Annotated in this window: 62 protein-coding genes, 1 tRNA gene and 1 pseudogene; 45 read left to right on the forward strand and 19 right to left on the reverse strand. The window is 44.7% G+C overall.

All coding sequences use genetic code 11. The features are described 5' to 3' along the window. Genes AS030_RS13305 through AS030_RS13315 form a run of 3 tightly spaced genes read right to left on the reverse strand, consistent with a single transcriptional unit; the run spans nt 1 to nt 3065 of the window. Entirely contained in the window at nt 1–1302 is a 1302-nt protein-coding gene (locus tag AS030_RS13305) for an ABC transporter substrate-binding protein (RefSeq protein ID WP_061972366.1), read from the reverse strand. Between the two features lie 51 nt (nt 1303–1353). Further along, nucleotides 1354–2181, reverse strand: a complete 828-nt coding sequence (locus AS030_RS13310) for a carbohydrate ABC transporter permease (RefSeq protein WP_061972367.1) — start codon at nt 2179–2181, stop codon at nt 1354–1356. Next, nucleotides 2181–3065 (reverse strand): carbohydrate ABC transporter permease, encoded by an 885-nt coding sequence (locus AS030_RS13315; protein WP_090236856.1) that lies wholly within the window; start codon nt 3063–3065, stop codon nt 2181–2183. The genes AS030_RS13310 and AS030_RS13315 overlap by 1 nt, the downstream gene beginning before the upstream one ends. 277 nt (nt 3066–3342) lie before the next feature. On the opposite strand from AS030_RS13315, the gene AS030_RS13320 reads away from it, so the two are divergent. Beyond that, nucleotides 3343–5178 (forward strand): sensor histidine kinase, encoded by a 1836-nt coding sequence (locus AS030_RS13320; RefSeq protein WP_061972369.1) that lies wholly within the window; start codon nt 3343–3345, stop codon nt 5176–5178. After that, the gene (locus AS030_RS13325) at nt 5159–6742 is read left to right on the forward strand and encodes a response regulator (protein ID WP_061972370.1); all 1584 of its coding nucleotides are present in this window, start codon (nt 5159–5161) and stop codon (nt 6740–6742) included. The genes AS030_RS13320 and AS030_RS13325 overlap by 20 nt, the downstream gene beginning before the upstream one ends. Nucleotides 6743–6871: 129 nt before the next feature. Here AS030_RS13325 and AS030_RS13330 read toward each other — a convergent pair whose 3' ends face one another. Further along, nucleotides 6872–7075: a hypothetical protein gene (locus AS030_RS13330; RefSeq protein ID WP_061972371.1), complete on the reverse strand. Its 204-nt coding sequence runs from the start codon at nt 7073–7075 to the stop codon at nt 6872–6874. A 191-nt stretch (nt 7076–7266) separates the two neighbouring features. Here AS030_RS13330 and AS030_RS13335 point away from each other — a divergent pair, with 191 nt between their 5' ends. Then, nucleotides 7267–8958, forward strand: a complete 1692-nt coding sequence (locus AS030_RS13335) for a glycoside hydrolase family 13 protein (protein ID WP_420889653.1) — start codon at nt 7267–7269, stop codon at nt 8956–8958. Between the two features lie 51 nt (nt 8959–9009). Here AS030_RS13335 and AS030_RS13340 read toward each other — a convergent pair whose 3' ends face one another. Then, nucleotides 9010–9528, reverse strand: coding sequence for an SRPBCC domain-containing protein (locus AS030_RS13340; RefSeq protein ID WP_061972373.1), 519 nt, complete (start codon nt 9526–9528; stop codon nt 9010–9012). A 49-nt stretch (nt 9529–9577) separates the two neighbouring features. Continuing rightward, on the reverse strand, nt 9578–9904 hold the full coding sequence (locus tag AS030_RS13345; protein WP_061972374.1) for an ArsR/SmtB family transcription factor: 327 nt from the start codon (nt 9902–9904) through the stop codon (nt 9578–9580). A 192-nt stretch (nt 9905–10096) separates the two neighbouring features. Between AS030_RS13345 and AS030_RS13350 the strand changes: the two genes are divergently transcribed. The 13 genes from AS030_RS13350 (at nt 10097) to AS030_RS13410 (ending at nt 21646) form a co-directional block, all read left to right on the forward strand. Next, nucleotides 10097–10924 carry a MerR family transcriptional regulator gene (locus AS030_RS13350; RefSeq protein ID WP_061972375.1) on the forward strand — a complete coding sequence of 276 codons (828 nt, stop codon included), beginning with the start codon at nt 10097–10099 and terminating at the stop codon, nt 10922–10924. Between the two features lie 72 nt (nt 10925–10996). After that, on the forward strand, nt 10997–12487 hold the full coding sequence (locus AS030_RS13355; RefSeq protein WP_061972376.1) for a UbiD family decarboxylase: 1491 nt from the start codon (nt 10997–10999) through the stop codon (nt 12485–12487). Continuing rightward, nucleotides 12487–13056 (forward strand): non-oxidative hydroxyarylic acid decarboxylases subunit B, encoded by a 570-nt coding sequence (locus AS030_RS13360; protein ID WP_061972986.1) that lies wholly within the window; start codon nt 12487–12489, stop codon nt 13054–13056. Before AS030_RS13355 ends, AS030_RS13360 begins: the two co-directional genes overlap by 1 nt. A gap of 26 nt (nt 13057–13082) precedes the next feature. Then, nucleotides 13083–13943 (forward strand): alpha/beta fold hydrolase, encoded by an 861-nt coding sequence (locus tag AS030_RS13365; RefSeq protein WP_061972377.1) that lies wholly within the window; start codon nt 13083–13085, stop codon nt 13941–13943. 223 nt (nt 13944–14166) lie between these two features. Then, nucleotides 14167–14889 carry a carboxymuconolactone decarboxylase family protein gene (locus AS030_RS13370; RefSeq protein ID WP_061972378.1) on the forward strand — a complete coding sequence of 241 codons (723 nt, stop codon included), beginning with the start codon at nt 14167–14169 and terminating at the stop codon, nt 14887–14889. A gap of 5 nt (nt 14890–14894) precedes the next feature. Next, nucleotides 14895–15584 (forward strand): CoA transferase subunit A, encoded by a 690-nt coding sequence (locus AS030_RS13375; protein ID WP_061972379.1) that lies wholly within the window; start codon nt 14895–14897, stop codon nt 15582–15584. Beyond that, a complete protein-coding gene (locus AS030_RS13380) occupies nt 15577–16224 on the forward strand; it encodes a 3-oxoacid CoA-transferase subunit B (protein ID WP_061972380.1) in 648 nt (215 codons plus the stop codon). Before AS030_RS13375 ends, AS030_RS13380 begins: the two co-directional genes overlap by 8 nt. Continuing rightward, the gene (locus AS030_RS13385) at nt 16221–17351 is read left to right on the forward strand and encodes a muconate cycloisomerase family protein (RefSeq protein ID WP_061972381.1); all 1131 of its coding nucleotides are present in this window, start codon (nt 16221–16223) and stop codon (nt 17349–17351) included. Before AS030_RS13380 ends, AS030_RS13385 begins: the two co-directional genes overlap by 4 nt. Before the next feature lie 33 nt (nt 17352–17384). Further along, the gene (locus tag AS030_RS13390) at nt 17385–17702 is read left to right on the forward strand and encodes a DUF3870 domain-containing protein (RefSeq protein WP_061972989.1); all 318 of its coding nucleotides are present in this window, start codon (nt 17385–17387) and stop codon (nt 17700–17702) included. Between the two features lies 1 nt (nt 17703). Then, a complete protein-coding gene (locus AS030_RS13395; RefSeq protein ID WP_061972382.1) occupies nt 17704–18897 on the forward strand; it encodes a thiolase family protein in 1194 nt (397 codons plus the stop codon). Between the two features lie 18 nt (nt 18898–18915). Then, nucleotides 18916–19728 (forward strand): dioxygenase family protein, encoded by an 813-nt coding sequence (locus tag AS030_RS13400; RefSeq protein WP_061972383.1) that lies wholly within the window; start codon nt 18916–18918, stop codon nt 19726–19728. Nucleotides 19729–19854: 126 nt separating this feature from the next. After that, nucleotides 19855–21219, forward strand: a complete 1365-nt coding sequence (locus AS030_RS13405) for an MFS transporter (RefSeq protein WP_061972384.1) — start codon at nt 19855–19857, stop codon at nt 21217–21219. A gap of 223 nt (nt 21220–21442) precedes the next feature. Beyond that, on the forward strand, nt 21443–21646 hold the full coding sequence (locus AS030_RS13410; RefSeq protein WP_061972385.1) for a hypothetical protein: 204 nt from the start codon (nt 21443–21445) through the stop codon (nt 21644–21646). A gap of 168 nt (nt 21647–21814) precedes the next feature. Here the strand turns inward: AS030_RS13410 and AS030_RS13415 are convergent, their stop codons facing one another. Continuing rightward, nucleotides 21815–22480 (reverse strand): haloacid dehalogenase type II, encoded by a 666-nt coding sequence (locus AS030_RS13415; protein WP_061972386.1) that lies wholly within the window; start codon nt 22478–22480, stop codon nt 21815–21817. Between the two features lie 192 nt (nt 22481–22672). Here AS030_RS13415 and AS030_RS13420 point away from each other — a divergent pair, with 192 nt between their 5' ends. From AS030_RS13420 to AS030_RS23670, 3 genes are all read left to right on the forward strand, one after another. Next, on the forward strand, nt 22673–23551 hold the full coding sequence (locus AS030_RS13420; RefSeq protein WP_061972387.1) for a pirin family protein: 879 nt from the start codon (nt 22673–22675) through the stop codon (nt 23549–23551). Between the two features lie 17 nt (nt 23552–23568). Beyond that, on the forward strand, nt 23569–24498 hold the full coding sequence (murB, locus tag AS030_RS13425) for a UDP-N-acetylmuramate dehydrogenase (RefSeq protein WP_061972388.1): 930 nt from the start codon (nt 23569–23571) through the stop codon (nt 24496–24498). Between the two features lie 183 nt (nt 24499–24681). Next, nucleotides 24682–24831, forward strand: a complete 150-nt coding sequence (locus AS030_RS23670) for a hypothetical protein (protein ID WP_156412581.1) — start codon at nt 24682–24684, stop codon at nt 24829–24831. A 624-nt stretch (nt 24832–25455) separates the two neighbouring features. Here AS030_RS23670 and AS030_RS24830 read toward each other — a convergent pair. Next, a complete protein-coding gene (locus tag AS030_RS24830) occupies nt 25456–25695 on the reverse strand; it encodes a helix-turn-helix domain-containing protein (protein WP_074440557.1) in 240 nt (79 codons plus the stop codon). A 119-nt stretch (nt 25696–25814) separates the two neighbouring features. After that, nucleotides 25815–25922, reverse strand: a pseudogene (locus AS030_RS23105) (recombinase family protein); the annotation flags it as partial. A gap of 131 nt (nt 25923–26053) precedes the next feature. Here AS030_RS23105 and AS030_RS13430 point away from each other — a divergent pair. Both AS030_RS13430 and AS030_RS13435 read left to right on the forward strand, forming a co-directional pair. Further along, entirely contained in the window at nt 26054–27379 is a 1326-nt protein-coding gene (locus AS030_RS13430) for an esterase-like activity of phytase family protein (protein ID WP_061972389.1), read from the forward strand. A gap of 330 nt (nt 27380–27709) precedes the next feature. After that, complete coding sequence (locus AS030_RS13435) at nt 27710–27940, forward strand: YolD-like family protein (RefSeq protein ID WP_240482342.1); 231 nt, start codon at nt 27710–27712, stop codon at nt 27938–27940. Between the two features lie 389 nt (nt 27941–28329). Here AS030_RS13435 and AS030_RS13440 read toward each other — a convergent pair. Further along, nucleotides 28330–28405, reverse strand: a tRNA-Ala gene (locus AS030_RS13440). Nucleotides 28406–28832: 427 nt separating this feature from the next. Here AS030_RS13440 and AS030_RS13445 point away from each other — a divergent pair. From AS030_RS13445 to nagE, 11 genes are all read left to right on the forward strand, one after another. Next, complete coding sequence (locus AS030_RS13445; RefSeq protein ID WP_061972390.1) at nt 28833–29111, forward strand: hypothetical protein; 279 nt, start codon at nt 28833–28835, stop codon at nt 29109–29111. Nucleotides 29112–29125: 14 nt separating this feature from the next. Further along, nucleotides 29126–29464, forward strand: coding sequence for a spore coat protein (locus AS030_RS13450; protein ID WP_061972391.1), 339 nt, complete (start codon nt 29126–29128; stop codon nt 29462–29464). A gap of 257 nt (nt 29465–29721) precedes the next feature. Then, nucleotides 29722–31764 carry a glycoside hydrolase family 3 protein gene (locus AS030_RS13455; RefSeq protein WP_061972992.1) on the forward strand — a complete coding sequence of 681 codons (2043 nt, stop codon included), beginning with the start codon at nt 29722–29724 and terminating at the stop codon, nt 31762–31764. Between the two features lie 13 nt (nt 31765–31777). Further along, on the forward strand, nt 31778–33037 hold the full coding sequence (locus AS030_RS13460) for an exo-beta-N-acetylmuramidase NamZ family protein (RefSeq protein ID WP_061972392.1): 1260 nt from the start codon (nt 31778–31780) through the stop codon (nt 33035–33037). 109 nt (nt 33038–33146) lie between these two features. Beyond that, entirely contained in the window at nt 33147–34331 is a 1185-nt protein-coding gene (nagA, locus tag AS030_RS13465; RefSeq protein WP_061972393.1) for an N-acetylglucosamine-6-phosphate deacetylase, read from the forward strand. A gap of 1 nt (nt 34332) precedes the next feature. Continuing rightward, nucleotides 34333–35073 carry a glucosamine-6-phosphate deaminase gene (nagB, locus tag AS030_RS13470; RefSeq protein ID WP_061972394.1) on the forward strand — a complete coding sequence of 247 codons (741 nt, stop codon included), beginning with the start codon at nt 34333–34335 and terminating at the stop codon, nt 35071–35073. An 8-nt stretch (nt 35074–35081) separates the two neighbouring features. Then, a complete protein-coding gene (locus AS030_RS13475) occupies nt 35082–35804 on the forward strand; it encodes a GntR family transcriptional regulator (RefSeq protein WP_061972995.1) in 723 nt (240 codons plus the stop codon). Nucleotides 35805–35914: 110 nt separating this feature from the next. Continuing rightward, on the forward strand, nt 35915–37282 hold the full coding sequence (locus tag AS030_RS13480) for a PTS transporter subunit EIIC (protein ID WP_061972395.1): 1368 nt from the start codon (nt 35915–35917) through the stop codon (nt 37280–37282). A 26-nt stretch (nt 37283–37308) separates the two neighbouring features. Beyond that, complete coding sequence (locus tag AS030_RS13485) at nt 37309–38352, forward strand: DUF871 domain-containing protein (protein ID WP_061972396.1); 1044 nt, start codon at nt 37309–37311, stop codon at nt 38350–38352. A 12-nt stretch (nt 38353–38364) separates the two neighbouring features. Then, on the forward strand, nt 38365–39267 hold the full coding sequence (gene murQ, locus AS030_RS13490; protein ID WP_061972397.1) for an N-acetylmuramic acid 6-phosphate etherase: 903 nt from the start codon (nt 38365–38367) through the stop codon (nt 39265–39267). 35 nt (nt 39268–39302) lie between these two features. Beyond that, nucleotides 39303–40709, forward strand: a complete 1407-nt coding sequence (nagE, locus tag AS030_RS13495) for an N-acetylglucosamine-specific PTS transporter subunit IIBC (protein ID WP_061972398.1) — start codon at nt 39303–39305, stop codon at nt 40707–40709. Between the two features lie 274 nt (nt 40710–40983). Here nagE and AS030_RS23110 read toward each other — a convergent pair whose 3' ends face one another. From AS030_RS23110 to AS030_RS13515, 5 genes are all read right to left on the reverse strand, one after another. After that, a complete protein-coding gene (locus AS030_RS23110) occupies nt 40984–41151 on the reverse strand; it encodes a YjcZ family sporulation protein (RefSeq protein ID WP_074440558.1) in 168 nt (55 codons plus the stop codon). 120 nt (nt 41152–41271) lie between these two features. Continuing rightward, nucleotides 41272–42687, reverse strand: a complete 1416-nt coding sequence (locus tag AS030_RS13500; RefSeq protein ID WP_061972399.1) for a sodium:solute symporter family protein — start codon at nt 42685–42687, stop codon at nt 41272–41274. Between the two features lie 33 nt (nt 42688–42720). Continuing rightward, nucleotides 42721–43689 carry an agmatinase gene (gene speB / locus AS030_RS13505; RefSeq protein WP_061972400.1) on the reverse strand — a complete coding sequence of 323 codons (969 nt, stop codon included), beginning with the start codon at nt 43687–43689 and terminating at the stop codon, nt 42721–42723. Between the two features lie 15 nt (nt 43690–43704). Beyond that, nucleotides 43705–45015, reverse strand: a complete 1311-nt coding sequence (locus AS030_RS13510; RefSeq protein ID WP_061972997.1) for an aspartate aminotransferase family protein — start codon at nt 45013–45015, stop codon at nt 43705–43707. Between the two features lie 107 nt (nt 45016–45122). Next, nucleotides 45123–46496 (reverse strand): sigma-54 interaction domain-containing protein, encoded by a 1374-nt coding sequence (locus tag AS030_RS13515; RefSeq protein ID WP_061972401.1) that lies wholly within the window; start codon nt 46494–46496, stop codon nt 45123–45125. Between the two features lie 258 nt (nt 46497–46754). Between AS030_RS13515 and AS030_RS13520 the strand changes: the two genes are divergently transcribed. Together AS030_RS13520 and AS030_RS13525 are read left to right on the forward strand one after the other, a co-directional pair. After that, nucleotides 46755–47408, forward strand: a complete 654-nt coding sequence (locus tag AS030_RS13520; RefSeq protein WP_061972402.1) for a 3'-5' exonuclease — start codon at nt 46755–46757, stop codon at nt 47406–47408. A gap of 209 nt (nt 47409–47617) precedes the next feature. Next, nucleotides 47618–47845, forward strand: coding sequence for a hypothetical protein (locus AS030_RS13525; RefSeq protein ID WP_061972403.1), 228 nt, complete (start codon nt 47618–47620; stop codon nt 47843–47845). Nucleotides 47846–47931: 86 nt separating this feature from the next. Here the strand turns inward: AS030_RS13525 and AS030_RS23675 are convergent, their stop codons facing one another. Continuing rightward, the gene (locus tag AS030_RS23675) at nt 47932–48096 is read right to left on the reverse strand and encodes a hypothetical protein (protein ID WP_156412582.1); all 165 of its coding nucleotides are present in this window, start codon (nt 48094–48096) and stop codon (nt 47932–47934) included. A 240-nt stretch (nt 48097–48336) separates the two neighbouring features. Between AS030_RS23675 and AS030_RS13530 the strand changes: the two genes are divergently transcribed. From AS030_RS13530 to AS030_RS13545, 4 genes are all read left to right on the forward strand, one after another. Beyond that, nucleotides 48337–50226, forward strand: coding sequence for an OPT family oligopeptide transporter (locus AS030_RS13530; RefSeq protein ID WP_061972404.1), 1890 nt, complete (start codon nt 48337–48339; stop codon nt 50224–50226). A gap of 77 nt (nt 50227–50303) precedes the next feature. Next, entirely contained in the window at nt 50304–50591 is a 288-nt protein-coding gene (locus AS030_RS13535) for a PqqD family protein (RefSeq protein ID WP_162264552.1), read from the forward strand. 89 nt (nt 50592–50680) lie between these two features. Then, on the forward strand, nt 50681–50860 hold the full coding sequence (locus AS030_RS13540) for a hypothetical protein (RefSeq protein WP_061972406.1): 180 nt from the start codon (nt 50681–50683) through the stop codon (nt 50858–50860). Between the two features lie 165 nt (nt 50861–51025). After that, on the forward strand, nt 51026–51805 hold the full coding sequence (locus tag AS030_RS13545) for a GDSL-type esterase/lipase family protein (RefSeq protein ID WP_061972407.1): 780 nt from the start codon (nt 51026–51028) through the stop codon (nt 51803–51805). Nucleotides 51806–51861: 56 nt separating this feature from the next. Here AS030_RS13545 and AS030_RS13550 read toward each other — a convergent pair whose 3' ends face one another. Next, the gene (locus tag AS030_RS13550; RefSeq protein ID WP_053357472.1) at nt 51862–52056 is read right to left on the reverse strand and encodes a hypothetical protein; all 195 of its coding nucleotides are present in this window, start codon (nt 52054–52056) and stop codon (nt 51862–51864) included. Between the two features lie 308 nt (nt 52057–52364). Between AS030_RS13550 and AS030_RS24835 the strand changes: the two genes are divergently transcribed. Then, a complete protein-coding gene (locus AS030_RS24835) occupies nt 52365–52634 on the forward strand; it encodes a hypothetical protein (RefSeq protein ID WP_061972408.1) in 270 nt (89 codons plus the stop codon). Between the two features lie 42 nt (nt 52635–52676). Then, nucleotides 52677–53378 (forward strand): hypothetical protein, encoded by a 702-nt coding sequence (locus AS030_RS13560; protein WP_061972409.1) that lies wholly within the window; start codon nt 52677–52679, stop codon nt 53376–53378. Between the two features lie 10 nt (nt 53379–53388). Here the strand turns inward: AS030_RS13560 and AS030_RS13565 are convergent, their stop codons facing one another. Further along, nucleotides 53389–54000: a DNA-3-methyladenine glycosylase gene (locus tag AS030_RS13565; RefSeq protein ID WP_061972410.1), complete on the reverse strand. Its 612-nt coding sequence runs from the start codon at nt 53998–54000 to the stop codon at nt 53389–53391. Between the two features lie 138 nt (nt 54001–54138). On the opposite strand from AS030_RS13565, the gene AS030_RS23680 reads away from it, so the two are divergent. The 3 genes from AS030_RS23680 to abbA all read left to right on the forward strand — a co-directional run bounded on the left by AS030_RS23680 (nt 54139) and on the right by abbA (nt 54813). Beyond that, nucleotides 54139–54309 carry a hypothetical protein gene (locus AS030_RS23680; RefSeq protein ID WP_156412583.1) on the forward strand — a complete coding sequence of 57 codons (171 nt, stop codon included), beginning with the start codon at nt 54139–54141 and terminating at the stop codon, nt 54307–54309. A gap of 61 nt (nt 54310–54370) precedes the next feature. Next, nucleotides 54371–54550: a Fur-regulated basic protein FbpA gene (locus AS030_RS13570; RefSeq protein WP_061972411.1), complete on the forward strand. Its 180-nt coding sequence runs from the start codon at nt 54371–54373 to the stop codon at nt 54548–54550. Nucleotides 54551–54633: 83 nt separating this feature from the next. Beyond that, on the forward strand, nt 54634–54813 hold the full coding sequence (gene abbA / locus AS030_RS13575) for an antirepressor AbbA (protein WP_061972412.1): 180 nt from the start codon (nt 54634–54636) through the stop codon (nt 54811–54813). A 36-nt stretch (nt 54814–54849) separates the two neighbouring features. Here the strand turns inward: abbA and AS030_RS13580 are convergent, their stop codons facing one another. Continuing rightward, on the reverse strand, nt 54850–55062 hold the full coding sequence (locus tag AS030_RS13580; protein WP_061972413.1) for a hypothetical protein: 213 nt from the start codon (nt 55060–55062) through the stop codon (nt 54850–54852). Nucleotides 55063–55288: 226 nt separating this feature from the next. Here AS030_RS13580 and AS030_RS13585 point away from each other — a divergent pair, with 226 nt between their 5' ends. Both AS030_RS13585 and AS030_RS13590 read left to right on the forward strand, forming a co-directional pair. Further along, nucleotides 55289–55564: a holin gene (locus tag AS030_RS13585; protein WP_061972414.1), complete on the forward strand. Its 276-nt coding sequence runs from the start codon at nt 55289–55291 to the stop codon at nt 55562–55564. Nucleotides 55565–55765: 201 nt separating this feature from the next. Next, nucleotides 55766–56278, forward strand: coding sequence for a hypothetical protein (locus tag AS030_RS13590; protein WP_061972415.1), 513 nt, complete (start codon nt 55766–55768; stop codon nt 56276–56278). Nucleotides 56279–56584: the final 306 nt, after the last annotated feature.

Raw genomic sequence — 56584 nt, forward strand, 5'->3', positions numbered from 1 at the left:
TTATTTCTTTAACTTATTCCATGTAGCATCAAGTGCTTCCAATGTTTCTTTTTCTGATTTCTTCTTGCCAACATAGGCTTGAAGAGCAGATCCAAACTCTTGGCCAGCACCATCAGGATATTTCATGAACTGCCAAGTATACGTTTTACCTTCTTTGGAGTACTTCTGGATTTCAGCGCCAAGTGGTCCGATATCTTCTGCCTTTGCGTCAATGTTCTTGAAGGCAGGGATGTATTTGAATTCCTTCGTCAATGCTTCTTTTCCTTCTTTAGAAGAAACCATCCAGTTCAAGAAGTCTTTTGCTGCTTTTTTATCAGCCTCAGGAGCTTTGTTGTATACGACCCAGTTACTCGGTACATCTGCCATGAGCTTATCTGCTTCTTTTTCATTGTTGTTCAATGCCATTGGAATAAAACCAACATCCATGTTCGGTGTGATTTTGTCGATCATCGGCTGAATCCAGTTTCCTTGCTGGATCATTGCTGCATCACCGCTGGCAAATAGGGTTACTTGTGTGTTGTAGTCAGTAGTTAACGGGTTTTTGTTGCCATATTTAATCGTCAGGTCAAGCAATTTGAAATAATCGTCAAAATACTTGCTGTCTGCGATTTTTGATTTTCCTTCGTTCAAACCATTAATAAAATTTTTGTCTGCACTTTCCTGATAAGCCAATGGAACATTCAAGCCGTGGTTTGCAAGCACCCACCACTCGCCGTAACCGACTGAGAAAGGTGTGATGCCTTTGGCTTTTAATTTTTTCGCTGCGGCTTCCAGCTCAGAGAATGTAGTAGGAAGCTTGGTAATTCCTGCTTTTTTGAACAATTCCTTGTTGTATGCAAATCCGTAGCCTTCAAGGTTAACCGGCTGGCCAAGCACTTTTCCGTCCAGAGTCATTGGCTTCAATGCATTAGGATAGGCATTTTTTACCCATGGCTGATCGGAAAGGTCTTCGAGTTTGTCTTTCCATGTGACGGCATCCTGATAGCCAGAGCTGGTGAAAATATCAGGCGCTTTGTTGGAAGCAAACTTCGCTTTTAGAGCTGCACCACCGTCTGCACCACCGCCTACGGTTTCAATGTTAAAAGTAACGTTTGGATGTTCTTTTGTATACTGGTCGGTCAATGCTTTAAGCTGGTCGGCAATTTCTACTTTGCCCTGGAACATATCAATGACGACTTTGTCGCCTTTGCTTCCGCTTGCTTTGTCTCCTGATGCACCATCACTGGAACAAGCTGCTGTGAAAAGAAGTGACGCGGAAAGCACACCTGCTGCTAATGAAAACTTTTTCATGTTTTTAACCATGATTTTACCCTCCTGAACATGATTCATTTATAGTTTGAAAAAAGAATAACCTTATTTGATGGAACCGCTGGTAATACCTTTAATAATGTGCCTTTGCATGGAGAAGAAGAAAATGAGCAAAGGAATGATGCCCAGGATCAAAGCGGCAAGTGCCAGATCCCACTGCTTCGTATACTGTCCAAAGAAGAAGAACGTAGCGAGTGGTACTGTTCGTAATTCCGGATTTTGCAGAACGAGTGACGGGAGCAGGAAGTCATTCCAAATCCACAGGCTGTTCAGAATTACAATGGTTACTGTAATCGGTCTTAGCAGCGGGAACACAATTCTCCAGAATACTCCGAACCGGGAACATCCATCGATGATCGCTGCTTCTTCCAGTTCTTTTGGAATTCCTTTAATAAAGCCGTGATACAGGAAGATCGTCATCCCGGATCCGAATCCAAGATACATGATGACCAGTCCCCAGATGCTGTTGAGAAGGCCGAATGTTCCGGCTGTTTTGATCAAGGGAATCATAATGGACTGAAACGGAATGATCATGGCTGCAACAAACGTCATGAAAATGATATTGCTGATTTTCTTTTTGGTCCGGACCAGCATGTAGGCGGCCATGGAACAGAAGACCACAAGAACGACGTTGCTGGCGACCGTAACGATCAGTGAGTTTGAGAATACTTTCAGGTAGTTCAGCTTTTCGAATGCGTTTACATAGTTCTCAAATTGAAAGACCTTGGGAAGCGCCGAAGTATTGGTCAGGATTTCGGCGAACGGCTTCAGAGAATTTGAGATTACGTAATAGAAAGGAACCAAAAAGAGCAGGCCGAGCAGAACCGCAAGGATTTCAACAATGAATGTTTTGCCCGTATATTTGTTTTCCATCACGATTCAACCTCCTTTTTCTTCGTGTACATAACCTGAATGACCGTAATGGCGGCAACAACGATGAAGAAGATCAGCGCTTTCGCTTCACCAATTCCGTAACGGTTGTTAACAAAGGCTTCTGTGTAAATGTTCAGTGCCAGCATCTCGGTTGACTTGAACGGCCCGCCGTTCGTCAGGGACAGGTTGGCATCAAAGATTTTGAACGATGATGCAGTGGTTAAGAATAAACAAATCGTTACCGCTGGTGCTACCATCGGGATGGTAATATGGCGGAGGATCTGCCATCGATTGGCACCATCTATACGGGCAGCTTCCACGATTTCCTGAGGAACATTCTGCAGAGCGGCAATGTAGATGATCATGATGTAGCCGGCACCCTGCCACACACTGACAATCACGATTCCCCAAAACGCCGTTTTTGCATCTCCAAGCCAGGCCATTTCAAAAAGTGGAATACCCGTGATTTGTCCGATGGATGCAAATCCTTTGACGAAAATAAACTGCCAGATGAAGCCTAAAAGCAATCCGCCGATTAAGTTCGGCATGAAGAATACGGTACGCAGAATGTTTCTTGTCTTTAGCATTTGTGTGACCAAAATGGCAAGCGCAAATCCAATCACATTGGTAAGTATAATGGCAACGACTGTGTATTTAGCGGTCAGCAGAAACGAAGCCTGAAATTGCTTGTCTTCCGTGAATAAGTATTTGAAATTATCGAATCCGACCCAATTGATATTCCCTGTTACTCCGTTCCAATCGGTAAAGGCGTAATAGATCCCGGTAAAGAAAGGAATTAAAACGATTATTGTAAACGCTAACAGAACAGGGCCGACAAAAAGAGTGAATAATCCTGCATCTTTCCATTTTTTCTTGGAAGCCATGGAAACAGGCTTTGATACGTTGGTGTTTTTTTGTAAGGCACCGCCTTGAAGATTTGTAGCTTTCGTCTGACTATTCACATAAAGCACCTCCCGTACCTTTTATTTTAGGGATTCCTGAAATTTATGAAACGGCTTACATTGACCAACAGGGTGGAAAATATTGAACAGTGATTTTTGAATCAAGGAATGAGAAGGTTATGCTACAATAAAGAAAAATCTGTAAGCAATATAATTCAAGGGAGGAAGGTTAGCCGAAAGTATAGCTGACCAAATTGGTATGCAGTGGGGGATCCGAAAGAAACTCATCATCTTATTGCTTGTAGCAACCGTGCTTCCGTTTGGAACCTCGATTGCCGTCACGTATTATCAAACCACACAAGCTCTCAATGACCGCTTTGTTTCCACAAACCATGATTTAATTCAAAAAGGGGAAGAGGACCTGGCTGCATACTTTGATGAAGTCGCAGATATGGGAACGGTTTTATACCGGTATACTCCTTTTATGAATGTAATGAGGGGGGGAGTATCGGCCGACTTCAACAACAACCAGGAAGAGGTTCGACGGCTGCTCGCCTATTTATTTAATACTCGTCCAGAAATTGAACAGATGCATCTGTATATCGATAAAGAAAAAGATTCGTATACCAATTTTCATTCTTCCATCAGCGGAAGAGGGAAGTATGAGAACATTTTTTCACATCCGTATTATGCTCAATTGAAAAAGAACAGCACGTTTTCCATCATTGAGCCGCCGCATAAAATTTATCCTTATAATCATTTGTCAGATATCCCAGACTCTGAAAAGAAAAAAGTCTTGAGCTTTCATAATATTATTCGTGATGTTCCATCCGATAAGTTTCTTGGCTTCCTGTCGATTGATATTAACCTTTCAAAGATTAGCTCCCTGTCAAACCGGCTGTATACAAAGGGTGTTGAAGATCTGTACATTATGGATGACCAAGGGAATATCGTTTATTCGTCCAATGAAAAACAAATTGGCAACAAAAATAAAGAAAAATGGTTCCACCATGTAAAGAGCAGTGATAAAAGCAGCAAAAGCCTGGAATGGCAGGACAACAAATTTTCGGGAGAGATTGTGTACGAGCGTTTTTCGGCTCCATATAAAAACTGGTATATTGTAAAAAGAATTCCGTATGACGTTCTTTATCAGAGCGCAAGGGAAACCGCATTGATGAATATTTTTATCGGCATTATAACGTTGATCATCGTTCTTTTGGCGACATTATTTGTTTCACTTAAACTGACCGCGCCGATAAAAGTATTAAGCAACAACATGAAAAAGGTGGAAAATGGGGAACTCGAAGCTGACTTCGATTCGTTGGGGAATGATGAAATCGGCATGCTTGGCCGCAACTTCAAATCGATGATCACCAAGATCAATCAGCTAATCGACAGGGAATACAAACTGGAGATTGAAAATAAATCATCTCAGCTCAGGGTGCTGCATTCTCAGATCAACCCTCATTTCCTTTACAATGCACTTCAGTCCATTGGTACGCTGGCCCTTAAATCGAATGCTGCGTCTGTCTATTCGTTGTTAACCTCCTTATCCAACATCATGAGGTACAGCATGAACATGAAAGAAGATGTTGTTCCATTGAACCTGGAGCTGAGGCATGTAAAATCGTATTTGGTGCTTCAAAAGCAGCGGTTCGAAGACAAATTTGAATATGAGCTTCAGGTTGAAAAAGAAGTGGAACAGGTTCTGGTTCCGAAAATGATTTTACAGCCCATTGTGGAGAACAGCTTCAAGCACGGCTTTGACCAGCAGATCGAGGAAGCGGCCGTCACGATCAAAGCGCATGCCATGGATGAAGAAAAAATTAAGCTGTCCGTGAGCGATAACGGAAGGGGCATTGATACGCAGCAATTAAAGGACTTGAGGGGTGCGCTTTTCGAGGAAAGTCCATCTGAAGAAGAACGCAGCGAAGCCATCGGGTTAAAAAACATTTATGACCGGCTTCAGATCTATTACAGCAATCAGGCAAAAATGTCGGTGGAAAGCGGGGATGCCGGAGGCTTTACAGTGACCATTGAGATCCCCAGGGTAATGCCAAAAGAGGTGAACAATCATGAAAGTCTTGATTATTGATGATGAGAAACACGTCCGGGATGGAATCCGGCTGCTTGGTGCCTGGGAAGAAAACGGTATCGGTGAATTTTATGAAGCCGAAAATGGGGAAGATGCCATCCGTTTGATTCAAGAGCACCGGCCAGAGATTATATTTTCCGATATGAAAATGCCAAAGATGGATGGCACGCAGCTTCTTGAATGGATTAAGACGAATCAGCCGAAAAGCAAAACCGTTGTAGTAACCGGTTATGATGATTATCACTATATGAGAAAAGCAATTCATTTTGGGAGCTACGACTACCTTCTTAAACCAATTGATCCGGAAATCCTGAATCAAACGTTGAAAAACGCAGTAGAGGAATGGAAGAAAGAAGAAGCTGATCGCAAAAGCAAGGATAGCAGCTACCAGATGATCAATGAAATGAAACCTGTATTTCGTGACCGGAAGCTTACCCAGCTTGTAAGCAGTGACAGTATCAAGGATGAGCTGTACAAAGAGCTTGGCTTTCAATTGTCTCAAACCTATATGGTTGCTCTTATGCGGCTGGATGGCAAAACGATTAAATCGTTTCAGGGAGACAGAGATCTTGCTTACTTTACAATTTTAAATGTGATCAATGAAATTCTTATGGACTGTGACTGCGGGATCGGCTTCCGCTACCTCTCCAGCAAGGGCGAAATTGTTATGATTTTCTGGAACAAGCTCGACCAGATCGAGGAACGTCTGTCCGAGATTCATCAGACACTGAAGAGGGTATTGAATCGTTCCTGCCCGATTGCCATCGGGGAAGCAGTTACTGGTACCGCCGGGTTGCTGCAATCGTATCAGCATGCCAAGCAAGTGCTGCTTTCTAGTAATCTGTTGGAGCGGAAAGAAAAGCGGGTCTATGGACCGGATACGGTACAAGTTATCTCACCGAAAAGCCTGATGTCTTATAGTTCCGACATTGAAGGGGGCATGATGGCTGGACGAATTGAAGCGTTTGACGATCTCATTGAGGATGTGACAAACGATTTTACCGAGAACGGATATTTGTCATTGAAGCAGTTGCTGCATTTTGAAAACGAATATCAGGTGATCAGCAACACATGGTTCAAGCATTACAATATTCCGATCGGCTCAAGTGAAAGCATTGAAAAACGGATTGATCCCTATTTTGATGCCGGGGGCACGTTTAATCTGGAAGACTACAAAAAAAGAATCCGCCGGGAAATTTCCGTCTTTCTGAAAAAAGTAAAGAAGGCTTCAAAACAAAAGGGCAACATCATACATGAGATTGAAAAGTATTTGCAGTCCCACTTTGACCGGGATGTAAAACTTCAGGAAATTTCGGACCATTTTTACATCAGCAGGGAGTATATTTCGAGGAAATTCAAGCAGGAGCTCAATGTTAACATTTCGGATTATTTGGTAAGAATCCGCATGAACAAAGCAAAATCCTTATTAAAAAACAGTGACCTGAAAATCTATGAAATTGCGAACATGATCGGCTATCAGGATGATAAATATTTCCGTAAGGTATTCAAAAAGGTAGAGGGCATTACCCCAAATGAATACCGCGATCAATATTCAGTAAAATAGACACTATAGCTTTTAAAGAAGATGTTGAAATGATCAGGATCACTTCCGCCTTGGTCAGTTAGCCAGTTAGTTGCTAGTGAATCACCAAAAGTCATACTATTAAACAAGACCTTTCTGACAGAAAGGTCTTCAACGTTTAAGCGCTCGTTTCCATTCTAAAATCACTGTGTCTTCCGTCTGGGTGAGATAAGGATTGGCTCCAATGCATTTTCTTGCGGCAGCAGAGATTATCTGTTTTTTGGCGATGCTGGCTGTGTTTTTTACAGCAGCAGAAGCTTTACCTCTTCCATCATAAAAGAATGGAGGATTAACCAAGCGTTCCGACGTACTCATCAAATCTCCCCCTTTATTAGAATATTTTGTAAGTTAATTATAAAGGAAATTATTGGTTACGGCAACAGGGATTCAATGCCGTTAACCCATGGAAAACAGGGTTCAATATATTCCACCTTATCCGTCAATGTAAGCCGTTTCATTACGCTGTTGATTCTCTAAAATGTAAAATGGACAGGAAAAAGTTTTTGATGAAAAGTTGGAGGTTTGACATGAGCAAAATATGGTGGAAAGAAAGTGTCATCTATCAAGTGTATCCCCGCAGCTTTATGGACAGCAACGGCGACGGAATCGGGGATTTGAAAGGCGTAACAACAAAGCTTGATTATTTAAAAGAACTTGGGATTGACGTCATCTGGCTCTGCCCGATGTTTAAGTCACCCAACGACGATAATGGCTATGATATTTCGGATTATCAGGACATAATGAATGAGTTCGGTACATTGGCAGATTTTGATGAGCTGCTGGCGGAAGTGCACAAGCGGGGCATGAAGCTGATCCTTGACCTGGTGATCAATCATACGAGTGATGAGCATCCATGGTTTATTGAATCGCGTTCTTCCAAAGATAATCCAAAGCGGGACTGGTATATCTGGCGTGATGGAAAGAATGGAAAAGCGCCAAACAACTGGGAGTCCATTTTCAGCGGGCCGGCCTGGAAGTATGATGAACAAACCGACCAATATTTCATGCACATTTTCTCCGAACGTCAGCCTGACCTGAACTGGGAGAATCCGGAGGTGAAAGATGCCCTTTATGACATGGTGAATTGGTGGCTTGAAAAGGGAATCGACGGTTTTCGCGTAGATGCCATTTCACACATCAAAAAAGAACCGGGCTTTCCAGATATGGAGAATCCTGACGAGCTGGAGTGTGTCTCCTGTTTTCCGTTTATGATGAACGTGGAAGGCATTGATGAATGGCTCACCGAGCTTTCACAAAAAACATTTAAGAAATACGATGTTATGACAGTTGGAGAAGCCAATGGTGTAAAAATTGAAGAAGCTGAAAAATGGGTCGGCGAAGACAATGGCCATTTTAATATGATTTTTCAGTTCGAGTTTCTGGACCTTTGGGATAAAGATGCGGAAGAGGGCGTTGATGTTGCTGGGCTGAAGAAGGTGTTAAGCAAGTGGCAAACAGGGCTTGAGGGAAGAGGATGGAATGCGCTTTTCATCGAAAACCATGACCAGCCTCGCCGTGTTTCCACATGGGGGAACGACCAGAACTATTGGTCAGAAAGCGCCAAAATGCTGGGAGCACTGTACTTTCTTATGAAAGGAACACCGTTCATTTATCAGGGCCAGGAAATTGGCATGACCAACGTTCAGTTTCCTTCGATAGAAGACTACAATGATGTGGGAATGGTTAACTATTACCGCATCGAAATGGCAAAGGGCCGCTCGCATGACGAGATCATGAACATCATCTGGAAAACAGGGCGAGATAATTCCCGTACCCCAATGCAGTGGAATGCTGAACATATGGGAGGCTTTACGACCGGTGATCAAACGTGGCTCGGTGTTAATCCGAATTACAAAGAAATTAATGTAGAAGGACAATGGAACAACCCGGATTCCATTTTAAGCTTTTACAAAAAATTGATCACGATGCGCAAGGACAATCCAATCTGGGTATACGGCGTATACGAATTGTTGCTTGAGGATCATCCTGAACTTTTTGTTTATACGCGAACACTTGATGACAAATGTGCCATCGTCATCAACAATTTCAGTGGCCAGCCTTCAGAGTTTGAAGTGCCGGACGATCTGGCATTTGAATCATCACAATTGGTGCTCAACAATTACAAGGTGACAGACACTATGCTGTCTAAGCAGATTGCCCTTCAGCCTTATGAAACGAGGGTTTATCTCTTAAGCTAATAACAAGAGGCCGTGTACCAAGAAAGGTATGCGGCCTCTTGTTTATGCTTATTACTGATCAACCAGTGTCTTTTCCAAAAATTCATCCAACCGTTCGTATTGGGAGGTAACACCTTCAATGATGCCCATCTCTTTGACCTGCTGCAGTGCTTCTTCCGTTGCGAAGGTAGTGCGGGTAATGACGTTTGTTTTATCATTCTGTTCAACAAACTCCATCGTGATCAGAAGCTCTGGCATGTTTTCCATGCGATTGCCGTTGCTGTCCACGAAGGTGTCTTTGTATACAAGCCTTTCAGGAGCTGCAATCTCCTCGTAAAATGCTTTGCCGCAGGATTCCTGACCGTAAAACTCTCCCTGATTTTTGTCCGTGCACTTCATGCAGTAATACCACACACCGCCCGGCTTAAAATCAAATTCCCGTATTTCTGTCTGCCAGCCTTTTGGCCCCCACCAGTTCGCCAGGTGTTTGGGATCAGAAAAGGCTTGAAAAACAAGATTCCTTGGGGCGTCAAAGACTCTCTCCACAACTAATACTCGGCCTTCAGTGCTCGTTTTTAAAGAGTGGGACATGATCATTTTCCTCCTAAATGGTTAGTCACTGCTTTTCTTGAAACGAGGATCAGTCTTTTCCTTGAAGCTTTTGCAAATACTCATCCAAACGGTCAAATCGTTCCTCCCATACATGCTCGAAGGAGGTAAGCCATCCATCCAAATCTTTGAACGGCTGCTGGCACAGCTTGTAAATCCGCATGTTTGCTTGAGCTTTGACCTCAACAAGACCCGCTTTATTTAAAACACCAAGATGTTTCGACGTCTGAGGTTGGAGAAGCTCCAGCTTTTCTGCGATCTCCCCTACTGTAAGGGGACCTTCACGTAATAGCTCAACAATCTGGAGGCGCTTAGGCTCGGCAAGTGCAGATAAGGTGGCATTGATGTTCGCGCTCATATCAGGTGTCTCCTTTCATTACTAATATACCTCGATAGGAATATTCTTGTAAAGGAATATTTAGATGAATTTAGGAAATATTTTTAATTTTGTTTATAATGGAGAACAGAAAGCTGAAAATGCAGGAACATTATTGGTATCGAACATGCTGATCAAAATAATACAAACAAAATAAAAAAGGAGATAATCGTTTTGGAACGGTATTTTTCAATAAGCGAAATGGCTTCCATTCATGGAGTTTCCAGGCAAACCCTCATTTATTATGATAAGATTGAGCTGTTTCAGCCTGTACATATTGATGAAAACGGTTATCGTTTTTATGCGGCAGAGCAGATACCGTTTTTGCGTGAAATCTGCTTTTTAAAATCCATCGGCATTAAGCTGAATGATATCAAAGAGCATATCGGGAACCGCAACCTGACTTCTGCTATCTCTTTATTGGAATATCATCATGACTTGCTTCAACGGGAGATCGATTCGCTGCAAAAAGCAAAAATGTTCATTCAGCAGAGGCTGGGGAAATATTCGGAGGCCTCCCGTTTTAAAAGTGATCTGGATCAGCCGGTCATTGAGCAATTTCCGGAGAGGAAGGTCGTGTTCGTTCCTTTTGAAAATGAGATTTGCAGAAAGGAGCTTCACGTTACACTCATGAAAGCCTGGCATATCCTTAGCCAACAGGAAATGCTTCCATCAGATGGGTTTGGTACTCTGATTTTGAAAGACCAGTTGGGAACCAATCAGGTTTTTAAGGGAGCGGGCATTTTTACAGCGCTTCCTCTGGACGATACGGTTACGGAACAACTCAGGATTTTGCCAGCGGGGCAGTATGCCTGCATGTATAAATATGGGATGCCTTATGAGACGCAATGTCTGAAGGAACTGGTTCAGTGGATAGAGGAACAGGGCTACCGGATTACAGGAGATGTCATAGACGCCTGTCTGCTTGATACAACATTTTATGAAACCGAACAGAATGTGGATTTTTGCCAGCTGCAAATTCCTGTAGAAAAAATGGTTTGATGTTTTTATTGACTGTATAGCTGTTATACACCTTAGCATAAAGGTATAGACAAATTACTGGGAGGTTTTACTATGCCTGCAACAACCAAGGTAAAAGTAACGGACTTAAGGTCAGCTCTCGAACTTTTGAAAACGGTTCCAGAGCAGTTGATTGAAACAAGCGAACCCGTGGATCCGCATGCGGAGCTTTCAGGCGTCTACCGTCATGTTGGTGCAGGGGGAACGGTCAAACGGCCGACGCAAATCGGTCCTGCCATGCTGTTTAATCATGTTATAGGCCATGAGGATGCTAGTGTTATCATCGGGCTGCTCGCAAGCAGAGAACGCGTAGGCCTTCTGCTTGATACACCGGCGGACCGCCTTGGCTTCCTGCTGAATGAAGCGGTCAAAGCGCCCATACAGCCGGTAACCATCCCGAATGAAAAAGCAAAGGCCCAGGAAGTGGTGCATTATGCGGACGAACCCGGATTTGATATCCGCAAGCTCATTCCTGCTCCAACGAACACGGAAGAGGATGCAGGGCCTTATATCACAATGGGCATGTGCTATGCATCAGATACCGAAACGGCAGAGTCGGACGTGACCATTCACCGACTATGCCTGCAAAGCAAAGACGAAATGTCGATGTACTTTGTTCCCGGCAGGCACCTGGAGACGTACCGGCTTAAGGCAGAACAAGAAGGAAAACCGCTGCCGATTTCGATCAGCATCGGGGTAGATCCGGCGATTGAAATTGCGGCTTGCTTTGAACCGCCAACCACGCCGCTTGGCTTCAATGAATTAAGCATTGCAGGAGCCATCAGGAAAGAGGCGGTGGAACTGGTTCCTTGCCTGACTATCGATGAAAAAGCGATTGCCAATGCGGAATATGTAATTGAAGGCGAGCTGATTCCAAACGTAAGGGTAAGGGAAGATCAGAATACAAACACAGGCAAAGCTATGCCTGAATTTCCGGGTTACACAGGGCCTGCAATAGCGGAGCTTCCCCTGATCAAAGTGAAGGCTGTAACCCATCGCAAAAATCCCATTATGCAGACGGTCATCGGACCAAGTGAAGAGCATGTCAATATGGCAGGCATTCCAACCGAAGCCAGCATACTGCAAATGGTGGACCGAGCCATGCCGGGAAAACTCTTAAACGTGTATGCCCATTCATCCGGCGGAGGGAAATACATGGCGGTCTTGCAGTTTAAAAAGAGCCTTCCTGCAGACGAAGGCCGCCAGCGGCAAGCTGCACTGCTAGCATTTTCCGCCTTTTCCGAGTTAAAGCATATTATCATCGTGGACGAGGATGTGGATCTCTTTGACAGCAACGATGTGATGTGGGCCCTGAATACCCGTTTTCAGGGTGATGTGGATACGATGATGCTGCCAGGGGTCCGCTGCCATCCGCTCGATCCTTCACAAAGCCCGGAATACAGTCATACCATCCATCAAAAAGGGGTTTCGTGCAAAATGATCTTCGACTGTACCGTGCCATTTCATCTAAAGGAACATTTTAAACGGGCAGAATTTAAAGAAGTGGATCCGAGCCGCTTTGCTCCGGATTTATTCAAAAGTTGATGAAAATCATTGTAGCGATCACCGGAGCAACGGGTGCGGTATTTGGAATCCGTCTCCTTGAAAAATTGAAGGAAGCGGGAGTGGAAACGCATTTTGTGCTTTCTTCTTGGGCGAGGACGACGATTGTACATGAAACCTCCTATTCTATTAAAGACGTCGAAGGAATGGCCGATTTTTTCTATTCGAACAAGGATCAGGCCGCAAGAATTTCAAGCGGATCGTTCCGGATCGATGGCATGATCGTCGCACCATGCAATATGAAGACGCTGGCTTCAATAAGAATCGGTTTGGCAGATAACCTGATTTCAAGAGCAGCGGATGTCATGCTGAAGGAACGGAAGAAATTGCTGTTGATGACAAGGGAAACCCCGTTAAATACGATTCATTTGGAAAACATGACGGAGCTTTCAAGAATGGGAGCGATTATCTTTCCACCGATGCCCGCTTTCTATAATCTTCCGGAAACACTCGAGGACCTGATTGATCATCAGGTGTACAGGATGCTCGACCAGTTTGGCATCGTGCGTAATGAAGCGAAAAGGTGGCAAGGGCTTGGGAATCGCCAATAAAAATACCGAAAGAGCGGAGTGAAATCATGCAGCTTAAACAACTATCATTAGGTACAAGAACCATGCAGTATGCGGACTATCCAGGGAGCAAGGGCACGATCATTGCCATTCATGGATTAACCGGCAATCATAAACAAATGCACTATTATGCCGAAAAGCTCAAAGGGGATTACCGCGTCATTGCGGTGGATTTGAGAGGCAGAGGAAACAGTTCAGCAGCAGATGAGAACACCAGTCTTTTTCAGCATGCGGAGGATATCATTACACTCATTAAAGAGTTGAAAATTGAGGAACCCCTCTTACTCGGTTACTCCATGGGAGCTTTTATTTCAGCTGTAGTCGCAAGCGAGATGGAGGACGTGAAAGGCGTGATATTACTGGATGGGGCTGCGGCATGCACTCAGCAGCAGCGGGATATTGTGCAGCCATCCCTTAGCAGGCTGAGTAAAACCTATGAAACTCAGGAACAATATATCAAAGAGCTTAAGGAAATCTATGGACGCCTTGGTGTCACCTGGACCGATCATTTGAAAAGTGTGGCAGAATATGAGACACATGAAGTGAATGGACATTGGGAGAACAAGTCTTCAGAGGTGGCCATTGAATCTGATTTTAATAGCTTTTATTCCTTTGTGCCGGAGGAGATCTGTTCAAAAGTAACCTGCCCGGTTTTGCTCGTCCATGCCAGCGGGGCGATCGGCACGTTTCCGCCGCTCTTTTATGCAGAAGCTTATGACGAGACCAGAAAGCACATTGAAGATCTTGAAAATGTAACTTCAGACTGCAACCATTACACTATGGTGTTTGAAAACCGTGAAGAAATCAATAAAGCGATTTTGACTTTCTTAACAAAAATAGCTAGCAAAGTGCACAATCAATTGTTGTAATCTTCGGAATTTTGTTGTACTATAATGGTAATTAAAAATGATTGCCTATTCATTAGCGATTAAAAAATGCCCTTTTTTAATACTAAACTAGTGAACTTCCGGCTGTCTTGAACACTTGCTATCTAATATTTAGATAGTAATGTTTAAGACGGCCTTTTTTGTTGGCAACAATGAAAACGCTTTGATTTTATTCAAGGTAATACATCACAGGAAGGTGAGGCAGATGGCGACAGGGTTATCCTACTTTAAGGAAGTGTACGATGTGGTTCCCGGCTGGGTTCAGAAAATGCATGATTACCGGCCGGCCGCATTGGACCATTATACAAGCTTGCGCAGCGACATCATGCAGGACGGAGCATTATCAAGAAAGGAAAAAGACATTCTTCTTGTGGGCATGAATGCTGCACGATTATATGAGAGAAGCATGATCTATCACACAAAAGGAGCGCTGGACTATGGTGCAACCCTTTCCGAGCTTGCCGAGTACCTCATCGTTCCTTACCTGTATAACGGTAACGGGGCGCTTAAAACAGGTGTTAAGTCACTGGAATACGCTCTTACATTGAAGGACCGGGACTTTACCCCTCTGGCAGCGGGTGAGCACACCACAGAGGAACTGATGTCTCACATGATCGGGCTGCTGGGTAATGAGGACTCCGCATTTGCTCAACAGGTGCTTAACCTGATCAGGGAAGGTGAAGAGCAGGAAGTGGATAGCTTCATTTTAAGTGAGGCTGTAGTTGCCCAAAAGCTAAAACACATTTTAATGACAGGTATTTATATTACAGAACTAAAGGGAAAACAGGCCGGTAAATGGATGGAGAAGGCAAGGGAGTGCGGAGCAACCGAAGAAGAGCTTGCAGATACAGGATTCATCTGCTTATTGACCGCAGGAATTCCCGCGTGGTTTGAAGCAAGTGATTCATTAACCGAAATCAAAGGATGATTAACATGACAAAATTGCTGCCGGATGGCACGTCAGCTCTTGAAGCCGTTAAAACGGGTGACACGATCATGGTCGGGGGATTTGGACTGATTGGTGCTCCACTAACATTAATCGATGCGCTCACAAACAAGGATGTAAAGGATTTAACGATCATCAGCAATAATCTTGGTGAAAAGGGCAAGGGCCTGGGGATTTTGCTGGGAGAGAAAAAGATCAAAAAAGGAATCGGCTCTTATTTTACAAGCAACCGGGATGTCGGGGATGCCTACCAACGAGGCGAAATTGAACTGGAGCTTCTCCCTCAAGGGACCCTTTCAGAATCGATCCGGGCAGGAGGGGCCGGCATCGGAGGATATTACACCAAAACAGGCGTCGGAACGGAACTGGCCAAAAATAAGGAAGAACGCGAAATCAATGGCGAAAGGTATATTTTTGAACAGGCCATCCGTGCTAATGTGGCACTGATCAGAGCCTGGAAAGCCGATACGCTTGGAAATCTTGTCTATTACAAAACGGCCAGGAATTTCAATCCGGTCATGGCGACCGCCGCAGATGTGGTCATTGCAGAGGTTGATGAGATTGTGGAACCGGGAGAATTGTCTCCAGAAGAAATTGTAACGCCGCATCTCTTTGTTGATGGCATCCTTTTGGCATCCAAGATTCTCACAAACGAAGGGGTTGTCTCTCATGGCTAACGAAATACAGGAATCCATTGCAAGACGGGCGGCAAAGGAACTTAACGGACCGTGTGTGGTAAATCTCGGGATTGGGATTCCCACCCTGGTTGCAAAGTATATTGATGATGAACAAGTCTATTTTCACACCGAAAACGGGTTGCTCGGCGTGACGGATGTAGACGAAGAAAACAAGGATCCGAACCTGGTGAACGCCGGCAAGCTGCCGGTCGGTGAAACGATCGGTGCCTCTTTTTTTAACAGTGCTGAATCATTTGGCATGATTCGCGGCGGACACGTGGACGTCGCCATACTCGGTGTGCTGCAGATGGACCAATCGGGTAAGATCGCGAACTGGGCCGTTCCAGGAAAAAATATCATGGGAGTCGGCGGTGCCATGGACCTGCTCGTCGGAGCCAAAAAGGTCATCGTTACGACGACGCATACGGCGAAGGATGGCAGCAGCAAGCTGTTAAAAGAATGCACATTTCCAATTACGTCTACAAGAAGTGTGGATATGATCATTACGGAATTGGCCGTTTTTGAAGTGAAGGAGAAAAAGCTGGAGCTTGTGGAACTCATGCCGGGTGCCACCCTTGATGAGGTAAAAGAAAAAACAGAGGCGGAGTTTTCCATCCGCCTGAAGGAGGGGGCACTGTGAAGATTCATTCGCTCCATGTATATATTCTTGATTTGCCGACCATTCGTCCCCATCACCTTTCAATGCACACGATCGTCACTCAGACGATTGTGATGGCATGTGTAAAAAGCACCGATGGCCTGGAAGGATGGGGAGAAGTAGCCACCATCGGAGGGGTTTCGTATGGCGAGGAAAGCCCGGAATCGATAAAATTAACCGCCGAAAAATACATTACACCATTGATTCTTGGAAAGGACCCTACCAACTTTGATGCCCTTTCCCACTACATCAGCACGAATGTGAAAGGCAATTATTTTGCCAAAGCGTTGGTTGAATCTTCTGTCGTTGACCTGGTCGCAAAGTCGAAAAACATACCAGCATATGAGCTGTTTGGCGGCAAATGCCATGATTCGCTGTCCGTTGCCTGGACCCTTGCATCAGGAGATACCGGCAAAGACATCGAAGAAGCGCAGAACTGCCTGCAACTGAAAAAGCATAACATCTTCAAGTTGAAAATTGGAAAGGGAGATCCGAAGGAAAATGTGGCACATGTCACTAAGATCAAAGCGGCGGTGGGGGATCAAGCCAGTGTCCGCGTCGATGTGAACCAGGCATGGGATGAGGCGACTTCACTCTATTGCATTGAGGCTCTGGAAGCAGGCGGTGTGGATTTGATTGAACAGCCGCTTGCCGCCTGGAACAATGAAGGAATGACCCGGTTGGTTTCCCGGTTTAAAGTACCGGTGATGGCTGATGAATCACTGGGAACCGTTCAGGATGCCTATCAGATCGCCAAACACCGGGCCGCAGATGTTTTTGCATTAAAGCCGGCTAAAGCAGGTGGATTGACGGCGACCAAGAAAATCGCTGCCATTGCCGAAGCATCAGGCATTCCGCTGTATGGAGGGACGATGATTGAATCGACGCTCGGGACAGCCATCTGCGCCCAGCTTTATTCCACGATTCCGGAGATGAGTTTTGGAACAGAGCTTTTTGGTCCGCTGCTGTTTAAGGACAATGTTACATTAAATGATCTTGACTATGAAAAATTCCAACTGAAAATACCGGAAGGACCTGGTTTTGGACTGGAAGTGGACAAAGAAAAACTTAAGCATTATGCAAGGGAATTCGTGGGAAGCACCATTTAAAACGATCTTTGAAAGGAAGTGATTGCGTTGAGCATGCCGACGTTGCTGATTACCGCCTATGCCAAAGCCCCGCAAAATACGAGCATGTATGAAAATTACAAGTACGCAGGCATCGTCCTAGAAATCCATAAAGAAACCCACATCATCATCAATGCTGAATTCACCTTTTTAACGCAGCTTGCACAGGAATTCTTTAAGCGCATGGTCATTGGCTATGATTTCAGCAAAGAGATTCAGCCACTGATTGAAAAGATTGCTAAGGATTTTCTGGCTCCTTCACAGCAGGCCGTCATCGTGGCGTTAAAAACAGCACATCAACGATATCAAGACAATTTGGAAGAAGGGACCTGATTTGAAGAATGTAGTCATTATTGACGCTGTCCGGACCGCCATTGGAAAACTTGGCGGTGCACTGGAAACCGTACCGGCAGATTTCCTCGCAACAGCGGTTTTGGAAGAAGCGGTGCAGCGGGCAGGTATAACAAAAGATATGGTCGATGAAATCATTTTGGGCCAGGCGAAACAAAGCTCGGATGCGTCCAACCTCGCCAGGGTGGCCTCCCTCCGGGCAGGGTTTCCTGTTGAGGTCCCCAGCTACACCGTTCACCGGCAATGCGGCTCGGGTGTACAGGCCATTAACTCTGCTGCTCAGCAAATTCAATGCGGACTGGCCAATGTCGTTATTGCAGGCGGTGCCGAATCCATGAGTACTGCACCGTATTACATGAGAAACATTCGCTTTGGTCTCAAGTCGGGCAACGGCCAGCTGCTGGATCCGAACACGGAAAGCCAGCCGGGTTCACAGCCAGTGGAAGACTATGGCCGACTAACGATGGGATTGACCGCTGAAAACCTGGCGGAAAAATATAATATTTCAAGAACTGAGCAGGATGAATTTGCTTTACGCAGCCAGGAAAACACAAGAAACGCGATCTCAAGCGGAAAATTCGAAACAGAAATTGTTCCTTATCAGCTGAAGACCAAAAAAGGGGTGATGGAGTTTAAAATAGATGAACATCCGCGGGAAACCTCGATGGAAAAGCTCGCCAAGCTCAAGCCGGTGTTCAAGGAAAACGGAACCGTTACAGCCGGCAACTCAAGCGGCCGAAATGACGGGGCCTCTGCACTCGTATTGATGTCAGAAGAAGAAGCACACCGTCTTGATAAAACTCCAAAAGCGCGCATTATCGCCCAGGCTGCCTCTGGTGTCTCTCCCGACTACATGGGAATCGGTCCTGTCAGCGCTACTTTGAAAGCGCTTAAACAGGCAGATCTTTCCTTGGAGGATATCGATGTTATTGAGCTTAATGAAGCTTTTTCTGCCCAATCATTGGCAGTTATTAAACAATTGAAGCTCGATATCAATAAAGTCAACCCGAATGGCGGTGCGATTGCACTCGGACACCCGATCGGAGCCACCGGTGCTATATTGGCCACAAAAGCTCTCTATGAACTCGAGCGGACAGGCAAGCGGTATGGCTTGATCACCTTATGTATTGCAGGCGGATTAGGAATTACAAGCATTATTGAAAATACACAAATCTAAATTAATGGGGGAATTAACATGAAAAATCAAAAAGTAATCGATGTGTATCAAGGATTGGTTGTAAAGTTTAAAGAGTTGATCAGAGAGCATGAAATTGATCATGATGACTACCAGGAACTCGTTAACTGGATGGATCGGCTGGGCCGTGCAGGAGAGATTCCATTGTTTATGGATGTTTTCTTTGAAACACATGCGCTTCAGGAAATGTATAAGAATGTAAAAGGAACCGAGCCTACCATTCTTGGACCTTACTTTATTGAAAATACACCAATTGTTGAAAACCCTGGTGAGCTTCCGCAGCGTGAAGACGAGCCTGGGGACGTGCTCAATTTTTCCGGTTCCGTCAAAGACACAGACGGCAACCCGCTGGCCAATACCAAAATTGATATGTGGCAGGCAGATGCAAACGGAGAATATTCCTACTTTGCAGAAGGCATTCCGGATAACAATCTCCGTGGTGTTTTCTACACAGATGAAAATGGTAATTTTGAAATCAAAACGGTTGTGCCGGGCAACTATTCCATCCCTTCAGATGGGCCATCCGGACAATTTTTGAAATGGATCGACCATCATGCATTTCGTCCTGCGCATCTGCATTTGTTGTTCCAGCCGGAAAACGGGGACAAGCTTGTCACACAGATCTACTTTGAAGGCGATCAGTATTTGGATAACGATGTGGCTCAAGGAGTTCGCGGCAGCCTGGTTACCAAGCTGGACAAAAAGAGCGGGGCAGAAAAAGGACTCGAAACCGATTACTATACCGCACATCTTGATTTTGAGCTTCGTTTGCAGGACAAGCCGGTATTCTCCAAAGAAGTTTACAGCGTATAAGACTTTTCTCTCAACCTAGTCAACCATTCGGCTATTTGAACCAATTACTATCCTGTTTTCATAGTAGCGTTCAAATAGCCTTTTTTTGTTCAGAACGGAGTTTAATAAAAAACAAGGAGTAAGATCATGCGAAAAATTGTTGCGCTTGATGTTGTTGCTGCCAGTAAGTTTAACCGCTTTCATTTGCTTGTTTTTATCTGGTGCTTTTATGCGATCGCCTTTGATGGATATGACATTGCCATGTATGGTGTGGGGCTTCCATGGATGATGAAAGAATGGGGGCTGTCCCCGATCCAGGCAGGTGCTGTAGGAAGCTATTCATTGTTTGGCATGCTTCTCGGCGCACTTGTCCTTGGGCCAGTCGCAGACAAGTACGGACGAAAAAATGTCATAGTCCTTTGCATGCTGCTGTTTAGTGTTTTTACACTGGGAGCTGGAATGGCACCGAATCTCATGGTATTTGGTGTGATGCGGTTTATCGCCGCAATCGGCATGGGCGGCCTGATGCCTAATGTCATTTCACTAATGACCGAGTACTCTCCGAAAAAGAGGCGTGCCATCATTGTCGCGTCCATGTATATCGGCTATTCGCTTGGAGGCATTCTGGCCTCGCTCACAGGAATGTATTTGATCAGTGATGCCAACTGGAGGATTTTGTACTATATCGGGATCATTCCGTTACTGACACTTCCGTTTTTCATCAAGCAATTTCCGGAGTCGCTGTCCTACTATCTGGCAAGAAACCGGATTGGTGATGTTGTGCGCATTCTGAATCAAGTAGATCCTGCAGGAGAATACAAAGAGTATGACGATTATATGCAAAAAGATACACAGGAGGGTATCAAAGGGTCACCGGTGAAAAAACTGTTTAACCAGAATCGTGCATTCAGCACAGCCGCCATATGGACAGCCGTTTTCTGCACGCTGATGATGGCATATGGCCTGAATACATGGCTTCCTAAAATGATGCAAGAGTTCGGCTTCAGCATTTCGTCCAGCATGTCCTTTAACCTCATTCTTTGTCTTGGGCAAATCGCCGGTTCCATTGGGGGAGGATATTTTGCCGGAAAGATTGGCCACCGAAATGTACTCGTTTCACTGTTTGTTCTTGGCGCCGTCACGTTTATTGCCTTGAGCATGGCCAGCAATGTAACTTTTGTCTATTTCCTTGTTTTCCTTGGCGGCGCCTGCACAGTAGGAGCCATGAACCTTGGAAATCCGTATATTACAGAATACTATCCGCGTGAAATCCGGGCGACTGGAATTGGATACGCACAGGCGGCTGGACGGGTCGGTTCCATCCTGGCACCCACACTCATTGCTCTAATTATGGCAGCCGGTGCAGGTTCAAAAATGGTATTCGGCTTGTTTGCCATTCCTAGCCTGATTGCCGCCGTCGGTTACCTCCTTGTTCGCGAAAAATATGGTTCGTTTGACAAGGCTGAGGTAGAGCCAGAGCCAGAAAGAGCAAGAAAAACCGTGTCCGTTTAAGTTGAAAAAAACCTCTCTTTAGATATTTTCTAGAGAGAGGTTTTTATGTTTGTTTTCTATTTGTTAGAAATAATGCGATAAAAAGGAAAAGAGATTAGGTATTTACAGTATGATAGGAATAAGAGAGGGGAGAAAGACATTGATTTTAGCACTTTTCATCTTTTATTTTATATTTATAATCAGTCTGGCAACCGGATTCACTATACGCAGGCGGATAAGAAGAATGATCGTCAGCATTCTTCTTATGCTGTATGCCGTGTTTATGTATCCCTGGCTGGTTCCCATGATAGGAGAGTGGAAGGGCCTGGATGGAGTGGCAAGCCTGATGCTCGGTCATTTCTTATTGTTAATTGGAGCTATTATTCTTTTTATTGCAAGCCTTTTTACCGAAAAAGAAGTGAAAAAGGCAGACAGGTTAGAGAATTAGTTCATTTTAAGGCAGTTTCCAGACTGGGATCTTTTAAAAATTGCCTTCCCAGATCACTTACTGTCCACTTTTGATAAATTACTGGCCGAAATTAAATATTTACTGTCCCCTTTTAAACTTTTACTGGCGGCTTTCGAGAATTTACTGTCCGGGCTTACCAGTCTCCTATCAGGAATTCCACTCCAGAATTCCATTCAAGTCTGTGTATATCGCATCAGGAATAAGGTTCAATTCTTCCACAGGCAGGTCATTTCGGTTAATCCAGGCCGTTTGAAGACCAAAGTTCTTGGCCCCTGAAATGTCCCAGCCATTGGATGACATGAACAGGACTTCTTCCCGTTTCACGTTCAGTGTTTTTAATACGTGATAATAGGAAGCAGGGGTCGGCTTATACTGTTTGATCTCATCAATGCTGATTACAAAATCAAAGAGGTTTGTTAATCCTGACTGGTGAACCAAAGGATCAAGCATGTCATGGGAACCGTTGGAAAAAATCGCAAGCGTTTTATCGCTTAACTGGGACAGGACGCTTTCGGTCTCAGGGTAATGAGTAAGTTTTAAATAGGCATCCATCAATTCCTTTTCGATTTGTTCACTGCGCTCTCCTTGATTCTTTTTGATCGCATATCTCAATGCATCCCGCGTGACGGTTGAGAAGGTCTCGTAATTCCCCATCAACTGCCGCAGATTGGAATACTCGATCTGCTTTTTTCTCCAGTCCTGGCTGATCTGCGCTCCCTTTTCCGGAAAAAATTCCTCGCATTTTTCCTTCACGGAATGAACGTCAAACAACGTGCCATATACGTCGAATACAAAAGCTTTAATTGAATTCATTTATTTTTTCCTCCTGAACGTGCATTTTCTCTTCCTTACGTTGTTCCCCATATAAGGAAAAACAACCATTAGCAGTACAACTATCTAATTGTTTTTAGTAAGTAGATATGGTTTAATTAGCTTATTGATTTAAATTCTTTGATTAAAAAATAGATTTCTTACAATAACAGCGAATTGAGAGGATGTTCATATATGTCAGTTTCATCTTCAACAAATATTTTTCAGAGAGATGTAAAGGATCATTGGTATGTGAATTATGAAGAGGTGGATTTGCCGGCAATACAAAAGGGATGGGTGTTGCCGCCGGGCCGCTGGTACGATTTTGACCCGTTTATTTTAATGGCAGAGGACTGGTTTAAGCGGGGAACGTTCTCGGACCATCCGCACCGGGGGTTCCAAACCATCACGTATGTCATCGATGGAAGACTCGAACACATTGATAATGCAGGAGGACGGGATATTCTTGAGCCCGGTGACGTCCAGTACATGAACGCCGGATGGGCGGCTCGGCATGCCGAGGAAGGGGTAGATGATGATATTGCACATACGCTTCAACTATGGCTCAACCTGCCGAAAACGCTAAAACACACCGAAACCTCTTATCAGAATGTTTATGCCGAAGATGCACCGTCTGTTTCTATTGAAGGAGGCCGTGTAAAAGTGTTCGCGGGTGAAACAGCAGGTGTAAATGGCCCGCTAAATTCGATGGTTCCCATTACATTAGCAGAAATCTCATTAAACCAAGGAGCAGAATATGTTCACACCCTGCCGGAGAACCACAACGCCTTTGTGTATGTTTTGTCAGGAGATGTAGAGCTAGGTGACTCTCGTGTTTCGTTAAAAAAACATGGTGTTGCCACGTTAACTTTTGATAATGAGGGAAATGAAAAGAATAACAGTGGGCTAAAGATAAAATCCAATAGCCGACGTACACGGCTGCTCGTATATTCAGGAGCACCGATTAACGAAGAGGTGGTTCCGTACGGGCCATTTGTGATGAATACAATGGAAGAAATCAAACAGGCATATAGAGATTTTCGTGATGGCAAGTTTGGACCGCCTGCCATTTAACAGGAGGAAAGGACAGCATGAGACAATATTCTAAAATTAAAGCGAGACTGCAGGAAGTTTTGCCGCCGGAGGATCGTATCTTTTTTGAACCGATCAAGAAACATACGTATACCAAACTTGGTGGGGAAGCTGACATTTTTGTTACTCCTACCACAATCGGGCAGCTTAAAGAGATCATGCAAATCGCTAAAGAATATCAGACACCGGTAACTGTCATGGGAAATGGATCCAACCTGATCATTAAGGACAATGGCCTGCAGGGGCTGACCATCAATCTGGAGCATATGAACGAAATCAGTACACTTCACCAATCCATTTACGCCCAGGCAGGAGCGGGGCTCATTGATGTATCCCGCAAGGCGCTTGAAATGAAATTATCCGGGCTGGAGTTCGCCTGCGGAATTCCCGGGACCATCGGCGGCGCACTGTACATGAATGCCGGCGCGTACGGCGGACAAGTTTCCGATGTCTTGATAAGAGCACTGGTCATGAATACAGAAGGCGATTTGCTGACCTTGAGCAAGGACGAGCTGAACATGGGGTACAGAAAAAGTCTAATCGCAACCGGAGACTACATTGTGCTGGAAGCCGAATTTGGACTTGAGGCAGGAATATATGAAAAGATAAAAGAAAAAATGGATCATTTCACCCACCTCAGGGAAAGTAAACAGCCCCTTGAATATCCATCTTGCGGAAGTGTGTTCAAGCGGCCGGAGGGGCATTATACAGGCAAGCTAATTCAGGATTGCGGTCTTCAAGGCTTCCGGATCGGCGGAGCGCAGATTTCTACCAAGCACGCGGGATTTATCGTAAATGTTGGCGGAGCGACCGCAAAAGATTACACCGACTTAATCAGGATCATTCAAAAAACGGTGAAACGAAAATTTGGCGTTGACCTGGAAACCGAAGTGATTATCAGGGGCAGGGAGGATCAGGAGGTTTCATGATTTTACTCAATTACTAAAAAATGCTAAAAACCCTTATGAACAGACCATTCATAGGGGTTTTCTTTTTAATTTTGGTGAGATATGTAGATATGAAAATTAATTCGTCTTATAAAAAAGGAATTTGGTTGCGGATGACGAAATACATAATTAAGAAGTTCAAGATTATGTAAAGGGGGAGTTAGTATGGTTAAAGATAAGGAAGCAATCAGGCAGGAGATTTCCCGGAAAGTGCAGGAGATTCAAAATAGTTCAGTTACGTTTGTTCATGTAGCTGACGTGCACGAAATCATCACTTTATACCAACAACTGAATCCCGAATTGATCCAGAACTAATGGTTTTAAAGGTAACCAATAAAGATAAATTATAAAAAGGGTTTGATATTTCTTTTTTCATCAAACATAAAGAGCACTGCGGATTTATATTGCAGTGCTTTTTATTATGGCTTCCAGTAATACAACACAATATACGCATATTATGGATATTGCTTTGATTCTATAATTTAAAGTAGGATAGGGGGCTGATATGGGAAAAAGAAGACAAACTTTAAACATAGTGATTAACCAATAGATGCAGCAGAAAGGCTGGAAGTACAGAGACCAGCTTGGTCCAAGTTTAATCTTCGAAAAAATAATCAACAATCAACCGTTTCGACTGTATAATACATAAAGCTGTTTTTCATTTGGAATTCTCTGATATGTAACGTTTGAATTCAAACAGGCCAAACAACGTAAGAAGTAAGGCAGTATAAAATAAAACTCAGTCTCTTAATCAAGAGACTGAGTTTTTTAGAGAAGGATTAATGTGCATTAAAAACCATCTCGCTGAGCAAGATGGTTAAAATTATGTATTTGGTCGAGACTAGCCGGATCGAACCGCTGACCTTTTGGCTGCCAGCGTAGGGAGGGAAGTTTCCTTTACTTTTCCATAGTGCCTAGAAATGCCTTTATATCACGTTTTTAGGATATTTTTAGTGTATAAATGAACTGTAGTTTCCGATAGTTTTCTAGAGTATGTGACCACCATTTAGTGACCCTTTTTAATGAACGGTATAACGTTGCTTTCGATACCACTGTCATTTCAACAATTTCGGGTACTGTGTACTCTTTTGTTTTATATAGTTTTAACGCTCGTTCAATTTCCTTTTGTGGTATTGATGGACGACCCCCAATACGTCCATGTGCTCTGGCAGCCTTCACACCGGCTTGTGTCCGTTTTACTACAATTATCGTTCTAATTCTGCTATAGAAGCCATGTTCGAAAGAAGAACTTTCCGACTAGTGTGGTAGTGTCTATACCATCTATGATGGATACTAAGTCAATACCGTCTTTCTCGAAGCCGGCCGTTATTCTTAAACGTGGAACGACCAAGACGTTCCAGTTTGTATACGACTAATGTGTCACCTTTGCGCAGATTATCCAGGCACCGAGTTAACTCCGCAAACTCCTCTTCTTCATGTTTATTTTACATTCCTTTTTTAATTTCTTCATATTAGAATGATATACTTCCGTTGTGTGATTAAACTTTTTTACAACTACGGGGGGATCATAGACGACATGAACAAAAAAATAGTTTTAACAGGTATTTTGACTTTTAGCTTTCTTTCAGCCGCATTCGCATATACTCACGATGCAGTGACCGAGGCAGCGACTTCTTCCACTCAGGTAAGCAATTCAAATCCCGTTGTCAAAGAACGGTTTTTAGTAAAAAATCCTCCAGATGTAGGAAATGGGATAAAAGCAGGCATGGGTTCTTCACTCACTCATCTTCCAGGGGATCCCGATACTATTTTTTATACGACAGCTGACCGGGGCCCAAATGGTGAAGTGGTCGTAAATGGTGAAAAAAGACGCACCTTCCCCGTGCCGACGTATACACCGAGGATTTATAAAATCAAAGTATCCAACGGTGAAGTGGAAATCCTTAAAACGATCAAGCTAAAATTGCCAAAAGGCACAGACGAGATTACCGGTAATAACTACATTTCCGGTGTATCCAATCTGCCGGGACTTGATGAAACGCCCTATGATGAAAAAGGAGAAAAACAATTGCCTTATGACCCTTATGGCCTGGACACAGAAGGACTCGCATACAGTCCGAAAGATGATACATTTTGGCTCAGCGACGAATATCGTCCGAGTCTTGTACAAGTAAAGCGGGACGGTACGATTTTACAGCGACTTCTTCCATCAGGCATGTCCAAGCAATATGAAAATGCTCCGAACATTCCAGTAAAGGATAGTTTACCTGCTGTATTTTCTAAACGAATTTCTAATAAAGGGTTTGAGGGAGTTACCATTTCCCCTGATGGAAAATGGATGTTCGCTCTTACGCAAAGACCGCTTGGAAATCCTGATGTAGATACCAGTAACCGTTCGCGGGCACTCAGGATTCTTAAAATCAACCTGGAAACATTAAAAGTGGCTGAAGAATATGTTTATTTAACAGATGACGAAAAACAATATAATGATTTGAAACAATCGAACATTTATGTTTCTGATCTATATGCGAAGGATGACCATACTCTCCTTGTCGATGAAAGGGACAGCTTTGGAGGAAGTGAATCTCAAGTAAAAAAAATTTATCAAATCGATCTTTCGGAAGCTACAAATATACAAGGTAAATATAATAGCCCGACCGGAACAACAAAAAGCTTAGAACAAATGACGGTGGATGAAATGGAGAAAGCCGGTATCGCTTTTCCAAAACAACGTTTAGTGGTTGATATGCTAAAACTAGGCTATCCGTTTGAAAAACTTGAAGGTTTAACCATGACCAACGACCATTCCTTAGCTGTGATGAATGATAATGACTTTAGCATCACAAATTCTTCCCAAAATGGAACTCCAACTGAACTATGGAAGATTGGAATCAGTAATTAAACCAACTGCTTTGGTTCTTAAGACAGATGTATCATGTACCAATAACAATAAAAAACTCGTAACTCATATAATGTTTGATTTTTATTGAAATTCTAATATGAAAAAGCCCAATTTCAACATTAGGATTGAGAACTTGGGCTTTTTTCGTTACTCCATAAAGCGAATTGAGGATATAACCTCTCAATGCCCCCCGTGAGGTACATCAGCGACAACAAGTGTAACTTAACCAAGGGGTTGGGTTAAGGATTTTAACATAAGGAGAACTGACAGCACAAAGTCGTTCTCCCTTTTATTTACTGTTTACAAGAACATACGTATGAGATAAAGGGAGTGGTTTCTTTGATCCGAGACCGTGGAAAGATGAAATGGCAAGGAATGTTCTTGCCAGAACACGTGAAGAGCTTGCGAGAATTTGATTGGAACAACAAAAGGAAATCGAAACCTGAGCAGGATCAGCAGCAACTGGAGCTGATGGAAAAAACAATCTGCGAAGGGATGGCAGAAAATTTAGCCTTGTGTTTTACCTATTTTAGTGATGGGAATTTTCATTTGTTGATCTGAAAGGTCCATTATGTAGATACCTTAGAAGAGATCTACGAATAGTGGATGTCCATGGGGAAATTGTTACAATAAAACTGGCTGAATTAGTGGATGTGATTATTAATTAAAAACGCCCACCGGGTAGAAGGCGCCAGATATAGGAGAAGCTTATAAAAAATGATCTCTACTAGAGAAGTCAGAGTCGAAGCCAAAGTGACAGTGACAATACGTATTCGCACGTATTACCAACCATGCAAGAGGAAGTGGCTCGAAAGCTTGATGAAATTCTCTTATAAGCGTTCGTGACCATATTGTGACCAGAGTGGGGATTTTTAAGGAAATGTTTAAATTTCGTACAGGAATTCAAAACAAAAACCCCTTGTGTACCAAGGGGTTTGAAGACATATGTATGGTGGAGACTAGCGGGATCGAACCGCTGACCTTTTGGCTGCCAGCCAAACGCTCTCCCAGCTGAGCTAAGCCCCCACGATGTGTTGCTGACAAGAAAAATTATATAATACAAGCCCTAGGAAAAGCAAGCACTTTTTTGAAATTTTATTTTTAAAAGGGTATTGGTTCTTGAACATTGTTTCAAAGAAGCTTCATGAATTGGTTGATTGTAGTTAAAGGTGCGAGACTCCAGCAGGAGATGCGGGACAGGTGAGACACAAAAGGCGCTTGCGACGATGGGGCTCAGCGCCCGCCCTGCGAAAGTAGGCGTTTATGCCGGTAAAAGCGAGCATCCTGAAGCGAAAATTCACATCCCGCATATGACATTCAGATAAAGCTTGATGAGCATTAACCCTGCTCATCTTTTTCAATTATACCTCCTAAAATTTCCAGTGTCCAAGCATAGTTTTTTGGAAAGTTGGAAAGCTAACATGGTAAATCAAGGAATAAAGGAGGAATAATGATGCAACAGCAGCAACCACCGAACCAAGGCCAAAACCAGCAACAGCAACCCACTTATCAGCAGCCGCCAAATGTCATCACAGGAAAAGACTTTAACTATCTGACCGACATGCTTTCATGGAATTTGCTTGGATTCAAAAAGGCGCACTTTGCCGCGAGCCAGTGCCAGGATCAGCAGGTGAGCGCGGCGCTTGAGAAGGCCTGTCACATGCATGAAAAGCATTACCAGCAGCTTCTACAAAAGCTCCAGTCCGGCGGAAGCCAGCAGATGAACCAATAAGGAGGGGAGAACCCATGAACAACAATCAAAACAAAATTCAAAATCCGGAATCACAAGTACCGAAAACACCTCAGATGAACGATCGTGATTTTCTCAACGATATCCTGTCGTACGAAAAGTACATGACGGCTTCGTATTCCACAGCGATGAACGAAGCGAGCCATGACGCACTGTATCAGGAAATTCACTCGGTCTTTGATGAGACGAAGAACATGCAGCGGGAACTGTACACACTTATGTTCCAAAAAGGCTGGTACTCGTTGTCACCGGAACAGCCGCAAAAGCTTCAGCAGGCGGCCCAGCAATTTACAGGGTATATGTCCCAGTTTCCACACAATCCGCCAATGCAATAAGCGACCAACAAGCTATGGAGGTTTCCATGGCTTGTTTTTTTGCGGGAGAATATTACCATAAAATTCGACATATACGTTAACTGGTATAGACAACTAGAACTATAGTCAGAATTTCTTACTGGGCCTATTGCTCCGTTTTTGTCCTGTTCGAAAGGATACGACAAATTCCTCCAGAATGAGGATAACGTTCCAATAAATTCTAAAGGAGGATTTTTGTGAAAAAGAAAAAAAGTCTAGTGCTTTATGCCCTGATCTGTATGCTCGCGGTTTCCGCGTTCTTCGGATCGCAAGCCCGTCCTGCCCAAGCGGCATCTAAGGGTACTAATGAGATTAAGTCGCTGATCATCAGCGGAAACATTCCACAAGCCCAGCCGCTCGTGCAGGATAACAAAATCCAGCTTCATGCACTTCACGTGTACAAAAAAGGATACTTCATGGAAACGAAGGCAAGAACCTGGTGGTCTTCGAACAAAAATGTGGCCAGTGTCGACCGAAATGGTCTGGTTACGTTAAAAGATCACAGTGGCAAAACGTTCATTTACACAACAGATGGCAGAACCACCGACCGGATTGCCATCCAAGTGAATCATGGCCAAACGACCATTCAAAAGCAAAAGGGAAAGAAGTATGATGTGATTCCTCAAGCCATCAACAAAATGTCCATGGAAGAGAAAGTCGGCCAAATGTTGATGCCAGACTTCAGAACCTTCAATGGAAAAAACGTTACAGAGCTTACGCCGGAAATCAAAGCACTTGTGAAAAAGTATCATCTTGGCGGCGTGATTCTTTTCCGTGAGAATGTTGTAACAACCGATCAGACGACTAAGCTCGTGGCAGATTATCAGGCAGCCGCCCAAAAGCAAGGATTACTGATTTCCATTGACCAAGAAGGCGGAATCGTAACCCGTCTGCAAAGCGGAACCGATTTTCCTGGAAACATGGCGCTTGGTGCAACCCGCTCTGCAGAACTTTCTGAAAAAGTCGGAAAAGCGATCGGTGAGGAATTGAGCGCACTAGGTATTAACTTTAACCTGGCTCCATCTCTTGATGTAAACAACAACCCAGACAATCCGGTCATTGGTACCCGCTCTTTCGGTGAGGATCCAAAGCTCGTATCCGAACTCGGAATTGCGTACATTAAAGGTCTTCAATCCACAAACACTGCCGGTTCAGCCAAACATTTCCCCGGTCATGGGGATACTGCGGTAGATTCCCACCTTGGACTGCCTGAAGTACCGTATGATCTTGACCGCTTGAAGAAAGTGGAGCTTTATCCGTTCCAGCAAGCAATGAATGCAGGAATCGACGCGATCATGACGGCTCACGTCACATTCCCGAAAATTGAGCCAGGAACAGCCATCTCCAAAAAAGACGGCAGTGTCATTGCCATTCCGGCGACTCTTTCTCATAAAGTGCTGACAGAACTGATGAGAGATGAAATGGGCTTTAAAGGAGTTATTACAACTGACGCTCTTAATATGCAGGCGATTGCCGATCACTTTGGAGCAGTGGATGCAGCCATCCGTGCGGTTAATGCCGGAACTGACATCGTCCTCATGCCTGTAGGCCTTGAAAGCGTGGCTAATGGACTTTACGACGCGGTTAACAAAGGTGAAATCACCCAGGAACGCTTGAATCAATCCGTTGAACGCTTGTTGACCTTGAAAGTAAAACGCTCCATCTTTAAGCAGGAACGTCCACAGGATATCGGCCAGTTGATCGAAAATGCAGAAAAGGTTGTTGGTTCTCCTGAACATAAAGCCCTTGAAAAAGAGGCTGCCAACAAATCCATTACGCTTGTAAAAAATGATGGAAATGCACTTCCGCTTGCAAAGGAAGACAACGGACAAGCCGTGGTCATCGGAAATACGTATGTAGAAGATCTTGCTGCCCAGGTCAAGCGGGTCTATCCAAACAGTGTGATGATCAAATCTGCAGGACCGTCCTTGACACCAGCACAGCTAGCTCTTGTGAAGAATGCTAAAGCGGTAATCGTTGGCACCTATACATCAACCCTATCGGCCCGTTCTCCGGAAAGTGCTCAAATGAAGCTGGTGAATCAAGTGATCAATGAAAGCACTGCGCCAGTCATTGGCATCGGAACTCGTAATCCGTACGACATTATGGCTTATCCGAATGTGGATGCGTACCTTGCGCAATACAACTTCAAAACTGCAAGCTTTGCCGCGAGCGTGGATACTATCTTTGGATTGAACCAGCCGACAGGAAAGCTTCCGGTAACGATTTATGACAGCAACAAAGAGGTGCTTTACCCATTTGGACACGGATTATCTTATTAAGGGGTGAACTACGATGAAAAAGTGGTTAAGTGCAGGGATACTATTTGTATTGATCATTTCTTTGCTGTCGTCCGCGATGGCAAAGAATGACACACAGCAAAAAAATTCGCCGCAGAATTTTAAAACCGGAGTGGATGTGCTGCTGAACGGTAAAAATAATATTTTAAAAGGAAAGCGTGTCGGACTGATCACGAATCCGACCGGAGTGGACGGCAAGCTGAACAGCATTGTGGATGCCATGTACAAAAGCAAAGATTTCGAACTGAAAGCATTGTACGGACCGGAGCATGGGGTGCGGGGAAGCGAGCAGGCCGGCTCCTATGTCGATTTTTACATTGATAAGAAGACGAATCTTCCGGTATACAGCCTTTATGGCCCAACCAAAAAGCCAACACCTGAAATGCTCAAGGACATCGATGTTCTCGTGTTTGATATTCAGGATGTGGGAACCCGATTCTATACGTACATTTACACGATGGCTTATGCAATGGAAGCGGCGAAGGAAAACAACATTGAATTCGTCGTGCTTGACCGCCCGAATCCGCTTGGCGGTGAAAAGGTGGAAGGACCGATTCTTGAACCGAAATACGCGACATTCGTAGGTCTATATCCGATTCCGCTTCGCCATGGAATGACAGTAGGGGAACTTGCAAAGCTGTTTAATAAGGAATTCAAAATTAACGCGGATTTAAAAGTGGTGAAAATGAAAGGCTGGCACCGCTGGAAGACGTACTATGAAACACCACTGCAATGGGTTCTGCCATCACCAAATATGCCGACCGTGGATACAGCATTTGTTTATCCGGGAGCCGGTTTGATTGAAGGAACGAACGTATCAGAAGGAAGAGGAACGACTCGTCCATTTGAAACCATCGGAGCACCATTTATTGATGGCGACGATCTGGCAAAAGCACTGAATGATTTGAAGCTGCCGGGTGTTATTTTCCGCTCCAACTCATTTACACCAACGTTCTCCAAGTTCGCAAATCAGTTGTGCAATGGCGTTCAGATTCATGTGACAGATTATAATTCCTATAACTCTGTAGACACAGGACTGGCCATCGTCAAAACCATTCATGACATGTATCCGAATGATTTTCAGTTCAGAGCAGAGAACAGCCAGGGCATATCCTATTTCGATAACCTGATCGGCAACGGCTGGGTTCGTGAAGAAATCGAAAAAGGAACTCCACTTGTGAAGATTAAGGCAAAGTGGAAAGTAGAGCTTGAACTGTTCAAAAAGGTTAGAAAGAACTATCTTCTGTATAAATAAGGAAATATGTACACGATTTCAGAAAAATTAAAATAGTCCGACTGGTATAGACAACTAGTTATAAGCGTGGTACCCTGTGCATAGAGATAATAAGGATGGTGAGTGGAGTATGAAACCATTATTGATTTATGGAGGAACCATTTTTACAGAAAAAGGTTCTATAAAAAATGGGTACCTCGTCATGGAAGACCAACAGATCAAAGAGGTCGGAGAAGGAGTGGATGCCCTTCAATTGGAAGCGTATGAGGTTCTAAAGCTTTCGGAGAGCGAAATCGTTGTGCCAGGTATGATTGACCTGCATATTCATGGTGCTGCAGGAGCCGATGTGATGGACGGGACGATGGACGCACTGAAAACAATGGCGGAAATTCTTCCCCAGGAAGGAACGACAAGCTTCCTTGCGACAACGATGACACAGGGCGTACCCGAAATTGAATTCGCTTTGCAGACGGTCAACACCTATATGGAGGGCAGCAATCCTCCCGGCGAAGCAGAGGTTCTTGGGCTTCATCTGGAAGGGCCGTTCATCTCGCCGAAGCGGGCGGGGGCACAGCCTCTCGACCATATCAGGAATCCGGATGTGAAGCAGTTTCAGGAATGGCAGGAGCTGTCGGGCAACCATATTAAACTGGTTACACTTGCACCGGAGGAACCGGGAGGCTACGAGCTTTCTTCATATTTGAAAGAAACAGGAGTCGTAGCATCGATCGGCCACTCTGATGCTGTGTATGAAGAAGTGGTTAGAAGCATTGAGTCTGGGGTTACCCACGCAACCCATCTGTACAACGGCATGCGGGGACTTCACCACCGGGAACCTGGAGTGGCAGGAGGTGTGATGCTGCATGACGAGATCACTACCGAAATCATCGTCGACGGCATTCATTCCCGTCCGGAAATGGTGAAGTTTGCGTATCGCAATAAAGGTGCAGAGCGGATGGTGTTGATCACCGATGCGATGCGGGCAAAGTGTATGGGAAATGGCTCGTATACACTTGGCGGACAGAACGTCACGGTCAACGGAAACGAAGCGACCCTCGCGGATGGCACACTCGCTGGCAGTATTTTAAAAATGAAAGATGCGGTACGGAACATGCAGGAATTCACAAGCTGTTCCATTGAAGAGGTGATTCAGATGACCGCGGTCAACCAGGCGAAAGAGCTTGGGGTATATGACCGGAAAGGCAGTCTGTCAGCCGGAAAGGATGCGGATGTAGTTGTGCTGAATGAGGAAAAAGATGTTATCTTCACTTTCTGCCGTGGAAAACTTTCGTATCAGCGGAAGGAGGAGATGTAACATGAACATTATCGAGGTAGCCAACTACGAGGAAATGAGCAAAGCATCTGCCGATTTCATTTTGAAAAAGATCAAAGGATCCGAGAAAGTGACATTGGGCCTGGCGACGGGCGGTACGCCGCTCGGCACCTACCAGGAGCTGGTGAAGGATTACAAGAAAAACGAAACGAGTTACAGCCATGTGCATACCTACAACCTGGATGAGTATGTCGGCTTGACGCCGGATGATCCGGAAAGCTATCACGCCTACATGTGTGAGCATCTGTTTCACCCGGTAAATATGCCGCTTGAGCAGACAAACATTCCAAACGGGGCCGCACCGGAGCTGCTTCAGGAATGCTTGCGTTATGACATGCTCATTGAAAGCATAGGAGGCGTTGACCTGCAGCTGCTTGGAATTGGAGAGAACGGCCATATCGGGTTCAATGAGCCGGGTACCCTGTTTTCCACCTCTACGCATGTGGTCGATTTAACTCTTTCAACGCTGGAAGCGAATGCAAAGTATTTTAAGGACCCGTCCAAACAGCCGACACAGGCCATTACGATGGGAATTGCCACGATTCTGAAAAGCAAGGAAATCCTGCTGCTCGCATCCGGGGAACGAAAGCAGGAGGCGCTGTTTCACCTCTTGCGGGGAGAAGTAACAGAATCGGTGCCGGCATCCGCGCTGAACATGCATGATAGTGTGACAGTTATTGCAGATTCGCAAGCGTTGAAACTTGTAAACTCGTTAGGGAAGTGATGAAGAACATGATTGATAAATATTCGCCTCTCCCGATCTACTATCAAATCGAGGAAGCCATCAAGGGACGAATTGAAAAAGGGGAACTGCAAGAAGGGGAGATGATTCCCTCCGAGCGGGAATACGCCGAAACCTATGGCATCAGCCGGATGACCGTCAGGCAGGCCATTACCAATCTTGTCAATGACGGCTATCTGACCCGCCGAAAGGGCAAAGGCACGTTTGTTGCCAACCAGAAAATAGAGCAAAAGCTCGGCCTGACGAGTTTTACAGAAGACATGAAGGCAAGGGGCCTTAAGCCTTCGACCAAGCTGATTGACTTCCAAATCAGTGAAGCCCGGGGAAAGATTGCAGCAGGATTGGGCATTCATCCGGGAGATGAAATCTATGAGATTCAAAGAGTGAGGCTGGCCGATAACATTCCGATGGCGCTCGAGACCACATATCTCGCCGCCGATCTGGTAAAAGGGCTGAACCAAAGAATCGTACAAGGATCGCTTTATCAGTTTGTGGAAGAAGAACTTGGGTTGAACATCGATTATGCAACACAGGAGCTCGAAGCCTCGGTCGCACGGGAAACTGAGAGCGAAGTGCTCCGAATTGCAAAGGGAACTCCGGTTTTGCTCATCCGCCGGTACACCTACCTGAAGGACGGACGGCCACTCGAGCTCGTTCAATCCATTTACAGAGGTGACCGTTACAAATTTATCATCGATATGCAGCGGGGATAAAATTTGACCGATATAACAGCTTGTTCCAGTACCTTCATCAACCACTCAAAGAAGCAACAAAGATCTACAAAGGTTAGGGAAATTGCTTTTCAAAAAGGGGGATAAGTCAAATGAAGAAAGAACAACGAATGGCTCAGGAAATTACGGAAAAGCTTGGTGGCGCCGATAACATTCACAGCTTAACGTACTGTATGACACGCCTTCGCGTCATGCCCAAGGATGAATCCAAGGTCGATCTGGCTGGAATCAAGAACATTGAAGGTGTCATGGGAGTAGTGGGGGATGAAACCCTTCAGATCATCGTTGGACCCGGAACGGTCAACCGGGTGGCCGATGAGATGACCCGCACCACCGGACTTTCCGCTTCTGCTCTTGATGAAGACGGTGAGGACGATCTTGCCAAAACGACGAAAGACGCCATTAACCGGAAGAACGCTACACCGTTTAAGCTGTTTCTTCGTAAAATCGCCAGCATCTTTATTCCGCTCATTCCGGCTATCGTCGGTTCCGGTCTGATTGCAGGTATTTCAAACGTTCTTCTGCGCAGTGGTGTTCCAAAAGACCTTGCCATCATGCAGATGATTGATATGATCGGCTGGGGGCTCTTTGGATATCTGGCTATCTTTGTGGGGATAAACACGGCCAAGGAATTTGGTGGCACACCAGCTCTCGGTGGTGTCGCCGGTATTATGCTGATCAACCCGGCACTTGCCAACATCACATTATTTGGTGAAAAGCTCGTTCCAGGACGGGGTGGTCTGATCGGTGTTATGCTTGCTGCCTTTTTTATCGCATGGAGCGAAAAGCGGATTCGCCGTTTCGTACCAGCTGCAGTTGATATTATTGTAACTCCTACACTTGCTTTGCTGGCTACAGGAATCGCAACCATTTTCGTTTTACAACCTGTTGGAGGATTCATCTCCGATCTGATTACAAAAGGACTCTTGAACATTCTTGATATGGGTGGTATTTTTGCCGGGATCGTACTGGCCGGAACCTTCCTGCCGCTTGTTGTTACTGGGCTTCACCAAGGTTTGACTCCAGTTCATATGGAACTTTTAAATTCCATCAAGGTCGATCCGCTGCTACCAATTCTTGCGATGGGTGGAGCAGGGCAGGTCGGCGCAGCGTTTGCCATTTACTTCAAAACAAAAAATGCCAAGCTCAGGCGTGTCATCAAAGGCGGATTGCCGGTTGGTATCCTTGGTATCGGTGAACCATTGATCTTCGGGGTAACCCTTCCTCTCGGACGTCCGTTCTTAACGGCTTGCCTTGGCGCAGCGGTTGGAGGAGCGTTCCAGGCGTTCTTCAAAATTGGAACGGTTGCCATCGGGGTTTCCGGGCTGCCTCTGGCATTCCTGATTAAAGAAACAAATCAGATTGTTCTCTACATTGTCGGACTATTATTGGCTTACATTTTCGGATTCCTTTTCACCTGGCTCTTTGGCTTCAAAGAGTCCATGGCGAAGGACATTTAAAGCAGTATGAATAGGGAGTGGCAGGCATGTTAGGGATTTCAGTATATCTGGGCAATGATCCGGAGCAGAACATACAGTGGATTGAAAAAGCCAGCCGCTATGGTTTTAAAAAGATCTTTACATCGCTTCATATCCCGGAAGAAGACGCCTCTCTTTTAAAAGAGAGGCTGATCCTTCTTGGAAAATCAGCTGAGAAAACGAAAATGAGCATCATGGTAGATGCTGGTCCAAAATCTCTGGAGTGCATTGGTCTCAGCATGAGTTCCATTGATCAGCTGAGAGAGTGGAATATTACCGGGCTCCGTGCTGATTATGGTTTTTCAGATCAAGAAATCATCGCATTATCACAACATTTGAAGGTGGGTGTCAATGCGAGCACCATTAACGAACAAATGGTAAAAGACTGGAAGGATAATGGATTGCAGACCGAAAATGTGGAGGCATGGCATAACTTTTATCCCCGCCAGCACACGGGCATCTCTTCTTCCTTCTTGCAGAAACAAAACAGGCACTTAAAAAGTATGGGACTTCAAACTGCTGCATTTATTCCAGGTAATAAGAAACTAAGAGGGCCAGTATACGAGGGGCTTCCAACGCTTGAAAAACACAGGGGAGCTAACTCTTATCAGGCCGCTGTGGAGCTGGCCAGTCTTCAAACCGATCACATTTTAATTGGAGATGTGGAAATCTGTGATGAAACACTGGAGCTTCTTTCGGTATGGCAGTACGGCATTATAACGTTGAAGGCCGAATGGATCGTGCAGCCCGTCATATCGAATATCCATACGAACCGGATGGATGCGGCCCGGGATGTTGTTCGTTCCGCTGAATCACGTACTTATGCAAGGAATGATGGACATAAAGTGGAACCGCATGATTGGCCACAGATCCGTCCCAAAGGAAGTATTACGATTGACAATGTCAAATACGGACGATATGCCGGTGAACTTCAAATTACAAAAACCGACCTGCCAGCTGATGAACGAGTGAACGTGCTCGGCCGTGTGAGGGAAGAGGATCTGAAGCTGCTTGCCCACATCGGCCCCGGACAAAAATTTTTAGTGCAGTGAAAGGGAAATTCCATGAAAATCAATCATCTAACGACAGAAAAACGTAATCAAAACACACTGGACATTGATGAAGTTTCAAGTCTTGAAGTGGTACGCAAAATCAATACGGAAGACAAGAGGGTCCCGGAAGCGATTGAAAAAGTATTGCCGGAAATTGCTTCTGTTGTGGATCAGGTGGTGGTCGCTTTTCGTAAAGGCGGACGTCTCATTTATACGGGAGCGGGAACGAGCGGACGGCTTGGCATTTTGGACGCATCCGAATGCCCGCCAACGTACGGTACACCGTCCGAAATGGTCATCGGCATCATTGCTGGCGGGGACCAGGCGATTCACACAGCAGTTGAGGGTGCAGAGGATGATGTCGAAGCCGGCAAAAATGATCTCTTAAACCTTCAGCTGACCGAGAATGATGTGGTGGTTGCCATTGCAGCAAGCGGAAGAACACCGTATGCGATTGGTGCACTGAGGTACGCCAATGAGGTGGGGGCGGTGAGTGTTGCTCTCGTTTGCTCGCAGGATTCTGAAATGAGCAGGGTGGCGCAGCACACAATCGCCGCTGTTGTTGGTCCTGAAGTGGTGACAGGATCCACACGAATGAAAGCAGGAACCGCGCAAAAGCTCGTACTGAACATGATCAGCACGGCATCGATGATCGGAATCGGAAAAGTGTACAGCAACCTTATGGTGGATGTTCAGCCTTCCAATAAAAAGCTTATTCAACGGGCCAAGAACATTGTTATGGAGGCGACCGGTTGTATGCCGGAAGAGGCGGAGAAGGCTCTCTCCGATCATGACGGCTACGCCAAGGCTGCCATTTTGCAGGTTCTGACAGGTTGTTCTCCACAGGAGGCGAAGGACCTTCTGGAAAAACATAAAGGAATGCTGAAACAGGCATTGCAGGAAAAGAAAAGTTAAAACCTATTAATCTTGAAAATTAGGGGGGACCTGTTATGTTAGGGTTTTTACAACGAATTGGCCGGGCGCTCATGCTGCCGATTGCCGTATTGCCGGCTGCCGGTCTATTGCTTCGGTTAGGTTCAGAGGATATTTGGAACATCCCATTTATGGCTGCGGCAGGGAACGCGGTTTTCGCCAACCTGGCGATTATCTTTGCCATCGGGGTGGCGATTGGATTTTCAAAGGATGGAAACGGAGCAGCCGCCTTGGCAGGAGCCATTGGTTACTTTGTTCTGACGAGCGGGACACAAGCTATTGATAAGGATATTAACATGGGTGTGCTCGGCGGGATTCTCTCGGGAATCGTGGCTGGACTGCTCTATAACAGGTTCCATAATGTAAAACTGCCAGACTACCTCGGTTTCTTTGCCGGCAGGCGCTTTGTCCCGATTGTCACTGCGGCAAGTATGATTGTTCTTGCCGGAATCTTTGGATATGTATGGCCTCCGGTTCAGGATGGCATCAATGCGGTCGGCCAATGGGTCGTTGACGCAGGCGCATTCGGTGCGGCCGTATTCGGTTTCCTTAACCGATTGCTTATTCCGCTTGGATTGCATCACATTCTCAATAACTTCCTTTGGTTTATCTTTGGTGACTTTAAAGGAGCACATGGCGATTTAAGCCGTTTCTTTGCCGGAGACCCTTCTGCAGGATTCTATATGTCCGGATTCTTCCCTATCATGATGTTCGGATTGCCGGCAGCGTGTCTGGCGATGATCATGGCGGCAAAAAAGGAAAAGCGAAAAGCCGTTGCCGGGATGCTCGGCGGATTGGCGTTTACCTCTTTCTTAACAGGTATTACTGAACCGATTGAGTTCTCGTTCATGTTCCTTTCACCGCTGTTATACGGAATTCATGCTTTATTAACAGCCATCTCCATGGCCATTGCCGTTATGTTTGATATTCACCAGGGCTTCACGTTCTCAGCAGGAGCGCTTGACTTCTTCCTGAACTTGAAAATTGCCCAGCGGCCATGGCTTCTTGTTCCGATTGGGCTCGTTTACGCGGTGATTTATTATGTAGTCTTCTACGTCATGATTGTGAAGCTCAACATTAAGACCCCTGGACGTGAAGATGAGGATGAAAACATTGTGGAGGATGCAAGTGCAGGGGCATCTGACAATGAGGAAGGCAGTGATAAGTACGATGGCATTGCTGCCCGTTATATTGCTGCACTCGGTGGAACAGATAACATTGATGTGCTTGACAACTGTGTGACACGGCTTCGTATGAAGCTGAACGATGCTGGAAAAGTCAATGAGCCGGATTTGAAAAAAGCAGGCGCCAAGGCGGTGCTCAAATTGAGCCCGACTGATGTCCAGGTTGTGGTCGGTACAGACGTCGAAGCGGTTGCTGAGGCGATGAGAAAGATTGTTTCAAAGGAAAAACGAGTTTCATAAGGGTAGATTGAGAGCCTTCGGCGGTGCCGTAGGCTTTTTTGTTGGTTTTTAAAAGGTAGGATAGCCGAATTAAGCAAATCTCATGATAATTGGGCAAAACAGCAACAATTGGGCGCAATTTTAATAAATTGGGCAAAAACCAGCGTTAATTGAGCATAACTGAGTATTCCGACTTCTTACCGCAACGCTCACCCGAGCAAAAGTATACCCAGCCTCCACCAAACAAAAAAACCTGCCTTCTCCCAAGAGAGAAGGCAGGTTTTTTCATAACTGATTAGTACCAGCCTTTGCCGCCGCCATAGCCGTAGCCGTAGCCACCGCATCCGCCATAGCCGCCATAGCCGCCATAGCCGCCATAACAAGCGCATCCGATAATAATCAACAGGATGAATAGGACGACAATTAAACTAAAGTTGTTAAAAATTCCGTGACCACCTGACATATTGTTCACTCCCGGATTATTGTATTTAAGAGGCTTTCCCTCTTCCTCCATACATCATATGAATTCAGGCGGGCTATGAAACCGGGGCATGTGCGGAATTTTGGTGATCATGCCTTTGAATCAGCCTTGCTTTGTATCACCGAGCGAGGTGACGAGCGATTCTTTGTTGCGGTAGTTTGTGATCAGTGAGATGCCGATCAGCACAACAAAACCGGTCGCAATCCCGTACATGATCGGGTTGGTTGACGCGAGGCCTTCTATGAGCAATCCGCCGATCACGACAATCGTGCTGGCAAGAATGGAGTAAAAGCCTGCATTCGGTGTGGCCTTTTTCCAAAAGAACATCAGCAGAAACGGAACGAAGATGGCGCCGGAAAGGATGGCATAAGCCACATCAAGGGCAACAAGAACATCTTGAATCCACACCGCAAAACTGATGGCAAGTAAACCAACACAGAGAGTAGTGACACGTGACAGCACAAGAAACTTTTTATCACTGATATCCTTCATAAAATACTGACGGAGAATATCGTTGGTGATCAGGGTGGAAGAGGCCAAAAGCGTTCCTGACGCGGTGGACATAAGCGCAGAAATGACGCTCGCCAGTACCAGGCCAAGAATTCCGGCTGGCAGGATGTTCAATGCGAGTGTAGCAAACGTATTTTGTGTATCGCCCATATTTGGCAAAATCACAAACGCACACATTCCGATGATGCTGCCTGCAAGCGCATAGGCGATGGAGTAAATACCAGCATACAGTGACCCTTTTCTGGCGATTGATGGTGATTTTGCGGTAAACACACGCTGCCAGATATCCTGAGAAACGACCATTCCCAGGGTGTAAAGGAGAAAGTATTGAAAAATTTGCGCATAACCGATCGATGTTAAGCTGAGATGAGATTCAGGCAATTTCGAGATCAGGCTTCCGATTCCATCTGCCTTGGCGATGCTCATCGGCAGCATGATCGCAAAAATTCCGACAGTCATTACAACGAATTGAATAATGTCTGTAACCGTAACGCTCCACATTCCGCCCAGGATGGTATAGAAAAGAACGATTCCGCCGCCCACAAACATGGAAGTGGTCAAATTCCAGCCGAGCAGCACATTGATGATGGTACCCATTCCGATGACTTGAGTGACGGCGACCATGAGTGTATAAATCGAAGCAACAATGGCGGTGATCAGTCTGGCTTCGGATTTGTATTTTTTGCCGAGCAATTCACTGATGGTTGTTACCTTGTACTTGGCGATTTTTTTGATAAAAAAGGTTCCCAGAACAATGATTCCAAGCCCGATCATCGAGACGAACCAGATGCCGGAAAGGCCGAACTCATAGCCAAGTTTGGCTGTTCCGATGGTTGAAGCTCCTCCTAAAATGACGGCAGACAGACAGCCAAGGTACATGAAAAGCCCAAGATTTCGTCCGGCAAGGGCAAAATCCTCTGTCGTTTTTGCCTTCGTGGAACCGATAATACCTACCCCAATCAGAATTGCAAAATAAAGAAAAATGATAACCGTGTCCAACGTACCCATATCAAAACCCTCCCTTTATTCATTTATGAATAATTAAAGCTGTGTTTGTTCAATGGCTGAATGCGTTCTTGCTTTCTTTAAAGCGACCAGGGTAATCATTTCAAACATGACCGAGCTTGCCAGCATGGCGGTAATTTCACCGCTGTCATAGGTGGGCAGTACTTCCACAAGGTCAAAGCCAACGACATTGAGCCCGTCCAGGTGTCTCACCAGCTCCAGTGCTTCATGACTCGTTGGTCCTGCCGCTTCAGGTGTACCGGTACCGGGTGCATAGGCAGGATCCACAAAATCAATGTCAAAGGAAACGAACACAGGCTTGTCCCCGGCTCGCTCATGAATTTTTCGAACGACCGCCTCATAGCCGAGCTGGCGTACATCACGCATCGTAAGTACCTCAAACCCGAGGTCACGGGCATCCTGGATGTCCTCTTTTCCGTAAAGCGGCCCCCGCATACCGATTTGGATGGAATGCTCTGTATCGATTAGTCCTTCTTCAACAGCCCGGCGGAACGGAGTGCCATGGGTATACTTTTCACCGAAATAATGGTCCCACGTATCGCTGTGGGAATCAAAATGAACGAGAGAAACCGGTCCGTATTCCTTGGCGAACGCCCTCAGATTTCCGAGTGAAATGGAATGGTCTCCTCCCATAATGACTGGGGTGATTCCGGAGGACAGAAGAGGCTGTAAAAACTCTTCCATATTACTGTAGGTGCGATGTATGTTTCCTGGCACGACATCCACGTCCCCATAATCAATCCCGCTGCAGTAATCAAAAATGTTGATGTCTTGATCGTGATTATAGGGACGGAGAAGGGAAGAGAAGTTCCGGATGTGCTGCGGGCCAAGCCGCTGGCCTGTACGGTTGGAGGCACCGGTATCAAAAGGCACCCCAAGTACGGCGAAATCCACGTTCTCTGTGGTTTGGATGTGCTCCAGTCTCATGAAGGTCTTCACACCGCAAAAGCGGGGTGAAGCGGAAGAATCTTTTGGTTTATACATCTTATTTGCTCCTTTCTATACCTTTTGAAGTTTACATGGTACCTGAATCTCTGCTTCATACTCGGCGATAGAAGCCTCAAGCAAGGAGAGCCCTTCATCTATCTGTTCTTTGTTTACGGTAAGCGGAGGGATCATACGGATCACTTCGCCTTCGTTTCCGCACAGATAAAACAGCACTCCTTTTTCAAGGCTCTTGTTCAGAATGTTGATGACACCTTCTCCGTTAGGGTCACCCGTTACCGGATCCACAATTTCTATACCGATCATAAGTCCGATCGAACGGATGCTGCCTACAGAGGCATACCGCTCCTTCATCTCCAGCAGGCGGGTCGTGGCATAACTGCCCATCGCTTTTGCGTTTTCCACGAGCTTTTCTTCCTTTAAAACTTCAAGGGTGGCAAGTCCTGCCGCACAGGCGATCGGGTTGCCGCCAAACGTGGTGCCATGGCTGCCGAGCGGCCACTGTTTCATCAGTTCTTTGGAAGCAACGGTCGCGCTCAGCGGGAGACCGGAAGCGATCCCTTTGGCGACCGCCATGATATCAGGAGTAACACCGAAAGTCTGCGCAGCAAACCATTCCCCCGTGCGTCCAAAACCAGTCTGCACTTCGTCAAAAATGAGCAGGATGCCATGTTCGCTGCAAATTTCACGCATCTTTTTCAGCCACTCGGCTGGAGGAACAATATAACCGCCCTCTCCAAGCACCGGTTCAACAATCATGCATGCCACTTCTTCAGGGGTTACCTGATGTTTGAATAGAGTGTTCAGATCTTTTTCAAGTTTGCTTGCGGCATATTCACCAGAATCAGTGCCTTCAGGGCAACCTTCAACAGACGCGTAAGGAACCTGATAGGTAAGACCATTCGGCTGCAAAAACTTCCTGTACTTCGCTTTAGAAGTAGTGACACTCAGCGCACCGAGGCTTCGGCCGTGAAAACAGCCGGTAAAGGAAACCACATAGGGCCGGCGGGTCACATGCTTGGCCAGTTTGATCGCTCCTTCAATCGCTTCTGTTCCGCTGTTGGCGAAAAAGAAGCAATCAAGTCCTTGCGGCAAAACCGTCGTGAGCTCTTTGGCGAGCTTCAGAATCGATTCATACATAATGACACCGGAAGGACCATGCATCAGCTCGTCGGCGCCCTTTTTAATTGCCTCCACCACTTTGGGATGCCGGTGGCCTGTGTTCGCTGTGGCGATGCCGGATGTGAAATCCAAATACGTTTTTCCGTCCAGTCCATAGTAGTAACAGCCTTCCTCCTTGACGACAGGAAGGTTCGGATGGTCCTTTGCCATCGTCGGAGCCAGCAGATCGGACAGTTCATTCATCAATTCATTGAGTTCGTTTGGCACAAAACGTACCTCCTTATGTGATAGGTCTTAAGAGGAAACTTGCATTCTTGTTCTTTTATCTTGCAAGTTTTGTGCCAACTTCCTCATGAAATCTCATATTTTTGCATTTTTCGAACGACTGATGGCTGGCTGATGCCGAGTGCATGGGCCATTTGGGTGGTCGTTTTGTATTGATCTCTGGCTTCCTGAATCATTTGTTTTTCCACATTCTCTATAACTTCTTTTAACGGCTTTGATAGAGGAGCAGGGATAACGGGGGAAGGATAGGATTCTTTGAGATAGTCTGGCAGATGTTCAGTTGTGATGAGAGAGGTGGGGGAGATGACCACGAGGCGTTCCATAAGGTTAAGGAGCTCCCGGACGTTGCCTTTCCAGTCATATTGAAGCAGGTGATGAATGACTGCTTCATCCAGCCGTTTTTCTCGTTTGTATTTCTCCTGCAGCACCTCCAGAATGTAGTGGATCAAGGGAATAATGTCTTCTGTTCTTTGGCGCAATGGTGGAATGGTCAGTGGCACCACATTCAGCCGAAAATAAAGATCCTCCCGGAAAACCTTTTCTTCAATGGCCTTTTCCAGGTCTTTATTAGTTGCAGAAATCAGCCGGAAGTCAACTGAAATCGGCTTTGTTCCACCGACTCTATAAAACTTTTTTTCCTGAATGCATTTCAAAACCTTGACCTGGTGGGCCAGGGGGAGTTCGCCGATCTCATCAAGAAAAAGAGTGCCACCATCAGCCAATTCAGCGAGACCGAGCTTGCCTTTGCGGCTGGCACCGGTAAACGCTCCAGCCTCGTAGCCGAAAAACTCTGCTTCAAATAAAGATTCCGGAATCGCCCCGCAATTGACTTCGATAAAAGGCCCTTGGTTTCTTGCACTTTTGTTATGGATAAATCGTGCGATCAGTGATTTCCCGACTCCCGATTCACCGAGAAGAAGAACATTCACATCCACGTCCGCCACTTGCAGCGAAGTGGTCAAAACATTCTTCATCCCGGCACTGTTGGCAATAATTCCGCTGTCATAAAGCTGGAGGCTTCGCAGGAGGTCGAGTTCACTTTTGACCCGCTCCATTTCTCCTTCCATTGTTTGCAGGAATTTGCGAAGCTCCAACAGCTCTGTCACGTCATGCGAATAACTCACTACCCGAAAGATTTCGCCGTTCTCGTTCAAAACAGGGATCCCGGTCACTAGCAGCTTTTTTCCTTTATTCGTCGTTTGAACAAACGTAATTTTTTTCTTTTCCTTTAAAACCATCGGTGTTGCGATGGGTGTAAACAATCCTTCTGCCGCAAGCTGATAGACTGATTTGCCGAGCAGACTTTCAGAAGTAACTCCGTAAATTTTGCCGGTGGCCTCACTAACCTTCAATATAGTCCCATCCACATTGGTGACCAAAATATCATCCTGAAGAGAATGGAGAATGGCCTCATTTTCATTCCATGACGATAAACTCATGACTAACCGCCTTCTATTATCCGTTTTTGAATAATTATTTATTTCTGAATAGTATAAACGAAGGAATTCAGCCTGCCAACCACTGATTTTCTTTGTTGTATAGGCAATAATCTTCTTTTTACACATACAATAAAAAATACAAATCAAAGAAACGGTAGAAATGAATGACGATATCATTCCAATACATTCGAAAATTTACTAAAATTAAAGGTAAAGGACATGCAGAGCAGGCAAGAAGAATGAGATGGAGTGAAGAAGATGGAGTATATTGTTTATGATCTGGAAATGACAAACCGGCTGTCGGAAATCATTGAAATTGGGGCAGTGCGTTTGGGATGGATAAATAGTGAATTGGTGGTTTTGGATACCTTTCAATCTTTTGTTCAGCCCAAGATGGATAGTTTAAATACGCGCATTACCAATCTGACCGGGATTACAAAAAAGGATTTGATCAATGCGCAGCCGTTTACTTCGGTCATCAAAGACTTCAGGGACTGGATCGGGAAAAAGGAGTATTATTTGTGTTCATGGGGTCCGGAAGACAAATGGGCACTGATTACAGATTCCACTTACCATAAAACCTCTATTGACTGGATCATCAATCACAATGACCTTCAGTTTTTGTTCAGCCTTCTACATGAAAGCGATAAAGGTTTCCGGTACGGGCTTTCACGGGCGCTGAATAAGCTGCAAATCTCACTGGAAGGTTCCCAGCACAGAGCGCTGGATGACGCGATGAACACCGCAAAAATCTTTCTGGCCATTCATAAGGATATAAATCTTGAAAAAAATCCCCGCTCCTACCTGGAATCCAAAATTTTTGAACCAGAAAAGCTTGTCTATCAATCAAAGGATGAAGAAGAAGACAAGTCATCCTCTCCGTTTGCATCTTTGTCCAATTTATTTGGATAACTTTTAGGATTTCCGGGCATTATATTTATAAAACTTTAGCTTTCCAAACATTCTTCTGATATAGGAAAATACGTTGAGAAAACCGACAGAAGAAATAGGGATAAAGTTGCGTAAAACCAGAAAAAGTAAGATATGTCGGCATTTGACGAAATGTTTTTATAGGAAAATGACCTTATATCTTTGATAATAAAGTGGAGGGGGTGATCTAGTTGGAATCCACGTATTATATTACGAACAAGAACAACCAGCTTCTGGAATTAATTAACACTATTGATTATATGGCTACAGAAGCAACGGTAGAAGAATTGGATTGCATTGTGAGGCTAAAAGAAGAACTGATCGCTAAGGATGGTATACATGTGTCACCGGAGCAGTATAACAGTATCATCTCAATCCTGTTGAAATTCGTCCCAACATACATAAAAGAAGTATCATGACCTGCAGTCGTGCCTGCAGGTTTTGTTTTTTTCATAAAAAGAGGGAGCAGCTCAATGGCTGCCCCTTCTTTTTGTTATTCTTTTTGTTATTCTTTATTTTTTTGCTTTTTTTGCTTCTGGTCTTTTTCTTTCTGGGATTCGGTATCGAAAGTTTCTCGTTGTTCGATTGCTCCCTGTTCAAAAACGTCCTCAACGTTCTCTTTGGTCTTTTCATTGCCTTTTTGATTTTGATTCTTTTGTTCATCTTTCATGGTTTATCCCTCCTACTGTACACTATATAACGTTCCCTCTGAGGCTGTTTATAAACATTCTTCACTATCACAACGGAACGATCGCTTCATTTTTTTTAAAAGTGGATAAGTTTTCAATAGAATAGGGACCCTTTAAATAGTTGACTGAAAACAGAAAAAACATTTGGGAAACTCGGTTTTTGTCGAATTATGGTATAATGGTCTTTGTTCAAAATTTCTGATGATTAGGCGGTGTTAATGATGGACAACAAACAAGAAAAGTCCTCATCCTTTGTTCCCTACATTCCCTCATCGCGATCATTGCCGGAGTTAACTGCGGTTGCTATCATTTTTGGTATCATTTTGGCGATTGTTTTTGGTGCGGCAAACGCGTATTTGGGACTTAAAGTAGGTTTGACAGTTTCCGCTTCCATTCCTGCGGCGGTCATATCCATGGGGGTATTGAGAGGGATCTTCCGAAGGGATTCGATTCTTGAAAACAATATCGTACAGACGATGACAACAGCGGGAGAAGCGATTGGAGCTGGAGCTGTATTTACGCTTCCGGCCTTCTTCCTTCTGGATATTGATTTATCACAGACGGTTATTATATTTATTGTACTTACCGGCGGGCTGCTCGGCGTCTTTATGATGGTCCCATTGCGTCAGATGTTGATTGTCAAAGAGCATGGAAATTTGCCTTACCCGGAAGGAACGGCGTGTGCCGAAGTTCTGAAGTCCGGTGAAAAGGGCGGGGCCAATGCCAAGACAGTGGCCATCGGATTCTTGTTCGGCGGTCTTGTAAAAGTTTTGGGAGACGGCTTTATGCTCTTTAAAACAGAAATTGAAACGCAAGTGGGCAAACTTAAGAATACAGTGGTTGGTATGGATATATTCCCTGCCCTGCTCGGTGTGGGTTATATTATCGGGCCGCGAATTGCCGGACAGATGCTTGCTGGCGGTTTGCTGGCGTGGATTGTATTGATTCCTGCCATCGCATTTTTTGGTGCAGACAGCACAACGGCTATATTTCCTGCAGAAGATCCGATCGGCAAGCTGGATGCCTGGGGAATCTGGGATAGCTATATCAAGTATATCGGCGCAGGCGCCGTGGCAGTAGCCGGATTGATTACGCTGCTAAAAACGATGCCAACATTGATTTCCACGGCTGCCAAGACCATGAAGGGGCTGTCTGATGGTTCGGTTGGAGAAGGAATTGAGCGTACCGATAAAGATATGCCATTCCGCTATGTTATTTTAGGAGTCGTTGCCCTCGTTATTATTATTGGTGCAGCACCGGTGACAAACGTTGGGTTTATTGGTGCGATTGCCATTGCCATCTTCGGCTTCCTGTTTGTTGCTGTCGCATCCCGAATCGTGGGTATAGTCGGGAGTTCATCCTCTCCGGTTTCGGGAATGACCATCGCTACCTTGTTGATTGTAACTCTCGTATATAAAATAACCGGACTGACCGGCCTGGATGGCATGAAAGCTGCATTAACAGTGGCAGCCATTGTTTGTACAGCGCTTGCCGTGGCCGGTGATATATCACAGGATTTAAAAACAGGTCACCTTGTCGGAGGTACACCTTGGAAACAGCAGGTTGCCATGTTGATCGGTGTTATTGCTTCAGGTCTGGTCATTGGTATTATTCTGATTGTCCTGGATAAATCATATGGTATGGGTTCGCAGCAGCTTCCTGCTCCTAAAGCGGCCATTATGAAAGTGCTCGTTCAAGGGATATTTGGCGGTGATCTGCCATGGAGCCTGATTTTTATTGGTGCAGCCATTGCGATTGTTATTGAGTTTCTTGGGTTGAATTCACTCGTTGTGGCCGTTGGTTTGTATCTGCCGGTTCATATTTCAGCGCCAGTTATGTTTGGTGGCGCGGTTCGCTGGCTGGTTGATGTCACTGCGAAAACAAAAGAAGAGCGCCAGGCCCGCGCCGATAGAGGTGTATTGTTTGCTTCGGGTCTCATTGCAGGGGAATCCTTGCTTGGGGTGCTCATCGCTGTGCTTATCTTCTTTAACGTAAGCATCCCGGAAACACCGCTCACAGATAACCGGTTGATTCCATTCCTGGTTTTCCTGTTTGTCTGCTGGCTGCTTTATTGGTTCTCCACCCGGACGAAAGCGGACAAGTTAAAATAATGGGTCTTTTTGGATCAAAAAAAAGGAGTGACCAAAACCTTTTAACGATGGTGCCTAAGTTCAAACAAGGTATTCATATGGAAAATCGCAAGGACGGATTTGTTTACTTGATGATTCCAAGAACAAATCCGATTGAACGGCTGTCCATCCGTTTTCTTAAACAGCCCTCCTTTTTTCCAGTCAAACTCGATGAGCTTGGTGCCTTTGTTTCAAAACAAATCGATGGCGTAAAAACCATCGATGAGATCAGCACGAATCTTGAGGCTGAATTTGGAGAAAAGGCTTCACCGGTTGTTCCAAGGCTGGCCAAATTTATAGAAATGCTTGAGGTGAACGATTGGATCACCTGGAGAAGAGAGAATTGATTTCTCTCTTCTCTTTTTTTTGAGTTTCACTGCTACATAACTGCTTTCTGTAATTCATATACATGTGAAAAAGGAAAAGGAGAGTGGTTATGGGGGCGCTGGTCATTGTACTCCTGCCCGTGGCTTTGGTCCTGGTGGGTACAGCTGGACTGATTGGTTCATTTGTGCGGAGGGATACAGGTGATTATGATTTGGAAAACCTGTGGGAAGACCGTCATTATACTGCCGAAGACTACCGCTTAATCGATGAAGAAGACTCCTTGAAATAGGGGTTTTTTTTATGGATCCAAAGTGCTAACTTCTTTTATTTGCGTTATAATAGTAAAACTTGATAATATCCCGGTATGCTGTTTTAATGGATAAGCAAAAGGGAACTCAGAGAGACAACAAAGCAATTTTGACATCTAGGGTCACGCAGAAAGAGGAGGATTTTTTTGGGTAACCGAAAAAAGGTCATATACCTACTTGGTGCTGTTGTATTAGTGACAGCATTGTTTTTTATATTTTATTTCGTAAAAGAATATAGTGGTGACCAGGGGAGCGAACATCGAAAATCTCCTCAGGTTCAAGGGAAGGAACCCCGGCCGAAACAGATCCGGATTGTGGCTTTGGGGGATTCACTGACATACGGTCGTGGAGATCCGAAACGAAAAGGCTACATCGGTCTGGTGAGACAAGGAATGCAGCAAGAGCTTAAGCGTCCTGTCGTTCTCAATAATTACGGGATCAGCGGGCAAAGGTCGGATCAGCTGTATAAACAGCTCAGCAACGGGATGGTATCACGGTCCGTCCGTCAGGCCAATTATATCTTTTTATTTATTGGGACGAATGATTACAGAAAAACCGCAGGCTGGAACTTCAGAAACATCAATCAGCAGGAAATGGCCATCGGCCAAAAAATGCTGTACAGCAACCTTGAGAAGATTACCAAGAAACTGCGCCAGCAAAACAAAAGGGCTCATATTTATATTTTAGGGCTGTATAACCCTTATACCGAAAACTTTTATGATGCGGTTTCGGCACAGGTGATTAAGAAATGGAATATATCCATTCAGGAAATCAGCGAAAAAACCCCTAATTCTACTTATATTTCCACGTATGAGTTATTTAACGGGATTTCGAAGCGGAAATATTTCTCGGATGCCATCCACCCAAATCCCCGGGGATATTACCTGATTGCCCAGCGGGTAATTGGAGAACTGAAGATCAGATGACCATAAGAAAACCGGGCAGGAGAAGCTGTCCGGTTTTTTACATTTATTTTATGGACCTAGCGTTTAATATCATTTTCAAGCTTGCCGTTCATGTCGATCATGAAACCGATCTCCCGGCCAAGCAACTGGCTAAGTTCTTTTGCTTTCTTTTCACTCTCATTTTTAATTTGCTCGATCGTCAACTCACCCTTTAATCGTGAAGAACCAACGATAATACTGAGATCTCCTTTTTCAAAAAAAACAATTCTCATTTCTTATATGCCTCCTATTTAGGAATTTCTGTCTATTCTTTATATATTTCGTCCTAATTCAAAAAGCTGGTGGGGTTATCTATTGAATAAATTACATTGATAATGTTTAATGTTTCTCAGGGTACATGACAAAATTTTTGTAACATTGATACCGGAAGCGTTTTGGAGAGTGATACGTTTGTGCAAATTAAACCACTAGTCTGCCCACGAGAAGTCTCGCACTTTTCGTGGGTTTTTATTTGGGATAAATTTGTTGAAAGAGTGTAATTTTATACTATTCTTTCAGACATATTAGAGATATGGGAGAGATGAAATTATCGGTTAAAATTATTATCGGTCTCGTGTTAGGGGTTTTTGTAGGTTTAGTACTCAACCTGGCATTTCCAGATGCGTTCGGAGGACTCGATAAGTATGTTTTGACGCCCATTGGACAAATATTTTTGAAGCTCATTAAGATGCTTGTCGTACGTGCAAAAAAAGAGGATGGCGCCCAGGCCCTGAATGGTTTGGGCGTCATTTTTTTCTTGTTAATTTTCCGTGAAATCGTAAAATATTGCCTTTTTCACCAAAAAAGGTGATATCATGAGAAATAGAAATGCTTTTGTCAGGAGGAAGTTGGCATGGATCAATTGTGGCAATTAATCGTATTAGTAAGTAAACTGCTATGGGCAAAAGCTGCGGCCGGATATTTTGCATTGGGCGTGCTGGCAGAAGCTGTTTTCCAAAACTTTTGGGTGCAGTTTGTCAGTGCCATCGTAGTAGGTATGGTACTGGTGAAACTCATTGAGTTTAGTATTCGATACTATTATTATCATAATTTTGTGCACCGAAAGTTAAAAAACAGCCTGGGCGCACCTGCTGACCTTGATCTATTTTTTCAAACGACGATGAAACGGGATATCTCCAGAGGCCTGCTTCCCAATTTGCGTTTTATGCGAAGCCTTTTTTTACAAATGAGAAGAACAGAATTGAGATTGTTCCATACCTATTTGCGGACGAATATAAGGACGCTGAAGGGCGGCAAACCGATCGGTTATGCTGTGGGGATTTTAATTGGTCTGTTTACCAGCTTTGCTATGGACATCCTGAAGATCAATAACCTTGCTTTTTCCCAGGAAAGCACAGTGAAAACCGTGTTGTTTGTGGTTGTCTGGTTTATTATTGTTCATCTGTGGATGAACAAGCGCATCCGTTCTTTTACACAGCTGGATGGCATTGTCCTTGCCTGCTTGAATGAAAAGTTAACCGATCCTTTTGACCCTGAAGAAGAACACGATGAGGACCTGTTATTCGAAGAGAGAATGATGAAAGAGCACTCCTGATGGGGTGCTCTTATTTTGATACGTAGAGATTATCCTTGATCCAAAATCTGTAGGGATACAGTGCTGCTTCGCCGGCATAATTCACGCCAATCCTTGGTCCCGATACAATGTCTTGTTCTGGGACGTCTCTATATTCTCGTAAATAAAGATGATCGGAATTGAGTTTTACCCCATAGTCTTCAAGTGTAATACCCATGGCTTTGCACAATTTTCCGGGCCCGTCGGCCAGTTTTTTTAATTCCTTAAGGTTCCAGGCACCATTGTCCATTAACGAAACTGCCATGTTGCGGCGCGTCATCATCAGAGGGATGCCTTCTTTTGGCTCAAGTGCGCGGATTAAAATAGCTTCAGGCTTATGAAGGGGACCTGATACGATGTTAAAACACGTATGCATGCCATAAATAAAATAAACGTACACATGGCCGGCTTCTGCATACATGATTTCTGTACGGGGTGTTCGTCTGCCCCCATACGAATGGGCAGCCCGGTCTTCCGGTCCCAGATAGGCTTCGGCTTCGACGATAATTCCAGATGTCAGCCCTTTCCCCGTTTGATGGACAAGTTCCATACCCAACAGCTTTCGGGCAAGTTGAAGGGTTGGGTATTCAAATAATTCGTTCATTGTTTTCCTCCAATATCATTCTTTTCTTCTATACCCGAGTTCCTGGATAATTATATCTGTAAAATTTTTAATAGACCAAGGAAGGAAGTCAGCGAGCAAAGTAGAATTGTTTAGTGTAAAGACGGGAGGCGAATAACGATGGATGGAAAAGTTAAAAAAACGGGCATCTATGAAAACCTTTCGAAACGACGCTATGAATATTGGTATGTAAGCAAATCGGGACTGAAAACCATGGTTTCCTGGCTATGCTGGAGTGCTCCGCCTGCCGTTTTGGAAGAGTGGAGCAATTCTGTGGCCAAATCGGTATAGGAATGAAACTCACGAAAACTGGAGAGAACTGTAGATAAAAAAGAAAGGATCACTCTAAACAATGAATGTTCCTCAAGGACAATTGCGCAGGGCGGTTGAAAGCAGAAAACAGTTTCTTATCCAGAAGTTGCTTCACCATGGATTTATGATGCAAGAACAGCGGTTGCTGCAGGAGTTTACATTATCCGAACTGGAACGAGAATGGAACTCGATGCAGGCGCAGGACCATGTGAGCCTATAACGCTGCTCAGAAAATTACCAGAATTTTAGGCATTCTGCTGCGAACTTTCTCCCTTTATAATAAAGCAAAGGGAGGGATTTCTTATGAGTCTTAGCGTTGCTGACAAATTGCTGCTGGCGGATCTTACGTTAACGCAAAAATATGCGAAAGAGTTGGTTCAGTCCGAATTGATGGAAATTGAACTGGGTTTAAAAGAAGCGGAAGATGACCGGGTGAAGAAATTGAATGATTTGCTTATGGTTTTACATAAAAAAGGCTATTAACTAAAATAACCCCTTTTAAAAAGAGGGGTTATTTTTTTATGAATCCAGTAATCCTTTCCGGCGCGCTTCCATCCTCCACTCGGCTTCTTTTACTAGCCGTTTCGGAAGTTTGCCTTTATTTTTTAGAAAAGACCAATAGGTTTTGTACTGTTTGGGCCGGACGTTTGGTGACACTTTTCTCGCATATTCCCACCACGTCATTTCATTCGATTCCAGCATAATTAAATACAAATCATCTTCTCTTCTCATGCGTTTCACTCCTGTTATGCATTGTTTCTCTTTTTCTAGCTTTAGTATGCACAATCTATTGGAAAGTAAATCTGTTCCAGCAAATTTAGTTTATGCAGCAAGTTATTAACGGTACGGGTCATTTCGTTTTTATTAAAATAGAAGGGATTTGCAAATGGAAGTTGAACTATAACGTATATGCTTTAAACTGAATAACAGAAGATGGAAAAGCAAAGGAGGATGAGGAATGGAACAAATTGTGACGTTTGCCTCACTTTTAACGCCTCTGGTAACGAGTCTCGTACAGCTGTTAAAACGTACTTTCCCTATTCGGAAAAGATTCATTCCATTAATCAGCTTTTTCATTGGAATATTCATTGGGCTTTTTGCCTATCCCTTCACTGATATGACAGCAGATTTTCGCATTTGGTCGGGCGGGCTTGCAGGACTTGCGGCCACCGGTTTATATGAAGTAGGTAAAAGAGGAACCGGCCGTTTGGGACGAAGCCGGAAAGCCGGATAATACACGCATAACTAGACGACTATAACTATAGTCGTATTTTTTATGAATCTGATCCTTCTTGCAGGGAATCGCGGATATTTGAAGTATTTTAGGAGTAAAGAATGGAACGAAAACAAAAAAAGAGGTTTCCTTGTCTTTCATTAAAGGAATAGTTTATCTAACGTAACATTTTTATTAAAAAATTCAGGGTGGTGAACAGATTTGAGATATTATGCAACCAGTTTTTTAATAGTAATGTTGGCAATATTTGCTTCTCCAAGTCCGTTAACAGAATCTTCGGTGATGAAAGAGACCTCGTTCGCGGAACAAAGTGCTCAGGCTGAGGAAGTGTCCTTGACGAAAGCGAAGGCTTTGCAATTATCCCAGGAATTCATAAATAAACTACAAACCAAAACAGACAGCCAGTACAGAGTAAAGGATTATTCAAGCAAATCAGAACTGATCAAGGATGTAAGGCATGTTGCCTCTAAACAAATGGCAAGTGATTATGTAAATGGACTGTTTGAAGAGAAAAAAGGAAAGCTATACGTTGTTCCCACTGATCTTCCTCCATGGGTGGAAAAAGGCCAAAACTTTGAGTTGAAGAAGTTAAGTGAATCATCGTATCATCTTGTTCAACATAACAAAAGCGATTTATATGGGGAGTATAGTATAACACTTGGATTTGAAAAAGTTAATAGCCATTGGGTCATTACTTTTGCTTCAATTTCATAATGTCAAAAGCCGCATGGTCAAGTACTCCATGCGGCTTTTTATGTAATGAAAAATGGTAGGAATATCATGGTTCTAAAAAAAAGACCGGTATTTAGAATTGAAAACGCTTGAATTTACGGTGGGCATAAGACATTTCATCATAATGCAAGCCCGCTCTGGATGTTGGCTTCATTCATTTGTAATAAATAGTAAGAAAAATTCGGGAATGGGAAAAAATCAGAAAACAACGGGAGGGCTTCTCATGAAGAAACCATCTCTTCCACATGCATACGAGGTTAAAAGGGACTGGGGGTGCAGTACCCGCTT

It is taken from the genome of Fictibacillus enclensis (assembly GCF_001457035.1).
GTDB classification, from domain to species: domain Bacteria; phylum Bacillota; class Bacilli; order Bacillales; family Fictibacillaceae; genus Fictibacillus_C; species Fictibacillus_C enclensis.

Coding starts and splice junctions, on each gene's coding strand:
- AS030_RS13360 (WP_061972986.1), top strand. CDS start 12,487: ATGAAAATCATTGTAGCGATCACCGGAGCAACGGGTGCGGTATTTGGA.
- AS030_RS13430 (WP_061972389.1), top strand. CDS start 26,054: ATGAACAAAAAAATAGTTTTAACAGGTATTTTGACTTTTAGCTTTCTT.
- AS030_RS13540 (WP_061972406.1), top strand. CDS start 50,681: ATGGGGGCGCTGGTCATTGTACTCCTGCCCGTGGCTTTGGTCCTGGTG.
- AS030_RS13380 (WP_061972380.1), top strand. CDS start 15,577: ATGGCTAACGAAATACAGGAATCCATTGCAAGACGGGCGGCAAAGGAA.
- AS030_RS13355 (WP_061972376.1), top strand. CDS start 10,997: ATGCCTGCAACAACCAAGGTAAAAGTAACGGACTTAAGGTCAGCTCTC.
- nagB (WP_061972394.1), top strand. CDS start 34,333: ATGAACATTATCGAGGTAGCCAACTACGAGGAAATGAGCAAAGCATCT.
- AS030_RS13345 (WP_061972374.1), bottom strand. CDS start 9,904: ATGAGCGCGAACATCAATGCCACCTTATCTGCACTTGCCGAGCCTAAG.
- AS030_RS13560 (WP_061972409.1), top strand. CDS start 52,677: ATGGATCAATTGTGGCAATTAATCGTATTAGTAAGTAAACTGCTATGG.
- murB (WP_061972388.1), top strand. CDS start 23,569: ATGAGACAATATTCTAAAATTAAAGCGAGACTGCAGGAAGTTTTGCCG.
- AS030_RS13535 (WP_162264552.1), top strand. CDS start 50,304: ATGGAAAATCGCAAGGACGGATTTGTTTACTTGATGATTCCAAGAACA.
- AS030_RS13515 (WP_061972401.1), bottom strand. CDS start 46,496: ATGAGTTTATCGTCATGGAATGAAAATGAGGCCATTCTCCATTCTCTT.
- AS030_RS13400 (WP_061972383.1), top strand. CDS start 18,916: ATGAAAAATCAAAAAGTAATCGATGTGTATCAAGGATTGGTTGTAAAG.
- AS030_RS23110 (WP_074440558.1), bottom strand. CDS start 41,151: ATGTCAGGTGGTCACGGAATTTTTAACAACTTTAGTTTAATTGTCGTC.
- AS030_RS13335 (WP_420889653.1), top strand. CDS start 7,267: ATGAAAAGTTGGAGGTTTGACATGAGCAAAATATGGTGGAAAGAAAGT.
- AS030_RS13375 (WP_061972379.1), top strand. CDS start 14,895: ATGACAAAATTGCTGCCGGATGGCACGTCAGCTCTTGAAGCCGTTAAA.
- AS030_RS13475 (WP_061972995.1), top strand. CDS start 35,082: ATGATTGATAAATATTCGCCTCTCCCGATCTACTATCAAATCGAGGAA.
- AS030_RS13565 (WP_061972410.1), bottom strand. CDS start 54,000: ATGAACGAATTATTTGAATACCCAACCCTTCAACTTGCCCGAAAGCTG.
- AS030_RS13510 (WP_061972997.1), bottom strand. CDS start 45,015: ATGAATGAACTGTCCGATCTGCTGGCTCCGACGATGGCAAAGGACCAT.
- AS030_RS13460 (WP_061972392.1), top strand. CDS start 31,778: ATGAAAAAGTGGTTAAGTGCAGGGATACTATTTGTATTGATCATTTCT.
- AS030_RS13340 (WP_061972373.1), bottom strand. CDS start 9,528: ATGTCCCACTCTTTAAAAACGAGCACTGAAGGCCGAGTATTAGTTGTG.
- AS030_RS13320 (WP_061972369.1), top strand. CDS start 3,343: ATGCAGTGGGGGATCCGAAAGAAACTCATCATCTTATTGCTTGTAGCA.
- nagE (WP_061972398.1), top strand. CDS start 39,303: ATGTTAGGGTTTTTACAACGAATTGGCCGGGCGCTCATGCTGCCGATT.
- AS030_RS13485 (WP_061972396.1), top strand. CDS start 37,309: ATGTTAGGGATTTCAGTATATCTGGGCAATGATCCGGAGCAGAACATA.
- AS030_RS13390 (WP_061972989.1), top strand. CDS start 17,385: ATGCCGACGTTGCTGATTACCGCCTATGCCAAAGCCCCGCAAAATACG.
- AS030_RS13530 (WP_061972404.1), top strand. CDS start 48,337: ATGGACAACAAACAAGAAAAGTCCTCATCCTTTGTTCCCTACATTCCC.
- AS030_RS13570 (WP_061972411.1), top strand. CDS start 54,371: ATGAATGTTCCTCAAGGACAATTGCGCAGGGCGGTTGAAAGCAGAAAA.
- AS030_RS13305 (WP_061972366.1), bottom strand. CDS start 1,302: ATGGTTAAAAACATGAAAAAGTTTTCATTAGCAGCAGGTGTGCTTTCC.
- AS030_RS13325 (WP_061972370.1), top strand. CDS start 5,159: ATGAAAGTCTTGATTATTGATGATGAGAAACACGTCCGGGATGGAATC.
- AS030_RS13580 (WP_061972413.1), bottom strand. CDS start 55,062: ATGAGAAGAGAAGATGATTTGTATTTAATTATGCTGGAATCGAATGAA.
- AS030_RS13365 (WP_061972377.1), top strand. CDS start 13,083: ATGCAGCTTAAACAACTATCATTAGGTACAAGAACCATGCAGTATGCG.
- AS030_RS13480 (WP_061972395.1), top strand. CDS start 35,915: ATGAAGAAAGAACAACGAATGGCTCAGGAAATTACGGAAAAGCTTGGT.
- AS030_RS13370 (WP_061972378.1), top strand. CDS start 14,167: ATGGCGACAGGGTTATCCTACTTTAAGGAAGTGTACGATGTGGTTCCC.
- AS030_RS13420 (WP_061972387.1), top strand. CDS start 22,673: ATGTCAGTTTCATCTTCAACAAATATTTTTCAGAGAGATGTAAAGGAT.
- AS030_RS13455 (WP_061972992.1), top strand. CDS start 29,722: ATGCTCGCGGTTTCCGCGTTCTTCGGATCGCAAGCCCGTCCTGCCCAA.
- AS030_RS13550 (WP_053357472.1), bottom strand. CDS start 52,056: ATGAGAATTGTTTTTTTTGAAAAAGGAGATCTCAGTATTATCGTTGGT.
- AS030_RS24835 (WP_061972408.1), top strand. CDS start 52,365: ATGAAATTATCGGTTAAAATTATTATCGGTCTCGTGTTAGGGGTTTTT.
- AS030_RS13500 (WP_061972399.1), bottom strand. CDS start 42,687: ATGGGTACGTTGGACACGGTTATCATTTTTCTTTATTTTGCAATTCTG.
- AS030_RS23675 (WP_156412582.1), bottom strand. CDS start 48,096: ATGAAAGATGAACAAAAGAATCAAAATCAAAAAGGCAATGAAAAGACC.
- AS030_RS13410 (WP_061972385.1), top strand. CDS start 21,443: ATGATCGTCAGCATTCTTCTTATGCTGTATGCCGTGTTTATGTATCCC.
- AS030_RS13585 (WP_061972414.1), top strand. CDS start 55,289: ATGGAACAAATTGTGACGTTTGCCTCACTTTTAACGCCTCTGGTAACG.
- nagA (WP_061972393.1), top strand. CDS start 33,147: ATGAAACCATTATTGATTTATGGAGGAACCATTTTTACAGAAAAAGGT.
- AS030_RS13330 (WP_061972371.1), bottom strand. CDS start 7,075: ATGAGTACGTCGGAACGCTTGGTTAATCCTCCATTCTTTTATGATGGA.
- AS030_RS23680 (WP_156412583.1), top strand. CDS start 54,139: ATGGATGGAAAAGTTAAAAAAACGGGCATCTATGAAAACCTTTCGAAA.
- murQ (WP_061972397.1), top strand. CDS start 38,365: ATGAAAATCAATCATCTAACGACAGAAAAACGTAATCAAAACACACTG.
- AS030_RS13445 (WP_061972390.1), top strand. CDS start 28,833: ATGCAACAGCAGCAACCACCGAACCAAGGCCAAAACCAGCAACAGCAA.
- abbA (WP_061972412.1), top strand. CDS start 54,634: ATGAGTCTTAGCGTTGCTGACAAATTGCTGCTGGCGGATCTTACGTTA.
- speB (WP_061972400.1), bottom strand. CDS start 43,689: ATGTATAAACCAAAAGATTCTTCCGCTTCACCCCGCTTTTGCGGTGTG.
- AS030_RS13415 (WP_061972386.1), bottom strand. CDS start 22,480: ATGAATTCAATTAAAGCTTTTGTATTCGACGTATATGGCACGTTGTTT.
- AS030_RS13520 (WP_061972402.1), top strand. CDS start 46,755: ATGGAGTATATTGTTTATGATCTGGAAATGACAAACCGGCTGTCGGAA.
- AS030_RS23670 (WP_156412581.1), top strand. CDS start 24,682: ATGGTTAAAGATAAGGAAGCAATCAGGCAGGAGATTTCCCGGAAAGTG.
- AS030_RS13315 (WP_090236856.1), bottom strand. CDS start 3,065: ATGGCTTCCAAGAAAAAATGGAAAGATGCAGGATTATTCACTCTTTTT.
- AS030_RS13310 (WP_061972367.1), bottom strand. CDS start 2,181: ATGGAAAACAAATATACGGGCAAAACATTCATTGTTGAAATCCTTGCG.
- AS030_RS13450 (WP_061972391.1), top strand. CDS start 29,126: ATGAACAACAATCAAAACAAAATTCAAAATCCGGAATCACAAGTACCG.
- AS030_RS13405 (WP_061972384.1), top strand. CDS start 19,855: ATGCGAAAAATTGTTGCGCTTGATGTTGTTGCTGCCAGTAAGTTTAAC.